Origin of the sequence: Nocardioides speluncae, assembly GCF_003121585.1 — a bacterium.
Taxonomy (GTDB): domain Bacteria; phylum Actinomycetota; class Actinomycetes; order Propionibacteriales; family Nocardioidaceae; genus Nocardioides; species Nocardioides speluncae.
The window spans coordinates 1-56,060 of record NZ_QEOO01000009.1 but is presented as its reverse complement, the minus strand read 5'-3'; the positions used below and the strand labels follow the sequence as shown (position 1 = coordinate 56,060).

Here is a 56,060-nt window from a genome sequence, read left to right as displayed (position 1 = left end):
CACCTCCATCGCGCAGGCCGCCACCTCCTGCTCGCGCATCACCGCGAACAGCCCCTGCAGGTCCGGCGCCTCCGGTGTGGTCAGCACCGTCTTTACCTCGCGCCCGCGCACGCGCGTGCCGACGGTGCCGATCACCGCGGCCGGTACGCCGGCACCGTCGAGGCCGCCTTCGAGGAGCCGGGTGGTGGTGGTCTTGCCCTGGGTGCCGGTGACCGCGATCATCCGCAGCGCGGTCGCGGGCTCGCCGTACACCCGCGCGGCCAGCCCGCCGAGGATCGCCCGCGGCGCCTCGACCACGACGACCGGGACCGCCGTGTCGGCGCTCAGTGTCTGCGCTCCCGCTGCGTCGGTCAGCACCGCGACCGCACCGGATGCGATCGCCGACGCGGCGAAGGCGGCGCCGTGGGTGCGGGCGCCGGGCAGTGCGGCGTACAGGTCGCCGGGCTGGATCCGCTGCGAGCTGAGGGAGAGTCCGGTGACCTCGACGCCCGCTGCCTCACCGTGCACGACCGGCTCGGCGCCGGCGTCCCCCGGCAGCCCAGCCAGCCACGACACCAGCTCGCCGAGCCCGACGGGGACGGGATGTTCAGGCCTGGTAGCGGCCAGGAGCGCGTCGATCACCACGCGAGGCTACAACCCGTCAGCGCGAACGCCGCATGGCCATGCGCGGACTGTCTGCGCGCCGCCGCTTGTGTCAGGCATAGGGTCGTGAACGTGATTCGTGCGGTTGTCTTTGATGTGGGCGAGTGTCTGGTGAACGAGACTCGTGAGTACGGGACGTGGGCGGACTGGCTAGGCGTTCCGCGGCATACCTTCTCGGCGGTGTTCGGGGCGGTGATTGCTCGCGGCCTCGACTACAGGGAGACCTTCCAGGTATTCCGGCCGGGTTTCGATCTCGACGAGGAACGCCGCCTCCGGGCGGATGCCGGGCAGCCGGAATGGTTCGGCGAGGACGACCTGTACCCGGACGTGAGGCCAGCTCTGCAGGAACTGAAGGATCAGGGGTACTGGGTGGGCCTTGCCGGGAACCAGACGGTGAGGGCTGGCGAGCTACTACGCGGGCTGGCCCTTCCCGTCGACATGGTCACTACCTCTGATGACTGGGGGGCGAGCAAGCCCGATCCACGATTCTTCAAGCGCCTCATCGAGGCGGTCCCCTTCGAGGAGAGTGAGATCCTGTATGTCGGCGACCGTCTAGAGAACGACGTCCGGCCAGCGTCCGAGGCCGGTATGAATACGGCGCTGATTCGCCGTGGTCCGTGGGGGGTGATCCAGGAGCACGACCCTGACGCAGACCGGGTGGCCACGGTTCGGATCCGATCGCTGAGCGACCTTCCCGGGCTCCTCCCGGCCCTGAATGATCGTCTGGCGTCAGAGGTCAGTGCCGAAGTGCGCTGAGGGTGTTCTGCCAGCCGTAGAGCCGGTCGTCGAGTCGTAGCACGTCATCTGTGCCGGCCCACGGCTGAAGCGCCGAGCGGGCCTCCAGAACCCTGCTCATCCCCGTCGCGTACCAGGTACGCCCGAGCTGATCGAGCGCACGCTCGGCATATTGACAGGCCGCTTTGGGGTCCTCGGCCGCAGCCTCCACTGCGGCCAGGTCCCCCAGGATGACAGTGAGTTGCTTGCCGTCGGCCGAAGATGCGGCAGCCACTGCTTCTGAGAGTGCGACACGCGCTTGCTGGAGGTGTCCTGCCTTGAGGTGGACGTTGCCTTTGAATGCAGCCAGGCGCATGGGCGAGAACCATGTGAACCAGTCAGGCAATGCCTGCCCGTTCTCTTCTGCGAGTAGGTCCTCGGCGTCCTTGATCAGACGGAGCGCCTCGCGGCTTTCGCCACGGATTGCGCTGCACTCGGCCTCCACGGCGTTCAGCCAGGCGAGGAACGCGGCCGGTGCTGGCTGCCTACGCGCGTATACGCGAGCGGCTCGCAGCCGGTCGGCGACCGTTGACGCGTCCTTTGTCCACCCGGGGATGAACGCGGCGTGCGCCAGGATCGCGGATCCGAGGAGGTGGTCGTCGGCTTCACCTGCTGCTTGCAACGCCTGGACGTAGGTGCGGTCGGCATCGTCGGGGCGCTCGAGATCGAAGAACGCGATGCGTCCTGCAAGGAGAAGGGACTCCGCCAACGCCGCGGCAAGGATCTGACGGTTGACTCCAGAAACCTCTTCAAGCAGTTGAGTGCCCATCCGGGTGTGCTCGACGACTACGGCGTGGAGATGGTCCGGCTGGACGCTGTCGTATAGCCGACGGTGGATGGCGGTGATCGCCGAGTAGTCGCTGCTGAGCGTGGATGGCTGGACCATGTCGCTCGATGTGGGCGTAGAGATTGTCCTGTTCGGATCAGCCGTTCGACGAAGGGAGTGATCTGACCTCCGGTCTGCCTCGGGCAGGGACCCTCCCCACGGTGGAGTGAATCCAAGCTGCTCGATCGGTCGGGACAGCACATGAACGAGAAGCTTCTGGTGATCCGATCGCGGCCAAGGCGGCGTTGCCGACTCCCACCGCCGCACCTGCCGGGCGCTGACGACAAGGTGGCCGAGGCCAAGTAACGGTCCTGCGCGAGTGAGCGCGTCGGCGAGCGCTTGCTGCGATGAGAATCCCGCATGCTGCCTCGCGGCCTTCAGGCGGACGTTGCCTGCAGGACGGGCCATCATTCCTCGATCGTTCCGCGCGGATTTAGAAGGCCTATCGTAACCCATTCAATGATCGACGACCTATAAATGTCCTCTAAACGGCCTTCTGAGGGCCTTTCAGTCGCCTTCCCTCTATCTCAGTCTGATGGCACATGCCGCCACACGCGCAGAGGAGATGTGCAGCCGATGAGCTCGGCACTGACCCAGAACGACCAGACCCGTCCGCTGCTGCTCGGCTACATCCGCGCCGATGCATCGATGAATGAGTCGGACCTCACCCAGACCGCATCCGACCTTGCGGCGTTCGCCGACGACGAGGGATACACCTTGGCGTCAATCCTGGTCGAGCGAGTTGATCAGTCCTCGATCGCCTTCGAACACATGGTCCAGCAAATGTCGGATACGGGAGCGAGGGCCCTTGTGATGCCCGGCCCGATCCTGCTCGCCTGCGCGCCATGCCGGCGCCCCACGAACCGACGGAGCGGGCGTGCCGAACCACGAGAGTCCGCGTCCGCTCCGTCGCTCCACCAACTCGGACTCACCTGTTGGGAGACAAGGAGGTGACAGACCTCGTGCTCGTCGCCGGCGGACTGGCAGTGGTTGCCGTCTGGATGGTCGCCGAGTTCTTCACACACACCCATGTCGACGGCCGCCGACGCTCATCAGTTCGACGCACTCCAACCCGAACCGCACCCGTCACTGAACCAGCCACACACAAACTGTCGGCGAAGTCCCCTAACCTCCGGTAAGACCGGATTTCGCCTGATTGTCACAGGAGGCTACAGAAATGCCTGCAATGCTTGAGCGCGTCCCGACCCTGTCGCACAGGATCCACCAAGAACCCGCCGGTCCAAAGATCACCCGGCCGTTTGGCCTCGATGCGCTCACCAACCCGGTGACCATCGACAACCGCCGCCCGCTCATCACCGTGGACCCAGCTACCCAGCTGTCTGTCGTCGATGGACAGCTGGTGGTCGAGAACCCGACTATGGCTAACACCTCATGCACCACCGAGTCCGACGGCGCGGATGCAATCGCACTCGACACTGACACCAACGACGATTGATGCCCACTACCCCAGCGATGAGCGCGCGTGGCGAGACTGCGCCGCGCGTGCTCGTCGTCACCTACGCGCTGGACCCAACCGCGGACTACGTCTTGCGCGAGCTCAACGCGCGCGGAGTGCCCTTCTGGCGAACCGATCTCGCCGACTTCCCGACCCGCAGCATCCTGCGCGCCGAGCTGCGGTCCGATGGTCAGCGGTCCGATGGTCAGCGGTCCCGCTGGGCTGGGGGATGGCATGACAGGTCGCGGGGCGTCGACTTCTCAGCGCTTCGGGCGGTGTGGTGGCGCAAACCCACACCGCACGAGTTTGCCGAAACCATGAGCGGCCCGGAGCTCCAGTTCGCCGCTACCCAGGCCAAGCAGGCGATGACGGTGCTGGGGTCGCTGCCCGGCGTCTTGTGGGTGAACCGGCCACAGGCCAACGCGGACTGCACCAAGCCTGTCCAGCTGGCCGCCGCCGTTGAAGCCGGCCTGCCGGTGCCGGAGACGCTGATCACTAACGACCCCGCCGAGGTCGCCGCGTTCGCGGAGCGCTGCGGTGGACGGATCGTCACCAAGGTGCTCGGCGGCATCGTGCACACCGAGAACGGCAAACGTGGCCAGCTCTACACGCGACGCGTGCCGGCCGAGCAATGGGACGATTCACGAATCGCGTTGACCGCGCACCTGTTCCAGCGCGAGATCACTGACAAGGCGTACGAGATCCGGGTGACCGTGGTGGACGAGCAGCAGTTTCCAGTGGCGATCCGCCCCACCCACACGCTCGCCGACGGTGAGCCCCAGCTGGACTGGCGCCAGAACTCCAAGTCGTTTACCCATAGCGCTACCACGCTGCCCGGCAACCTCCAGTACGGCATCCGCCAGATGATGGACCGCCTCGGGCTGGTCTTCGCCGCCCTCGACTTCATCGTCGACCAGAAGGGCGCGCACCACCTGGTCGACGTGAACCCCGGCGGTCAGTGGGCATGGATCGAGACGACCCGCGACGCCATCAGTTACGCCATCGCCGACCTCCTCGAAAAGGGCCAAGCAGGATGACGCCGCAGCACATGGACGACGGCCTCAGCGCCGAGGCCGCCTCAGCGCGCGTGCGGCTTGTGCAGGGGCTCGCAGACGCCGGCGCCCTGACCGATCCGGCCTGGCGGTCCGCGTTCGTGCACGTTCCCCGGGACGCCTTTGTGCCGTACTTCTATGACCACGCCGGCAGCCTGATCAGCCGCGATGACCCGGAAACGGCCGCGGAGTGGTTCACCGCCGTGCACGAGAACCGCGCCCTGGTCACCCATCGGACCAACGGCGCCGCCACCTCGTCCACGTCGCAGCCGTCGGTCATGGCGGTCATGCTCGAGGCCCTAGCCGCGGAGGACGGCATGACCGTGCTAGAGATCGGTACCGGCACCGGCTACAACGCCGCGCTCCTCGCGCACCGCCTCGGCGACGTCCACGTCGTCACCATCGACCTGACCACCGACATCACCGCCGCCGCCCGCGACCGGCTCGCCGCCACCGGACGCAGCCCGCTGGTCGTCACAGGCGACGGCGCGGCCGGATACCCCGAACGAGCCCCCTACGACCGGATCATCGCCACCTGCCGACTCCGCACCATCCCGCCCGCCCTGACCGAGCAGCTCACCGACAGCGGCCTCATTGTGACCCCCCTCGGCAACGCCCTGGCCCGCATCCACCGCACCGGTCTGGCGACCGCCGAAGGCCGCTTCCTTCCCGACGGCGCGTTCTTCATGCCGCTGCGCCACCCGGGCGAGGCAAGCCTCCCTTCCCGGCCACAGCTCCCGACCAAACCAGGCCGACCATCCACGCTCCCCGCAACTGCCCTCGCCGACAACTCGTTCCGGTTCCTGGCCAGCATCGTGGAGCCAGATCTGACCTGGCAGTACGACCTCGGCGACGATCAGCAGATCAGCGGGGCTCGCGTGTGGAGCACGGACGGATCGATTGCCCATCTCCATACCGACACCAGCGTCAGCGAGACCGGCCCACGGCCGCTGTGGCGCAACCTCGAGGACGCCCACACCTTCTACCAGGAGGCCGGCGAACCCAGCCCCGATCGGTACGGCGTCACCATCGAGGGCCAGATGCAGCGGGTATGGTTCAACGATCCCGACGGGCCGAGCTGGACCCTGCACCCGTAACCCCTCCAGGGGATCGAAGACGGCCAAGAGTGTCGGCGGTGCGGGCTAGGTTGGGGCGCGTGAACCGAACCGACCGGCTGTACGCCATCGTCGAGGAGCTGCGTGCCGCCAGTCCGCGCCCGGTCAGCGTTCCGACGCTGAGCCGGCGGTTCGAGGTGTCCACCAGGACCATCGAGCGCGACATCCAGGCGCTGCTGCAGTCCGGCCTGCCGGTGTACGCCGAGAGCGGCCGGCGCGGCGGCTACGTCCTGGACAAGCGGCACTCGCTGCCGCCGGTCAACTTCACCGCCCAGGAGGCGGCCGCCGTGGCGGCGGCGCTGGCCGGCTCGTCCGGACCGTTCGCCGCGGCCACCCGCGGTGCGCTGCTGAAGATCCAGAACGCGATGTCGCCTCCGCAACGGGCCCGGCTGGACGAGCTGACCGACCGGATCCGCTTCTTCCCGCAGTCGGCGACCGACGTACCGCAGGTGATCCAGGACGCGCTGGTCGACGGCGAGGTGCTGGCGCTGGAGTACGTCGACCGCTTCGACCAGCCGAGCACCCGGCTGGTCGAGCCGGTCGCCTTCGTCCGGTTCGCCGGCCACTGGCACCTCGGTGGCTGGTGCCGGCTGCGGGAGGGGCCGCGGGTGTTCCGGCTGGACCGGATCCGCGAGGCGCGGCCGACCGGCGAGGTCGCGCCACCACGCCGCTACGCCGAGGTTTTCGCCGACGCTCCCGAGACGTTCACGCCCAACATCGCGTGAGCGTCGAAAGCCGCCCGGAAACACCGACATAGGGCTGTCGCCGCGCGGTTCGAGAGTGGTCTCACCCGATCAATCCAGAGAAGGAGACCACCATGACCACGATCGGCTGGTTCGAGGTCGGCACCGCCGACGCAGCAGAGTCCCGCAGGTTCTACGGCGAGCTGTTCGGGTGGCGGATCGCCCCCGACGAGCAGTCGCCGGTGCCGTACGACCTGTTCTACGCCGACGGCGAGAACGCGGTCGGCGGCCTCGCCGACACCGGCGGGGAGCTGCCGAGCTACGCGATCTTCTACGTCGAGGTGCCCGACGCGGAGGCTGCCGCCGAGCGCGCCGAGTCGCTCGGCGGCAAGATCCTGGTGCCGCCGCAGTCCACGCCGCAGGGCCACCGGTTCGCGCACATCCTCGACCCGCACGGCAACCACCTGGGCGTGATCACCAGCCCGAAGGGCTGAGCCCGGATCTGCCGGTGGCCTGCCGGTGGCCTGGTCAGCGACGGGTCCAGGTCACCGGCAGGTCGGGTGCCTTGGTGCCGGTCGGCGGCACGGAGTAGCGGCGCAGCGCATGCTGCATGATCGTGGAGAACGCCGGCCCGGCCAGCGAGCCGCCACCGCCGGCCACGCCGGGCTTGCGGAGCACGACGTACACCGTGAACCTCGGGTCGTCGGCCGGCGCGAAGCCCGCGAAGGAGACGTCGAAGGCGTCCTGCTCGTAGCAGCCGCATTCCGGGTTCACCCGCTGGGCGGTGCCGGTCTTGCCCGCCACCCGGTAGTCGGGGACCGCCGCCTTGGGCGCGGTGCCGTCCTCCGGGTCGACCACCTTCTCCATCATCTGCGCGGTCTGCCGGGCGGCCTTCTCGCTGAGCACCCGCTCCGGGCTCGCGACGTCGGTGCCTACCTGCTCACCCTGGTCGGTGACGGCCGAGCCGCGGACCAGGCTCGGCGACACCCGCACCCCGCCGTTCGCGACGGTGTTGATCGCGGCGGCCATCTGCAGTGCGTTGACCGAGACGCCCTGGCCAAACGCGATCGTGTCCTGGTTGATCTGCGACCAGGTGTCGGGGTCGGAGAGCATACCGGCGGTCTCGCCGCGGACGCCGACCTTGGTGCGCTGGCCGAAGCCGAACTTGTCGAGGTAGCCGTGCAGCTCGGCCGGCTCGAACTGGTCGGCGGCCAGCACGGTGCCGATATTCGACGACTTGGCGAGGACGCCGGTCAGCGTCAGCTTCTCGTTGCCGTGGTCCCAGTGGTCGTGGATGACGCGGTCCTGGCGCGGCAGCTCCGGCGGCACCAGGATCTTGGTCCACGGCGTCACCTTGCCGGCGTCCAGCAATGCCGCCAGGGTCAGCACCTTCTCGACCGAGCCGGGCTCGTAGACGTCGCTCATCGCCCGCGACCCGAGGTTGCTTTTGTCCTCGCGGCGGAGCGGGCCGTTGGCGTCGAAGGTCGGGTCGTCGGCCAGCGCCAGCACCTCGCCGGTGCGCGTGTCCATCACCACCGCCATCCCGGACTCGGCCCGGGCGTTCAGCACGGTCTGCCGCAGCACCCGCTGCACGAACCACTGCAGGTCGAGGTCGATGGTCAGCTTGAGGTCCTTGCCGTCGACCGGCTTGACGGTCTGGTTGTCGCCGAGCGGGATCCGGTTGCCGCCGCCGACCTCGTAGCGCGCCGAGCCGTCCTTGCCGGCCAGGATCTTGTCGAAGGTCAGCTCCATGCCACCCAGCGGCTCGCCGTCGGTGCCCATGTAGCCGAGCAGGTTGGCGGCCACGTCGCGGGTGTAGTCGCGCAGCGGGTCGCGCTCGGTCGCCAGGCCCTTGTAGCCGGCCTCGGTCAGCCGCTCCACCGCGTTCAGCGCCTGGGTCGCCGGCACCCGGCGGGCGATGTACTGGAACCGGGTGTCGGGCTTGCTCAGCGCCTTCAGCGTCGTGAAGTAGTCGAGGCCGAGCTCGTTTGCCAGCTCCTTGGCGAGGTACGGCGCGTGCTCGGTGGTCAGCTTCGGGTCGGCGACAATCATCAGCCCGTCCACCGACTCCGCGAGCGGCTCGCCGTCACGGTCGAGGATCGCGCCACGGTCCGCGGGCAGGGTGATGCTGACGACGCCCTCGGCGGCCGCCATCGCGGCGTACGACTTCGGGTCGAGGCCCTGCAGCTGCACCAGCCGTGCCCCGTAGATCGACAGCACGATCGCGATCGCCACGAACCCGAACCGCAGCCGAAACAGCGCGGAGCCCCCGCGTGGTGGACTCACCGACCGCTCCGCTGCTGTCGGTTGCCCTGCTGGTTGCCCTGCTGATTGCCCTGCTGCCCGTCGCCCTGCTGGTTCTGCTGCTGGTTGTTCTGCTGGTGCTGCCGATTCTTCGCGGGCGGCGCCTTGACCGGCGGTGGGTCAAGCGCCGCCGGCTTGTCCGGTGCGGGCGGCTGGATCCGGGTGCCACTGTCGGGAGGCGCGGGCACGGCCTTGCCGACCACCTTGTCCTCACCGAGCATCAGGAACGCGGTGCCGGCCGACTCCACCATCCCGAGCGAGCGTGCCTTCTCCGCCACCGCCTGCGGGTCGCGGAGCCGGTCCAGCTCCAGCTGCAGCGTCTGCTCCCGCGCGGACAGGTTGGTCGCCTGGCCCTCGAGCGCGGTCGCCGCGAAGGAGGCCTGCTGCATCGAGGTGTTGAACAGCAGCAGCCCGACCACGCCGCCGACCAGCAGCAGCGTCACCAGCGTCACGAACGGAACCCGCGCCGCCCGGGTCTGCTGCCGCGGTACGACGCTGAGCCGGGCGCGCTGGACCGCTGCCTCGGCGAGGCGCGGGACTCGATTGCGGAACTGGACGGCTCTTGCTTCGCTCATCTGCTCGCTCCTCTCCTCGCTGCTGGCCGGGGCCGGATCCGCTCGATCGCGCGCAGGCGGACCGACGCCGCGCGCGGATTGTCGGCGATCTCGTGCTGGTCCGCCTTCTCGGCGCCGCGCGTCACCAGGCGCAGCGCCGGCTCGTGGCCCTCCGGGACGAACGGCAGGTCGTCGGGTACGTCGGTCTTCGTCGCAGCCGTGAACGCCTGCTTGACGATCCGGTCCTCCAGAGAGTGGTAGGACTCCACGACCACCCGGCCACCGACGCCGATCGCGTCGATCGCGGCCGGCACCGCCCGACGCAGCACGCTGAGCTCGTCGTTGACCTCGATCCGGAGCGCCTGGAAGGTCCGCTTGGCAGGGTGGCCGCCGGTACGGCGCGCCGGGGCCGGGATCTCGGCGTACAGCAGCTCGACCAGGCGAGCCGACGTGGTGAACGGCGCCTTCTCCCGCTCCCGCACGATCGCCCGCGCGATCTTCATGGCGAACTTCTCCTCGCCGTACTCGCGCAGGATCCGAGCCAGGTCGCCGACCGGGTAGCCGTTGAGGACGTCGGCTGCGGTGGGGCCCTCGGTGTCGTTCATCCGCATGTCGAGCGGCGCGTCCTCGGCGTACGCGAAGCCGCGCTCGCGCACGTCCAGCTGCATCGAAGAGACGCCGAGGTCGAACAGCACCGCGCCGACCTGGTCGAGGCCGAGCCCCGCAAGCACGTCGGGGATCTCGTCGTACACGGCGTGGACGCCGGTGAACCGGTCGCCATAGGTGGCGAGCCGGTCACCGGCTAGCTGTAGGGCGTTGCGGTCGCGGTCGATGCCAACCACCCGCGCCTCCGGGCAGGCGGTCAGGATTCCCTCGCTGTGGCCGCCGAGGCCGAGCGTGGCGTCGACCAGGACCGCGCCGGGCTCGGCGAGAGCGGGCGCGACGAGGGTGACGACCCGGTCGAGAAGCACCGGGACGTGCCGTGGGGCGGTCATCGCTCGCCCCTACCGGCCCGCACGCATCAGCAGGATCAGGACCACGGTGAGGCCGACCGAGGCGGTCGCCGAGAACACCATCACCGCCATGGCGTCGCGCGCCTGGTGCCGGGTACGGCGTGGCGGCTGCGGCGCCCCCGTTCTGCTCATCATCTGGTCTCGACCCCCATCGTTTCGTTCGATGCCGGATCCGCCTGACCAGGTCCCTGCCCGCTCCCTCGTCGGGGAAGTTGCCGTCTGGAGCCGGGGAAGGTGCCCCAGATGGCGATGGAGCGAGCGGGCACGAGACCTCGTCCTGCGCATCCGTTCTTCTGTTGTCGGTGCCGCCCTCGTCAGATTCCGGGGAACACCTCGTCACTGAGCTCCGAGAACACCTGCTCCTGCTCCTCGGAGTACTGCCTCCAGGACTCGGGGTCCCAGATCTCGATCCGGTTCATCGCGCCGATCACCATCACGTCCTTGGTGAGCGATGCGTACTCGCGCAGCATCGGCGGGATGTTGATCCGGCCCTGCTTGTCCGGCACCTCCTGAGAGGCGGCGGCGAACAGCATCCGGACGTAGTCCCTGGCGCCCTTGTTGGTCACCGGCGCCTCGCGGAGCCGGTCGGTGAGCTTGCCGAAGTCACCCATGGACCAGACCGTCAGACAGCGCTCCTGCCCTCGAGTCACCACAAGTCCTTCCGCCAGCTCTTCTCTGAACTTCGCCGGGAGGAAGAGCCGCCCCTTGTCGTCGATCTTGGGCGTGTAGGTGCCGAAGAACATCGGGCACCTCCACTCTGCGACTTTCCTCCACTGCGCTCCACCATACGCCACTTTCCCCCACGATCAACCAGATTCGGCGTGTCACGCTCCACGTGGAGCCGACCCGGCCCTTGTCTGCATTCGTCGCTGCGCTCCTCGCAGACAAATGCCGGGTCGGCTCCACGTGGGATGATGGGAGGACAGGCGCGCCGCGGGATCTCACACCGGGTCACAGGCTGATGACGACTCGGTACCTGACCTCGCCTCGGCTTGCGCGCCTGTCTACGGTTGACTACACGAAATTGCGGGGGCCGAGCCCGGCCAGGTTCGACATAGGTGAAAGAGGCACGACGTGACGGCACCGAGCTCAGGTGGAGCGGATCTCGACACGCTGGCGCGGGTTGTCGGCCGGGTGCGAGGGGGCATCGAGAAGGTCATCGAGGGCAAGAGCGATGTCGTGTCCTCGGCCCTGGTCGTTCTCCTCGCCGAAGGTCACCTGCTGATCGAGGACGTTCCCGGCGTCGGCAAGACGATGCTCAGCAAGTCGCTGGCCCGGTCCATCGACTGCACCGTGCGCCGCATCCAGTTCACCCCCGACCTGCTGCCGTCCGACGTCACCGGCGTCTCGGTGTTCAACCAGGACACCCGCCAGTTCGAGTTCCGGCCGGGTGGCGTGTTCGCCAACATCGTGGTCGGCGACGAGATCAACCGAGCCTCGCCCAAGACCCAGTCCGCGCTGCTGGAGTGCATGGAGGAGCGGCAGGTCACCGTCGACAACACGACGTACCACCTCGAGGCGCCGTTCATGGTGATCGCGACCCAGAACCCGATCGAGATGGAGGGCACCTACGCCCTCCCCGAGGCGCAGCGCGACCGCTTCATGGCGCGGGTGTCGATGGGCTACCCCGTCGAGTCGTCCGAGATCGCGATGCTCAGCTCCCACACCGGCAGCAACCCGCTCGACGACCTGGAGCCGGTGACCGACGCCAGCGAGATCCGCAAGCTGATCCAGATCGTCGGCCAGGTCTACGTCTCCGAGCCCGTGCAGCGGTACGCCGTTGCGCTGACCACCGCCACCCGGCGTACCCAGGAGCTCGCTCTCGGGGCCTCGCCGCGCGCGACACTGCACCTGGTGCGGGCCGCGAAGGCACACGCCGCGATCGCCGGCCGCGACTACGTCGTGCCCGACGACATCCACCTGCTCTCCCGCCACGTGCTCGCCCACCGGCTCCTCCCGAGCGTCGAGGCCGCGATGAGCGGGCGCAGCACCACCGCGATCCTCGACCAGATCGTCGGGAACGTCGCGGTCCCCGGCGTCAGAGCCTGAGGACGGGGATAGGGAGGGGGTCGCGTCGTGCGTGAAGGACTAGCCGGACTCACGGTCCGGGGGCGGGCCTTCCTCGCGGCCGGCGTCACCGCGGTCGCGTGCGCGATCGTGCTCGGCCAGCCGTCGCTGAGCCGGGTCGGCGTACTCATCGCGGCGCTGCCGCTGGTGACCGCGTTCGTGGTCGGCCGCAGCCGCTACCGGCTGGCGCTGATCCGGCACGTCACGCCGACGCTCGTGTCCGCCGGCCAACAGGCGTCGGTGCGGCTCGACCTCAGCAACGAGGGCAAGACCCCGACCGGTCTGATGCTTCTGGAGGACCACGTCCCCTATGTGCTCGGCACCCGCCCGCGCTTCGTGCTCGAAGGGGTCAGGCACGGATGGCACCGGCACATCACCTATCAGCTCCGCTCCGACGTCCGCGGCCGGTTCGACATCGGCCCGATGACGGTGCGGGTCGGCGACCCGTTCGGCCTGGTCGAGCTCGGACGCGCCTTCCACACCACCACCCAGCTGACCGTCACCCCGCGCACCGTGCCGCTCCCGGTGATCCCGCTGTCCGGCGCCTGGACCGGCTCGGGCGACAACCGGCCGCGCGCGTTCGCGATCGGCAGCGCCGAGGACGTCACCGTCCGCGAGTACCGCCAGGGCGACGACCTGCGCCGCGTGCACTGGCGCAGCAGCGCCCGGGTCGGCGAGCTGATGGTGCGACGCGAGGAGCAGCCCTGGCAGTCGCGAGCGACGCTGTTCCTCGACAACCGCGCCCAGTCACACCGGGGCCAGGGCGTCGCCTCGTCACTCGAGGCGGCCGTGTCGGTCGCGGCCTCGGTCGCGGTCCACCTCAGCCAGCGGGGCTTCACCGTCCGCTTCGTCACCGCCAACGGCGAGGACCCCAACACCGTGTGGCACGACCGCTCCTCAAGCCTCAACACCGGTCCGCTGCTCGAGGCGCTGGCGGTCGTCGACTCGGTGCGGCGACCCACGATCGACAGCGGCTGGCTCGGCGAGGGCAACCAGAGCGGCCTGTTCGTCGCCGTACTGGGTGCGGTCGACCAGACCGACCACCCGGTGCTGCGCAGCATGCTCCACCACGCGAGCTCGGCGCTGGCCGTGACCCTCGACGTCGACGCCTGGGCGGCGCGTTCGCCCGGAGAGGGCAGCGGCGCCGCGGCCTGGCTGTCGGCACAAGGCTGGAGCGCGGTCTCTCTCGGCCCACAGGACCGGCTTGCCGCCGCCTGGCAGGAGCTCGGCCGGTCCAGCAACCCACGCGGGCACGCGGCGACCGCCATGCCCCTGATCACCGGAGCCGTGCGATGAGCCGGGCCCGAGCCGGGTTCGGCTACACCGTCAGCCTCGGCGTCGCCGCGGCGCTGACCACCTGGGTCACGCTTTTCTCGTGGCGGGGGTTCCTCGAGCAGCCCGGCCGCTTCCTGGCGCCCGCCCTGTTCGGCGGGCTGTTGATCGCCGCGACCGGCGCGGTCGGACGCTGGCTGCGGCTGCCGCGAATGGTCGTGCCGCTGCCGCAGCTCCTGGTCGGCCTGCTTTACCTCAACTACCACGTCGCCGGCGAGGCGAGCTGGTGGATGATCCCCAACTTCAGCTCGCTCGAGCTCTGCGCCGAGCGGATCGGCCGGTCGTTCGACACGGCGACGACGTACGCCGCGCCGGTGCCGACCACGGTGCCCTCGATCGTGCCGCTGCTGTTGCTCGGCGCCCTGCTGTTCACCGTGCTGGTCGACACCATTGCCTGCACCCTCGGGCGGGTGCCGCTCGCCGGGCTGCCACTGCTCGCGATCTACAGCCTGCCGATCAGCGTGCTGCAGGAGAGCGTGCCGGGCGGGGTGTTCGTGCTGTCCGCGGCCGGGTTCCTGACCCTGGTGTTCATGCACGAGAGCGACCGGGTCAGCCACTGGGGCCGGCCGCTCGGCCAGCGTGAGCACGCCAGCGCGGCCTCCGGGATGCTGGGCTACCAGCGTCGCTCCGGCGCCACTCAGCGGACCGCGGTCGTGGTGGGTGCGAGCGCGACGGCACTGGCCATCGTTGTACCGCTGCTGATCCCGACGTTCAACCTCAGCGTGTTCAAGGGCCGCGGCCCCGGCAGCGGCGGCGGCGACAACGTCAAGATCGTCAACCCGATGACCGACATGGTCCGCGACCTCAAGCGGGGCCCCGACCGACTGGTCCTCACCGTCAGCACCGACGACCCCAACTTCGACCGGCTGCGCATGGGATCGCTCACCAGCTTCGACGGGACCACGTGGCGGGTCGGCACCCATGACCTCGACGACGACCAGCGCGCCGACGGCGACATCCCGGACCTGCTCGGCGTCGCTCCAGAAGTGCCGCGCAACGAGTACGACTACGAGCTGCGGGCGACCGAGGACCTCGACTCGACCTGGCTGCCGCTTCCGCTGCACGTCACCGAGGTCGACGCCCCCGGGGACTGGTACTACGACCCGGACACGTTGGACTTCATGTCCGACGACCGGGACGAGACCACCGCGGGCATGGAGTGGCGGGCGACCGGCGTCTCGCTCAAGCACGACAAGGACAGCCTGCTGAACGCGCCACCACCGGACGCGCGGCTCGCTGACGAGTACACGAAGCTTCCCAATAACATCCCGGAATCGGTCGAGGACCTCGCCCGTACGGTCGCGGAGGGCGCGGATACCCCGTTCGAGGAAGCCCGGGCGCTCCAGAACTTCCTGCGGTCGGACGAGTTCACCTACGACCTGACCGCGGCGCCGGAGGGCAACGACGCCGACACCCTGGAGAGCTTCCTGCTGGAGGACCAGGTCGGATACTGCGAGCAGTTCGCCTCGGCGATGGCCGTGATGGCACGCATCCTGAGGATCCCGTCCCGGGTCGCGGTCGGCTTCCAGCAGCCGACGCCGGCGGGCGACGGCACCTGGGAGTTCACCTCGCACAAGATGCACGCCTGGACCGAGGTCTTCATCAGCGGCCACGGCTGGGTGGTCTTCGAACCCACCCCGGCGGACCGCACCGGCAGCGCACCCGGCTACACCACCCAGGGCCTACCCGGCCAGGAGCCGACCGACGATCCGACAAGCTCCGACTCGGCGACGCCCTCGAACCCGGGGGCCAACCCGACCCAGCGACCGGACATTCCCGAGGCTGAGACCGGTGCGACAACACCCGAGGAGAAGGGGTTCCCCTGGCTGGCCGTGATCGCCGGGGTCGTCGGTGGCCTGATCCTGCTGCTGGCTCTCGCCCTGCTTCCTCGCGTCCTGCGCCGCATGGCCCGAGACCGGCGCTGGCGGAACCTACCTCCGGCTGAGGCGGCCTGGGAGGAGCTCCGTGCCACCGCGATCGACCTCGGCCTGCCATGGCCGGACGGGCGTTCTCCGCGCTCCACCGGCGCGAGCATGGCCGGCAGCTTCGCCGCAGGCGGGAAGAACCGGCCGATACGACCCGAGAAGGGTGCCGCCACCAACCCCGCCGCGGTCGCAGCCATGTCCCGACTGGTGACCGCGGTGGAGCTCGGCCGCTATGCCCGGACCGCGCCCGGCGTGGCCCTGGCCGAGGCCCAGCACGACGTCGCCGTCTGCACCGAGGCGTTCCGTGCCGGCGTCGACAACCGCGCCCGCCTGCTGGCCGACTGGCTGCCCCGGTCGCTCTGGGCCGGCAAGCCCGCCATCGCCGAGCCCGCCCTACGGCGTCAGGTCAAGGACTACGACGACGTCATCGACCACGTCGGGTAGGTGTTGGCTCGCTAGTTGGGCGGGTCAGGAAGTGGTGCTGGCCGGTGTGCGTGCGGCCCGGCTCCGGCCACCTGCGGGCGCTGCGGCGGCGCGTCGCGCGCCCACCCTTCGCTGTTGGTTGCGCGCCGTACGCGCGCGCCGCGGCCAAGCCGCTTGACGCCGCCCGCAGGCGCCCGAAACCGAACCGCACGCACAGGGCTCGCGGTTCGGTCGGTGTCGTCGAAGGTTGTGCTAGTAGCCGTTTTCGCGGCGGCGGCGCCAGCGCTCTTCCATCCGCTCCATGAAGGAGCCGTGGGAGCGGGAGCGGCGGGTGAAGCGGCGGGAGCGGCCGCCGTCGATGACGCGAAGTCCTAGCTCGGGGTCATGCTCGTCGGTCTGCACCGACTCGGCGCGGGCGTGGCCGCGTATCGCGGTCAGGCCGACGGTTGCTGAGCCGAGCATGATGACGAAGCCGAGAATGCCCACGGACGTCTGCCGAAGAACGGCGCCCGCCATCAAGACGGCGATGCCGATGACGAAGACGACCCCAGCCACGATGGCGCGGCGGCGAGCCGAGCGGCGGAACGAGGTTCCCTTCAACGTGGAGGCGAACTTGGGATCCTCCTCGGCGAGGGCGCGTTCCATCTGCTCGAGCAGTCGCAACTCCTCTTCCGAGAGCGGCACGGTTTCCTCCCCGGATCACTTCCGGAATCTTCTGACTACGGCTCCTGGACGAGGAGCTTCCTTCAAGTCTAGGCAGCACCTGCGCAAGGTGGTACCCACAGGGTGGAATTTCACCCCAAACTGGTGGCCAGATCTTGCCGTATGGGTCATCCGAGCGCTCCTCACATGCCTCACCCGAGCAGCGTCGCCGGGCGTACGGCGGACGACCCGAACCGCTGCGCGGCCAGGTCGACAGCACGGTCGGCCTCACGCCAGCCGGGCGAGCGCTCGCCGAGCAGGAACTGGTGGTGGACGGTCTGTCGCGGCACCAAGCCTTCGACACGTACGCCGACCAGCCGCAGGCTCGCCCGGTCCAGGCCGAGCGCGTCGTACAGGCGGGCGGCGGTCCCGTAGATCTCCTGGGTGACGTCGGTCGCCTCGACCATCGTTCGGGATCGGATGATCGTGGTGAAGTCGCTGAAGCGCACCTTCAGGGCGACGGTGCGGCCGGCGTACCCCGCCTTCCGCAGCCGGCGCGACACCTTCGCGGCCAGCCTGAGGATCTCGCGGAGGATCAGCTCGCGGTCGGCCAGGTCCCGGGCGAACGTCTCCTCCGCGCCCATGCTCTTGTCGGGCTCCTCCATGCTGTAGCGCGGCTCGATCAGCCGCCGGTCGGCACCCCAGGCCAGCTGGTGCAGCTTGTAGCCGACCGCCGCGCCGACGGTGTGCTGGAGGGCGGCCAACGGGGTGTGAGCCACGTCGGCGACCGTCAGCAGCCCGATCCGGCGCAGCTTGGTCCGCGTCTTCTCCCCCACTCCCCACAGCTCGCCGAGATCGAGAGGGTGCAGGAACGACACCACCCGATCGGGCGGCACCACCACCACGCCGTCCGGCTTGGCATGCCGGCTCGCGATCTTGGCGACCGAGATCGACGGCGCCACCCCTGCCGAGCAGGTGATGCCCTGCTCGTCGTAGATCCGCGCCCGGAGCTGCTCGGCGATCATCGCGGGCGAGCCGAGCCGGCGGGTGGAGCCGCTGACGTCCAGGAACGCCTCGTCCAACGAGACCACCCGGACCAGCGGCGTGACCTCGCGGAAATTCTCCATCACCGCCTTCGAGACCCGGCCGAGGTCGGTGAAGTCGGCCTGCACCACCACCGCCTGCGGGCAGAGCCGTCGCGCTCGTGTGCCGGGCATGCCGGAGCGGATGCCATAGGCGCGGGCGTGATAGTTGGCGGAGAGTACGACGCCACGCTGCCACCCGCCGATGATCACTGGCTTGTCCTGCAGGTCCGGCCGCTCCCGGATCGCCACCGACGCATAGAACGCGTCCATGTCGACGTGCAGGATGTGGCAGTCAGCAGACGAGACACCCACCGCTACCACCCACCAAGGAGCCGAGTCGGCGGAAGTGGGCGAGCGAGCTCTAGCGAGCGATGCTGACTTGCGCCGACTCGGCGACCCCGTCCACGCACGTCGCACCCGGGCACGGGCGCAACCACAGCGGGTTTGCTTGAACCGCAACCACCGCTGCTTGTCGCCTCAGCGCTTGGCGAGGAGGTGGAGCTGGGTGGCGAGGGGGAGGTACTCGGGGCGTTCGGCGACGGCCTCTTCGAGGTCGACCAGCGCCTGGGTGGCGCCGGGCTCGAGATCGAGCAGCGAGCCGGGGACGAGGTCCGCGAAGACTCGTACGCCGTGCACCGCGACCACGTCGAGGCCGGCGGCAGGCAGCAGCTCGGCGAGCTCGTCGCGGGTGAACCGGTGGCTGCCCCGCCCGGCCGCACCGCGAACGGCAGGTCCGGTCCCGGACTCGAGCAGCGCGTGGGCGGCCTGGAAGTGTCCGGCCATCGCTCGGGCCACCACGGCGGCGTGCCGCTGAGCGACCAGAAGGCTGAGCGTCCCGCCCGGGCGCAGCACCGCGGCAAGCGCCTTGAGCGCGTCGGCCGGCTCGGGGACGACCTCGAGCACGCCGTGACACAGCACCAGGTCGGCGCTGGCCGGCTCGACCACGTCGAACAGCGTGGACAGGTCGCCCTGCTGCCCGGCGATCCGGTCTGCGACGCCGCTCTCCCGCGCTCGGCGGCCCAGGGCCGCCAGGGCGTCGGGGCTGGGATCGACGACGGCGACACGGTGGCCGAGCTCGGCCACCCGGACGGCGAACCCGCCCGTGCCACCGCCGATGTCGAGTACGTCGAGCGGCCCGGCGTCGAGAACCGGCCGGAGCGCGCCCCACACCACGGCGGTACGTGCCGCGCCGCGCCGTTCACTGGCTGACATGTCGCCAACCCTATGCCTGGCTCAGGCACTGCGTCCCGCCCGCCACGGGATCTGCTCCTCGAACGGCACGTGCGGCGCCAGTCCGAGCACCGACTCGATCACGGCAAGGAAGCGGTCGGCGTCGCGGACCAGGTCGTCGGCCTCGCGCTCGGTCACCGCCCGCTGTGACCCCGCCTCCGCTGCCGCCCGCTTGCCGGCGCCTGCGGCGAAGAAGGCCGCCCACTCCCCCAGCTCGGGCGCCACCTCGGCGAGCAGCACCCAGGCGTTCTTCTGCGCCCGCCGCCGCGTGGGTGCCGGGTGCGCCCGCGCCGCGAGCAGCGCCGCCGCGGCTCGCAGCGCCGCGACGTGAGCGCACGCGTAGCGGGTCGGAACCTCGTTGGCCGTGATCGCCTCCCGCAGCGACTCGGCCGCTCGGCCGAGGTACGAGTGAGTACTGGCCGGAAGCGCATACGGATGGGGGTAGGGGTTGGTCTCGGACTGCACGTCGGTCCCTTCATCGCTTCGGTCGACCCCTGTGGCCTCGACCCCCTCGGTACGGAAAATGTCGGCGGCATCGGCAACGATGACCGGCGAGCACTCGGTCGGTCCCGGTGGAGGCGGGGGTCGAGGTCGCCTCCACCGAAACCTGCTGACTTCGAACATTTGTTCGAACGAGTTCACCGTACACCCGGCCGCCGACAGTCCGTCAATGACTTGCCGGGAAAGAGATTTCGGGAACAGATTCGGTGGGACTACTCGGAGTCGGCGCCGTCGGGCAGCGGCCTGCTCGTGGCCGGACCTGGGGTCTTCCCTGCCGGCGGGTACTCGCAGTCGAGGCTCTCGGCCTCGCGGCCGGTGGGGCCGCCCTCGTCCGACTGGTCGTTGACGACCACGGCGGTGCAGGCCCGGCCGTGCTCGTCGGTGAAGGTGACGATCTCGCTGCTGTCGGCAGCCGCACAGCCCGTGGCCAGCAGGAACTCACGTTGGCGCCGTGCGGAGACGGCCCCGGTAAAGCGCTGGACAACGGTCGGTAACGTCACCCGCATGGACGAGCACCCATCGATCACCGCGTTCCGCACCGAGCTCACCCGCCTCGGCGGGCAGGGTGAGATCGTCGTACTCCCGGACTCGGTCCACACCGCCGCGCTGGCCGCGGAGGCGCTCGGCTGCGAGGTCGGCGCGATCGCCAACAGCCTCGTCTTCGACGCGGACGGTGCGCCGGTGCTGATCCTCACCTCGGGAGCCCACCGCGTCGACACCGCCAAGGTCGCCGCCGACCTCGGGCTGCCGCCGCTCAAGCGAGCCAAGCCGGACTTCGTGCGCACCCACACCGGCCAGGTGATCGGCGGCGTCTCCCCCATCGCCCACCCGGCGCCGGTCCCGACGTACATCGACTCCTGGCTGCAGAAGTACGACGTGGTCTGGGCGGCCGCCGGCCACCCTGCTGCGGTGTTCTCCACGTCGTACGACGAGCTCCTCGAGCTCACCGGCGCCCAGACGATCGAGGTGGAGTGAGTGATCGAGATCTGGCTGAACCCGGCCTGCTCCAAGTGCCGGACGGCGGTCGGCGAGCTGGACGCGGCCGGCGCCGAGTACACCGTGCGCCGCTACCTCGACGACCCGCCGACGGTCGCCGAGCTGGAGGACGTCCTGGCCCGGCTCGGGCTGGAGCCGTGGCACATCGCTCGCACCAGCGAGCCGATCGCCAAGCAGGTTGGCCTGCCACCCAAGGACGCCGCCCACCGGGCCGACTGGCTGCGGCTGATGAGCGAGCACCCCAAGCTCATCCAGCGCCCGATCATCACCGCCTCCGACGGCACCACGGTGGTCGCCCGCGACGCCGACTCGCTGGCCTCCGTGATCAAGGCCGGCTAACTCGTGGCCGCTCGATGCGAACCTACGGGCGCCGGCACGGCGTAGTCGGGGTGTCCTAGTCCCCCACGGAAGGCACCCGATGCGCCGACCACAGCGCGAACGTGAGTTCGCCGAGTACTTCCTCGCCCGAGGGCCGTCGCTGCGCCGTACGGCGTACCTGATCGTCCATGACTGGCATCTCGCCGAGGACGTCATCCAGCTCGCGTTCGTGAAGCTGTACGCCGCCTGGCCGCGCATCCGCACCGAGACCCTCGATGCCTATGCCCGCAAGGTTGTGGTCAACGAGTGCCTCAGCCAGCTGCGCAGACGCCGACCGGAGACGCCGACCGAGACCCTGCCGGAACGCGCCGCGGCCGAGGAGCATCGGCCGCTCGACCTCGGGCAGGCACTCGACCTGCTGCCGGACCGACAGCGCGCGATCATCGCGCTCCGCTTCCTGGACGACTTGTCGGTCGCCGAGACGTCCGCGGCCCTCGACATAGCCGAGGGCACCGTCAAGAGCCACACCTCCCGCGCGCTGGCCACCCTGCGCGCCCACCTTCCGGAACTCGTCCTCACCGAGGAGCCGTCATGACCGAACGCGACCTGTCCACCCTCGTCCGCGACCACGTCACCAGCGACGAGCCACCTTTCGCCCTCTCCCCCGACACAGCGATCGGCCAGGGCCGCCGGGTCGTACGACGGCGCCGGGCGATCGCGGGGATCGCCTGCGCGGCTGTTCTCACGGCAGGCGCAGCCGTTGCGGCGCCCAGGCTCGCCGATGACGGCGGGAGCTCTGGGAAGGGAATCGACCCCGCCATCCAGCAGGCCCTGGACGAGTACGACGCCGAGGAGATGCCGCGGATCATGGACGAGCACGCGAAGGCCGTCCTCGCCGACGCCGGCCTCGACTTCGGTATGGGGGAGTTCGTCGCGGGCAGGGTCAACAGCGACGATCCGCTGCCGCTAGGTCGCATGGACGAGGCCGAAGCGATGACCATCTCCTACGGGCGCAACACCGGGCATAGGTTCAGTCTCGAGCTCCTGCACGCCGGGAGCGAGGCCGAAGGCAACGCCAGGGAGGACTGCGCCAACAGCCTGGCTGACGGTACCTATCTGCGCTGCGCGGTCACCTTGAGCGACCGTGGGGACGTCGTGGTCACCCGGTTCTGGGCGTTCACGCCCGGGCTCCGAGGCTTGAACCACGACGGCGGGAGCGTCGTGCCCCGCAGCCGGCTGGATGACATCGATCCGCGGGCGCTCTGGTTCGAGCTCAACGTCAAGGTCATCAAGTCGGACACGTTCTTGACCCGGGCATCCGAGACCGTCAAGGCCCCCGACCAGGCGGCCGCCGAGTCCCGACTGCAGGTCCGGGATGCCGCCCTTGCCGAGCTCGCAGCCGATCCCGACCTGGTGATGCCGCGCCCGGAGTAGCAAAGCGGTGGCGCCGGGTTCCCTATGCTTCGCTGTGTGGACTCACTGTCAATGGCGTTCTCGAGCGGCTGGGCGAGCGGGATCAACTCGTACCTGGTCGTGCTGGTCCTCGGCATCGCCGACCGGGTAAGCGGCTTCGAGCAGATCCCGGACGTGCTCGGGCGCTGGGAGGTGCTCGGCGCGGCCGCGTTCCTCTACTCGATGGAGTTCATCGCCGACAAGATCCCGTACATCGACTCGACCTGGGACGCGATCTCGACCGCGATCCGGCCGACGGTGGGCGCGGTGATCGGCGTGCTCCTGGCCGGTGACGCCAACTCGCTGGACCAGGCCGTCAACGGCGTCGTCGGCGGCGGTACGGCCCTCGCCTCGCATACGGTGAAGGCCGGCACCAGGCTCGCGATCAACACCTCACCGGAGCCGGTCACCAACATCGGCGTCAGCGTGCTCGAGGACTTCGCCGTCCTCGGTGTGGTGTGGTTCGCGATCGAGCACCCCGAGATCGCGGCGGCGATCGCCGGCACTCTCCTGGCGCTCGGGATGATCCTGCTCTATTTCGCCGCCAAGGTGATCCGCAAGGGCTGGCGGAAGTGGAAGGGCCGCGAGCGGCGGCCGCGGACGCCCAGCGTGGGAGCAACGCCGTACCACTAGGGTTCACGCCATGGCGCGCGTCGTGGTGGTCGGTGGCGGGTACGGCGGCCTGGCGACGGCGGCGCGACTGGCCAAGCTCGGCCACGAGGTCACGCTGGTCGAGCGCAATCCCCAGCTCGGCGGCGCGCTGTCGTTCGTCGAGCAGGACGGCTTCCGCTGGGACGCCGGGCCGACCACGACGATGCTGCCCGCGGCGGTCCGCGACCTGTTCCGCAAGACCGGCCGGCCCCTCGACAAGGAGATCGAGCTCGTCTGGCAGGAGGTGCTGCGCGAGCACCGGTTCGAGGACGGCTCCAGCGTCGCTCTTCCGGGCGGCACCCGGGCCGCCCAGCTCGAGGCCGTCGACGAGCTCGGCGCCGGCCTCGGCCAGGAGTGGATCGACTACGTCGCCGGGTACGCCGACGACTGGGAGCTGCTCCGCCGCGACTACCTGGAGCGCCCGTGGGACCGGGACGTGGCGCCCAAGGCGACGACCGCCCTGCTCACCGGCCGCGAGATGATGCACAAGCGGCTCAAGCGGACGCTGAAGGACGAGCGGCTCCGGCTGATGGCCGGGTTCCCGTTCCTGCTGGACGGCCATGAGCTCCGCAACGTGCCCGCCTGGCTCGGCGTCACGGCGTACGTCGAGCAGAACTTCGGCGCCTGGACGGTGCCCGGCGGGATGGCCCGGCTGACCGCCGTGCTGGGTGACCGGCTGGCGACCCGCAAGGTCGAGGTGCTGCTGTCCACGACCGCCGAGGACGTGGTGCTGCGCGACGGCCGCGCGGTCGCGGTCCGCACCCACGACGGCGACCTCGACGCCGACATCGTGGTCAGCGCGATCGACCCGCGCCGGCTGCCCGCGCTGGTGCGCCACGTCGACCGCACCATGCCCGCGATCCCGCCGGTGATCAGCTACCTCGGACTGAGCGGCGACGTACCCGAGCTGGGTCCGGAGGTCGTCTTCCACGGCGACCCGACGCTGGTGGTCCGCACCGGCGGCCAGGCGCCCGCAGGCGGGACAGCGTGGACCGTGCTCGGCCGCGGCAAGCTCGCCGAGGACATCGTGGTGGCGCTGGCCCGCAAGAAGATCGACATCCGCGAGCAGGTCGAGATCCGCATCGACCGGTCACCGCGAGACCTGGTCGAGGAGTGGGGCGGCTCGCCGCTCGGCGTGCTCTGGCAGGGGCGCGGCACCGTTCGGCACCGGCTCGGCCCGACCACCCCGATCCCCAACGTGTACGCCGCCGGCGCGCACGCGACCCCAGGGTCGGGCCTTCCGTTCGTCGGGCTCTCGGCAGCGCTCGTCGCGCAAGCGGTCGGCCCCGCCTGACCGTCGTTACTCGATCCGCCATGTCACGGTCACCGTCGCGCCGATCGCGGTCTCCCCCGGCTCGAAGGACATGTCCCGCTTGCCGCCCATCGCCGCCTCCATCGCGTAGATCGGGCCAGGCCCGGACGACCCGCCCTCAGCGATCGCCAGCACTTCCAGCAGGATCGCGTCACCCAGCCTCGCCAGATGCTCGGCCTTCACCCGAGCGTCGGCGTACGCCGCCTCCCGGGCCGCCGTCTTCGCCGCGGCCGGGTCGGACACGTCCAGCGAGAAGGAGTCGATCTGCAGCCGGTCGCCGACCTCGGCGGCCAGCGCGCCGACCAGCTTGCCGGCCACGGTCACGTCGTCGCAGCGGATCGACAGCTCGTGGCGCGCCTCGAAGCCGTTCTGCCGGCCCTCGTGGTCATGCGCCGGCCAGACCTGCAGCCCGCTGGAAGCGACTCGCTGCGGGGTGGTGAAGGTGCGGGCGGTGGCGACCGCCTGCCGGGCGGCCGAGTCGGCGCCGGTGACCGCGTCCGCGACCCCGGCGGCTCGGTGATGCAGAGAGATCCGGATGCTGGCGGCGTCCGGGACGGCCCGGGACTCGCCCTGACCGGTGACAGTGACGGTGCGCTCCATGGCACCGACCCTAGTGGCGTCAGACCGTGATCCGCAGGGCCTCGAAGATCTCCAGCGTCGCCTTGGACCGGTTGAGCGTGTAGAAGTGCAGGCCCGGCGCGCCGCCGTCGAGCAGCTCCTCGCACAGCTCGGCAGCCATCGCGATGCCCTCGGCCCGGACCTTGGCCGGGTCGTCCTCGTACTGGGCGACGCGGCCGACTACGTCGGCCGGGATCTCGCGGCCGGACAGCTCGGCCATCCGCGAGACCTGGCGCAGGTTCAGGATCGGCATGATGCCCGGCAGGATCGGGATGTCGACGCCGATCGCGCCCGCGCGCTCGACCAGGCCGAAGTAGTCGACCGCCCGGAACACCATGTCGGTGATCGCGAAGTCCGCACCCGCGCGCTGCTTGCCGAGCAACACCTCGGCGTCGTGGTCGAGCGACTCCGCCGACGGGTGACCGTCGGGGAACGCCGCCACGCCGACCGAGAACCCGCCGTACTCGCGGGTGAGCTCGACCAGCTCCTGGGCATAGGTCAGGCCGCCCTCGGTGGGCGTCCACTCGGCGCGCGGGCCGTCGGTCGGATCGCCGCGCAGCGCGAGCACGTTACGGACGCCGGCCGCGGCGAAGGCGTCGAGGATGCCGGTCAGCTCCTCGCGGGTATGGCCGACACAGGTCAGGTGGCCCATCGGCAGCAGCGAGGTCTCGCGGGCGATCCGGCCGGTGATCGCGACCGTGGTGTCCCGCGTGGAACCACCGGCGCCGTACGTCACGGAGACGAAGGTCGGCCGGTAAGGCTCCAGGTCACGGATGGCGCGCCACAGCTGCTCCTCGCCCGCGGCATCCTTGGGCGGGAAGAACTCGAACGAGAACGACCGCTCACCCTCACGGATCAGCCGTCCGATGTCGCGTCCCTGCTCAGCACCCATGCCGCCGAGTCTAGGGGTGCCGCGGTACGCCGAATCGTGAGTCTCACCACGACCACATAGCCTGAGCCCGTGAGCAACCCCGAGTTCCGCGAGCGGATCCAGAAGGTGCTGGACGCCTTCCTCGACGAGCAGGCCGAGGCGCTGGCGCCGCTCGGCGCCGACGCGGCGCGGCTGGTCGACGAGGCGCGGCTCTCGGTGTCCGGCGGCAAGCGGCTACGGGCGGCCTTCTGCTGGTGGGGGTACCGCGCCGTACGGCCGGAGGTGGCTGACGAGGAGGCGCTGCTGCGCGCCTGCGCGGCCCTCGAGCTGCTGCACGCGAGCGCGCTGGTGCACGACGACCTGATGGATGCCTCCGACACCCGGCGCGGCCGGCCGGCGACGCACCGCGCGTTCGAGGCCCAGCACCTGCAGGCGCGCTGGTCCGGCAGCCCGACACAGTACGGCGCCGCGGCCGCGATCCTGCAGGGCGACCTGCTGCTGTCGTGGGCCGACCAGTTGCTGCGCGGCTGCGGGCTCCCTCTCGAACAGGTGGCGCCGGCCCTCACGGTCTTCGACGCCTGCCGCAACGAGGTGATCGCCGGCCAGTTCCTCGACGTGTCGGTCCAGGCTCGGGCGAAGGCCGACGTGGACACCGCGATGACGGTGCTGCGCTACAAGTCGGCGAAGTACTCCATCGAGCGGCCGCTGCACATCGGCGCCGCGCTGGCCGGTGGCGACGCAGAGATGCAGGAGGCGCTGACCAGGTTCGGCCTGCCGCTCGGCGAGGCGTTCCAGCTCCGCGACGATCTGCTCGGCGTGTTCGGCGACCCCTCGGCCACCGGCAAGCCGGCCGGCGACGATCTGGTCGAGGGCAAGCGCACCGTGCTGGTGGCGCTGACCCTGGACGCCGCCTCTCCCGAGGACGCAACGATCCTCGACGAGGCGCTCGGCACCTCGCTCAACGACGCCCGCGTCGAGCAGCTGCGCGCGATCATCTCCGGAGCCGGCGCCGACACCCAGGTCGAGTCGGTGATCACCGAGCTGTCCCGGCTGGCCGTGGACTCGCTCGCCGCCTCGCCGGTCAGCGAGCCGGCGAAGGTGGCGCTACGCGACCTCGCCGCCGCCGCTACCGAGCGCGTCCACTGACGGCTCCTTGTCGACCCCGGGCAGTCTCGGGTCCAGCCAGCGGGCCAGCGCGTACAGGCCGAGCATGAACGCCGTGACGCCGACGCAGTTCAGCAGCACCACGCCGTACCCGTGCTCGATGACGTCGATGAACGGGTACGGGTACCAGTCCACGATGGGACCGCGGATCAGCGTGTAGGCCAGCCAGCCCAGCGGAACGGCGAGGAACGCGGCGAGCGTGGGGATCCGGTCCCGCGGTCCGAAGAGCACCCAGCCGACGACTGCCAGCAGCGGCACCACCATGTGCAGCAGCCGGTCGGCGAGCAGCGGTGCGCCGTTCAGGTCGAGCAGCGGCCGGAGCAGGAAGAAGTGGACCACGCCCCCGCCGAAGCAGATCACCACGGCGTTAAGGCGCAACGCTCGCCAGATCCTGCCGTCGCGCAGCGGATCGAGCACCAGCGTGGCGACCGACCAGGCGACCAGCGCGTTCGACCAGATCGTCAGGTAGCTCGCGAACCGGATCACCCGCGTCGACAGCGGGGGCGACGACGTCTCGTCGAGAACATGATCGCCCCGCCAGATCAGCACGAACTGCAGGACCAGCGCGAAGCCGGCCACGAGGAACGTCAACAGGTGCCAGGCACGCGCGCGCGTCATGGCCGCAACCTACTCCCCACGGGCGCCGGGTCAGTCCAAGCTGGGCACCGTGTCGAGGTCCGGTCCGTCGCCGCGCAGGAGTACGGCGAACGCGCCGGCGCCAAGCGCCGCCGTACGCTCCCGCAGCACGTCCAGGGTGACCCGGAAGGCGTGCTCGTCGGCACGCGCGAACGGGCCCCAGCCGTCCCACAGGAGGACCAGCCCGGGATCCGCCTCAACGTCGCGCAGGCAGTCGACCAGCGCGTCGAGGTTCTGGCCGTAGTACGCCGGGAAGCGCAGTGCCTCGCCGATCCCGGCCAGGAACTCGGCCTTGGACTCGGTCCCCCAGCCGTCGAGGTGGCCGAACCTCCAGCCGGCGTGCTCGACGGTGTGCCGCACCTCGGCCGGCTCGAAGGCGCCGTGCCAGCGGTAGACGCCGGGGGCACGCCGTCCGGCCAGGACCGCCGCGAGCCCGCTCATCGCTGTCCCCTCATCGACGGATCCTCTCGAAGGTCCGGTAGTGGTCCTCGGTCCAGTAGAACTCGCCCCCGGAGCCGGTCACGATCCGCCGGGCGCCACGGTCGTCGGAGCCGGGCGTCGGAACGGTGTACTCCTTGTAGTAGCCGTCGCTCTGGTCGGGCAGCACGCCCTCCCGGTTGGAGAACGTGGTGCCGTCTTTCTCCGGGTACGGGAACGGCCCGCCCTGGTCGATCAGCGCGACCGTCTCGCCCGCCTCAGGCGGCAGCGTGTCGAGCTCGACCCAGGGCAGCCCGCTGTCCGGGTCCGTCTCGCCCCCCGCGTCGGGCGGCGACGGCAGGTTCGTTGGAGTAGCGGACGGCGTGGGGGTGCTCTGTGGCGCCTGTGCGCTCGGCGTCGAGTCGGGGCGGTCGTCCTGCGTCGTACCGCCGCCGTCGCCGTTCAGCCACCACACCAGGACGGCGGTCAGCAGCGCGACCAGGAGCCCGAGAAAGGTCCGCTTGTTCTTCACGATTCCAACCTAGTCCGGATGCTCCTAGTCGAGCGCCTGCGCGCGTCGCTTGACCTCGGAGCCGCGGTTCTCCCGCAGCGCGTCGATCGGCCGGCCGGGCAGGCCGGCGTCGGTGAACATCCAGGCGATGCACTCGCGGTCGTCGAAGCCCTTGTCGTGCAGCAGCGTGAGCAGCCCGGGCACGCCCTTGACCACCTCGCCGTCCATCACCAGCTCGGCCGGGATCTGCTGGCCCGCGCGCTCGGCCGGTACGGCGGCCGCGAGGTAGTGCTCGCGGATCAGGGTGCGGACCTTGCTGACGCTGATCCCGAGCTCGGTGGCGGCGGCGGACCAGTCCAGCCAGTCGCCGACCAGGGCACCGAGATCCTGCTGGGGCACCGTGCGGTCGTTCATGCCACCCACTCTTTCACCTCTCGCTGGTCGCCCGCCGATGCGGGAACCGTCATCTCGATCGCCTATTCTGCGCCACGCCGCAGCAGTGGAACCGGGTGGCCGGGGACCCACGTCCGTACGATTGTGTTCCCGGATCCCTTCCCCATCCGGCAGTGAGCGAAGGACGAAGCGATGGACAGCATGGTCGACGACCCGATGACCGGGCGTCTGCTGGACCGTCGCTACCTCATCGGCAGGCGGATCGCGCGGGGCGGCATGGCCGGCGTCTACGAGGCCACCGACACCCGCCTGGACCGCACCGTCGCGGTCAAGATCATGCATTCCGGGCTCGGCGACGACGAGGACTTCGCGGCCCGCTTCGTGCGCGAGGCCCGGGCCGCGGCCCGCCTGTCGCACCCCAACGTGGTCGGCGTCTACGACCAGGGCGAGGACACCGGAACCGTCTACCTCGCGATGGAGTACGTGCCGGGCCGCACCCTGCGCGACGTGATCCGCAGCGAGTCGCCGATGCCGCCCGCGAAGGCGCTGGCCTACCTCGAGCCCGTGCTGTCCGCGCTCTCGGCCGCCCACCAGGCCGGCCTGATCCACCGCGACGTCAAGCCCGAGAACGTGCTGATCGCCGACGAGACCGGCACCCAGGTGGGCGGCCAGGTCAAGGTCGCCGACTTCGGGCTGGCCAAGGCGGTCTCCACCGAGAGCCAGCACACCGCGACCGGCGGCGTGCTCATCGGCACCGTGTCCTACCTCGCGCCCGAGCTGGTGATCGACGGCCGGTCCGACGCCCGCGCCGACGTGTACGCCGTCGGCGTGGTGCTCTACGAGCTGCTCACCGGCAAAAAGCCCCACGAGGGCGAGACCCCGATCGCGGTCGCCTACAAGCACGTCCACGAGGACGTCCCCCGGCCGTCGGCCACGGCGCCCGGGATCCCGGCGTACGTCGACGCGCTGGTCGCCCGGGCCACCGCTCGCGACCGCGGCCTGCGGCCGGCCGACGCCCGGGTGCTCCTGCACCAGGTGCACCGGGTCCGGCAGGCGCTGGCCGAAGGCGTCACCGTCGACGACGACCTGACCTCGGATCTGGCTCCCTGGCCGGTCCCGGACCGCCCGGTCCTCGGCCCGCGGGACACGCCCGTGAAGTTCCGCCCGGAGCCGAGCCAGGCATATCCGGCCGAGCCGAGCCGGCACCGCGGTGAGCCGGCGGCGGAGGAGCGCCACGAGCAGACCTCGACCTTGTACATCTCCCCGGTCGTCGGGCCCGAGCCCAGCTACGCCGGCCCACCGAGCGGCGCCCGGCCGCCGAGCGGGCCGCCGTCCGGTATCAGGCCGGCCGGGCCGCGCCCGGCCCCGAGCCGGGCGACCGCCGACAACCGCCTGGTCCGGCACTCCCTCCGCGCGCCGATCGTGCTCGGGCTGGCGCTACTGCTGGCCGTCGTCGGCGGGCTGGCGGCCTGGTGGTTCGGCTTCGCGCGCTACGACTCGATGCCCACCGTCACCGGGCTGACCCAGGTCGCGGCCACCGAGAAGCTCGAGGGCGAGGGCTTCGAGGTGCGGGTCGGTGAGCCGGAGTACTCCGAGACCGTCGCCAAGGGCAAGGTGGTCGGCACCGATCCCGAGGCCGGCGCCCGGGTGCTCGACGGGGACACGATCACCCTGGTTCTGTCGCGCGGCAAGGAGCGGTACGACGTACCCGTGGTGCGCGGCAAGTCCGAGGACGAGGCGCAGGACCTGATCGCGGAGCGGAACCTCACCTTCGGCGAGACCATCGAGCGCTTCTCCGACAATGTCCCGGAGGGCGAGGCGATCGGCACCAGCCCGAAGGCCGGCACCACGCTGCGCCCCGACGCCGTCGTCGACCTGATCATGAGCAAGGGCCCGAAGCCGATCGAGGTCATCGACTTCACCGGCAAGAACGCCGGCCGCGCCGAGCGGGAGCTCTCCGGGCTCGGCCTCGAGGTTGACCGCACCGACGAGTACTCCGACACCGTCCCGATCGGCAACGTCATCTCGCAGACCCCCGCGTCGGGAACCCTCGCCAGGGGCGACACGGTCTCGCTGGTGGTCTCGATGGGCCCGAGTCTGGTGCAGATCCCAGGCGGGCTCTCAGGGACGGGCGTGGACGCGGCCAAGGAGACGCTGAAGGGGCTCGGGTTCAAGGTGAAGACTCGGCACGCCGACAACTACCTCGGCTTCAACATCGTGTACCAGGTCGACCCGGTCGAGGGCTCGATGGTCCCCGGTGGCAGCACCGTCACTCTCTACATCATCTGATGGGTGGACTGCGGAATCCGATCGGGAGTCACCTGCTGGTCGGCAAGGGGCTGCTGCGCGCGCTCGCCGACATGACCGAGGCCGGCTACGAGACCCTGCAGGTCTTCGTCGGCAACCCGCGTGGCTGGGCCCTCTCGCCCGGGAGCCGGGCGGCCGACGCGGCGTTCCGGGACGCGATCGGCGAGACCGGGACGCGCGTGTTCATCCACGCGCCGTACCTGGTCAACCTCGGCTCGCCCACAACCGATACCTACCAGCGCTCCGCCGCCCTGGTCGCCCACAACCTGCGCCGCGCCGCCGAGATCGGCGCCGAGGGCGTCGTCGTACACACCGGCTCGTACGTCGACCCCACCGGCGCCGACGCGGCCTACGACGGCGCGCTGCTCCGGGTCCGCGAGGCGCTGCTGCCGATCCTCGACTCGGTCGCCGACGACGCTGCCCCGTGGCTGCTGCTGGAGCCGACCGCCGGCCAGGGCCAGTCGCTGTGCGCGGGCGTCGACGACCTGGAGCCCTACCTGGCGGCGCTCGACTTCCACCCGAAGGCCGGGATCTGCCTGGACACCTGCCACGTCTTCGCCGCCGGCGCGCCGCTCGACGAGCCGGGCGGGGCGGCCGCCACCCTCGACCGGATCGTCGAGATCGGCGGCGTCGGCCGGCTCCGGCTCGTCCACGCCAACGACTCGATGGACGTGCGCGGCGCCTTCAAGGACCGGCACCAGAACATCGGCGCCGGCCACATCGGCGCCGACGCCTTCCGTGACCTGCTCGCCCACCCCGCCACCGACGGCGTGCCGTTCATCCTGGAGACGCCCGGCTCCCGCCGCCCCGGCAACCCCGACCTCGCGCTGCTGAAGCGGCTGCGCGCCGAGGCAGGTGCGCTGCGGTGACCGAGTCGCGCCGTACCACCCTGCTCGCGACCGCCGCGCTGCTCGCGATGACGGCCTGCTGGGGGTCGACGTTCTTCCTGATCAAGGACCTGCTGGAGCGGGTGCCGACGCTGGACTTCCTGGCGGTGCGGTTCGCGATCGCCAGCGTGGCGATGCTGCTGGTGGCGCCGAGGGCGATCGCGCGGCTGTCGCCGGAGTCGCGGCGGCACGCGGTGGTGCTCGGCGGCCTGTACGGCGTCGCCCAGATCCTGCAGACCGCCGGGCTCGCGCACACCGCGGCCAGCGTGTCCGGCTTCATCACCGGGATGTACGTCGTGTTCACGCCGCTGCTTGCCGCGCTGGTGCTGCGGACCCGGATCACCGCGATGACCTGGCTGGCGGTGGCGCTGGCGACGGCCGGTCTCGGCGTACTCACGCTCGACGGCTTCTCGGTCGGGTACGGCGAGGCGATCACGCTGCTTTCGGCCGTCCTCTACGCGCTGCACATCGTCGGCCTCGGCGCGTGGTCCAAGCCCGGCGAGGCACTCGGCATGGCGATCCTGCAGATCGTGGTGATCGCGGTGGTCTGCTTCGTCGCGACCGTGCCCGACGGGATCGAGCTGCCGCAGAGCGGCCGGGACTGGTCGTCGATCGTCTACATGGCGCTGTTCGCGGGAGCGGCCGCGATGCTCAGCCAGACCTGGGCGCAGTCCCACCTCTCCCCCACCCGCAGCGCGATCATCATGAGCATGGAGCCGGTCTTCGCCGCCTTCTTCGCGGTGCTGCTCGGCGGCGAGTCGCTGACCCTGAGGATGCTGGCCGGTGGCGGGATGGTGCTGACCGCAATGCTGGTCGTGGAACTGCTCCCCCGCCGAAAGATCGAGGCCGAGGTCACTCACATCGCGGTGTGACAGGACCGACCCTCGGGCTCTCCCAGTAGGCAAACGCGCCGCAAGGCATCTGGATCAGGCTGTTCAGGCCACGTTTGCCTTCCCAGAGGGCACCGCGGCGAGTTGGCGCAAGCAAGCGAGCACATAGTCGGGATCGAGCATCACCTGTCGCCAGGTGAAGCGCAGGACGGTCCAGCCGTCGAGCACCAGGGCGTTGTAGCGCCAGCAGTCCCGCTCGAAGGCATCCTTGCCGGTGTGGAACTCCCACGAGTCCGCCTCGATGACGAGCCGGCGGCCCCGATCGAGGAGGTCCGGCTGGACGATCCGGTCTGCCACCCGCACGACTACCTGTGGCTCGACGTCGAGTCCGGCCTCGATGGCCAGGGCTCGAACGACCGACTCGAAGGGGTTGGCCGCCAGCCGACTCGCGGACGCGGCCACTCGTCGGGCCGCCGCTGCGCCCTTGCCGCGCACCTCGTCGGCCTCCTTGACCAGCCTCTCGGGCGACACGTCGAGATGGCGCAGCGCAGAGTCGGCCACGGCGAGCGCCGGCCCGAACGGAAGGCGCCGCGCGCAGTCCAGGACGGTGCGCGACGCCGAGGTAACGTCACCGGTCTCACCGTCCAGGTCCGCCCAGAAAAGATGACAGTTGCGTCGATCCCGGACCGCCCTGTTGCGCGGCACCGTGATCCACGGAGTCGACGCCGGGAAGGCGACCTCCCAGCCGTGGAGCTGGGCGGCGCTCAGGTGGGAGGCGACACCGCCGAGCTGGCGGGCCTTGACCAGCGCCCGGTCGGCCGCGGCGAGCGCATAGTCGCCACGTCGCACTCGACGGATGTGACCGTCCTTGACCGCACGACGAAGCCGCCTGCGAGTGGTGATCCGGAGCAGCGCAGCACGCGACCCCACCCCACCGAGCCTCTCGAGCGCCGCCACCGGATCCACGCGAGAAGCCTGCCTCGACCGAAGGAATCCCGCATCTCGCTATCCACAGGGCCCTCCCAGTAGGCAAACTCGGCGCTGAGGCAGGCAGATCCGCAGGATCGACCCCTGTTTGCCTACTGGCGGGGACCGTCCACTAGGCCGGCCTTGGCTGGGCCGGCCCCGAGGCGATTCGGCACGGCTGGCGGTTGAGGCGACCGTCGGGTTGCGCCACGATGGACCAAGGGGCAACACAAGGGGAGGGCTCTCGGAAAGAGGAGTCCCGCACATGGCAGGCCACGTGATCCACCTGAACACCACCGTCGCATCCGACCCGGAGCAGATCTGGGGGGTGCTGACCGACGTCGAACACGCGTCGCAGGTGTTGCGCAGCGTCACCGCCAGCCGGCAGCTCACCGATGGTCCGTACGACGTGGGGACGGCATGGGAGGAGCAGCGCGTGATGTTCGGCCACCACGGTGTGGAGGAGCTCCACGTCGTCGAGTCCGACCCGCCGTTCCGCACCCTTCAGGAGGCGCGCCTCGGCCACGACACGGTGCGTACGGCGTACTCGCTGACGCCGACCCGGGACGGCCAGACCCGGCTCTCGATGACCGCGACCGCGGTGATGAAGGAGCGGTCGCGGGCCGGCAAGGCCGCCTGGAAGTTCTTCGGCGGCCTCAGCTACGAGTCGACGCGGCGCGCGCTCCAGCACGACCTGGAGGACATCGCCCGGGAGGCGGAACGGCGGTCGGCATCCTAGGGAGGCACCAGCGTGCAGGCCGCTCGTCCGGACAGACCCGGACACGAGTTCGGCCTTACTTTGGTTTTCACATACGCTCTGCTGGCCAGCTCTTCTCGGAGGTCAGCTCATGAAGTTCTGCACCCAGTGCGGACATGAACTCGGTATCGGCCGGTTCTGCACCAATTGTGGCTATCCTGTGCCCGGTGCCTCGGTCGAGTCTCCAGCCCCAGCGCCCGTTCAGCCACCCGTGCAGCAGCCCGTCGCGCCGCCTCCGGTCCAGCCGATCGAGGTCGAGTCCAGCGCGCGGTACCCGCTGTTCGCCGACGAGGTGCCGGCTGCCCATACCCAGATGCGCCCGGACGAGTCGGCGGACCAGCCGTCGCCGTACCAGGCGCCGCCCGCCGACATCGGCTGGGCGCCCACCCCGGGCCACACCGCCCCACCGTCGCCGTCCGACCAGCCCACCGTCCACCGACCGCCGCAGCGCCAGGAACGGCGTGGCGGGATCGGGTCCGGCTGGCTGATCTTCGCCGCCAGCCTGCTGTGCCTGCTGTTGATCGGCGGCTTCGCGATCTGGCTGCTGGGGGGTGGCGACGACGACAAGAAGCAGGACGTCTCCTCCGAGCCGACCGGCAAGCCCAACGACAAGGAGTCGCCGGGCAGCGACACTCCCCCGGACGACCCCGACAACCCCACCGACATCGCCCGCTTCGCGACCGCGGTCGTCCCGTCCACCGCACCGCCCGGCGAGGACGTCCGCGGCAACCCGGTCAGGTTCGACGCCCGCAACATGCTGGACGGCGATCCCGCGACGGCATGGCGGATGAAGCGCGAGGCGCCCTCGCCGCTCATCTTCGAGCTGGCCGAGGAGTCGGTGATCACCCAGGTCGGCCTGATCAACGGCTACGCGAAGACCGACCGCGACCCAGCCGGCAATAAGACCAACTGGTACATGCGCAACCGCCGGATCCTGCAGGTCGAGTGGATCTTCGACGACGGCCAGACGGTTCAGCAGACGCTGGGCACGAGCATGCAGGTGCAAACCGTCAAGGTCCCCGATGTCACCACCAAGCAGGTCCAGCTACGGATCGTGTCGATCGGCCCGCCGCCGGAGGCACACCGCGACTTCACCGTCATCAGCGAGGTGTCCCTGGTCGGCGCACCACCGGCCTGACACCCTGTCCGTCCTGGTTTCAGCGGCCGACGCTCGGGTAAGCGGTCCGCACATCCCCGACTTCACGGAGAGATTGCATGCGCTTCTGCGGTACCTGCGGAACCGAGAACACTCTCGGCCACCCCTTCTGCGGCAACTGCGGTCAGGACTTGCGCACCGGCGCCGCGTCCACAGGCGACATACCGCCCACCGAGCCGCCGCCCGTCGGACCGACCGGCACAATGCCGCCGACCGACCGCGACGACCTGCGCGACTCCTTGGGGACCTCCCCATTCGACCCGCTCGGCGCGACCGGCTCGACCGGTCCCACCGGGACGATGCCGCCGCAGCCGCCACCGGTCAGCGCGGCCGAGTCGACCAGCCAGCTGCCGGCGTACGACGAGCAGGCGCCGAGCCACACCCACTACGCCGACAACCCGCGGCACTCGCCGCCGCCGCAGTCGGACCCGACCGCGCCGTACCAGCAGCAGGGGCACCCGCAGCAGGAGAACCCGTACGAGCAGTTCGGCTGGCAGCAGCCCACCGGCCCGCAGCCCGGTCAGCAGTCGGGCCAGCAGTCGCAGCTGGCGGCGCTCGCGGCGAACCCGGTGGTGGCCAAGCTCCTGGTCGGCAACTGGCGCGGCGCGGGCATCGTGGCCGGCGCGGCGCTCGGCATCGCGGCCGCGCTCTCACTGCTGCTCGCCGCCATGCTCAAGCAGGACGAGACGAGCATCGACCAGATGCTCACGCTGTTCGGCGTGCTGCTCGCCGGGACGTTCGGTGCCGGTGTGTCCGCGTCGGGTGGCGACGACGAGATGTCGATGTCCGCCGGCGCCGGGGCGATGCCGCTGACGCTGAGCCTGATCGCGCTGGGTGCGGCGGTCTACCTGTTCCGCAAGCAGACAGCCGGCTACCCCAGAGTCCTCGACGCCCTCGGTGACGCCGCCAGGACCGCCTTCGTGGTGGCGGTGCCCCTGTTCTTCGTGAGCATCGTGTTCCGGTCCGACTTCGGCGGCGGCATCGGCGAGGACATGGGCACGGGTGACGGCTCCTTCGGCGCCAGCAGGTTCGGCTCGCTGTTCATGACCTTCATCGTGGTGTTCTCGGTGCTCGCGATCTCCTGCTTCATGCGCCGCGACTGGCTTCCGGAGAAGGCCCAGAAGGTGCACGACCTGCTCGCCGCGCCCATCTGGGGCTTCACCGCACTGCTGGTGGCACTGCCGGTCGCGGGCATCGTCGGCGGCATCCTCCTGCTGCTGGGCGGCGACGACGGCTTCGACCCGGGCGACCGGGCCGGCGACACCGACCTGATGGCGACGATGGCGATGATCTTCGCCGGCCTCGCCAACGCCGGGTACGCGCTGATCGGCCTCGGCTCGCTCGTGCCGGTCGGCTTCAAGCTGAACCTCGGCGGGTTCGGCCCGAACGGCGACGCCAAGGAGATGGAGCGGCTCGCGCACTGGGCCGAGAACGACCCGGGCCTGTGGCTGGCGCCCCTGGTCACCCTCGGCGTGCTCGCGTTCGCCACCTCCGTGGTGGTACGCCGCTCCCCCGCGCCCGGCGAGATCCTGCGCAACCTGGCGTGCTGGCTCGGGCTGCTGGTGATCGCGCTGCCGGTGCTCAGCCGGTTCGCGTCCCTGCACGCGAAGATGCGGGTCAAGGCCGACAGCGATGAGGGCGACTTCAGCGGCAAGGCATCGGCGTACCTCGGAGTCGACGGCTTCCTGATGCTGGTGATGGTGCTGCTGATCACCGCCCTGATCGCCTTCGGGCTGGCGCTCTTCCACGGCGTGCTCGACTGGAACCAGCTCACCCAGCAGGCCAAGACCTTCGCCAGCAGCGTGCAGGCGCACCCCGGTCAGCCTCAGCAGCAACAGCAACAGCCGCCGCACCCGCAGCAGTGGCAGGGCGGCTACCCACCCCAGCCACCGACGCAGCAGTACCAGCAGCCGCCTCAGCAACCGCCGTACCAGCAGGGGCCGCCGGTGTACGGCGAGCCGCAGCAGCCGTACGGACAGCCTCCCTACGGCCAGCCGCCGAACGAGCCACCGGCCCGCTAGCCGCGCTAGTCGCGCCTAGCCGGCGGGCTTGCGTCCGCGCACCGCCCAGGCCCGGGCGACCAGCTCGATGCTGCCGTCGGCCCGGGCCGGCAGCGCGGACCGCAGCCGTTCCCGGAGCTCCGCGCGGGCGTCCTCAGCCAGCGACATGCAGTACGCCGGTGCCGGGCCCTGGCCGCCCAGAAACGGCGTCCAGTAGTCGTCGAAGTCGGCGAAGTCGGTCGTCACCTCGATGGCCCGGACCTCGACCCCGTCGAGCCCGGCCCCCTCGAAGAGCTCGCGGAGCGGGTCGGGAGCAGCACTGGGGAAGCGGGTGCGCTCGTCCAGGTCGGCGGCGGCCGGGTCAAGGGCGACCGCGGCCTCCCAGAACCTGCCGATCAGCTCCATCTTGCCCGCGTAGTCCCAGACGTAGCCGGCCACCTCGCCGCCCGGCCGGAGCACCCGGCGCATCTCCGCGAGGGCGCGCGGCTGGTCCGGGATGAAGTTGAGCACCAGCCCGGACACCACGCGGTCGAAGGACTCCGGCTCGTACGGAAGGTCGACGGCGTCGGCCCGCCGGAGCTCGACCCAGGCATGGGCGAGCCGTCTGTGGGCGGTGTCGAGGAAGCCTGCCGACGGGTCGACCCCCGCCAGCCAGCGCGGGCTCTGGGTCTCCACGATCGCCGCGGTCAGCGCCCCAGCACCGCAGCCGACATCGAGCCAGTCCGGGCCGGCCGGTGGGCCGATCCAGTCCAGGAACTCGCGGGCCACCAACGAGCTCCATCGCCCGATGTAGCGCTCGTACGGATCGCCGCTGATCCATCCATCATCGGTCATTGCCGGTCTCCGTCCCCCGCCAGCCGGGCGAGCACCGTCGCGGCCCGCTCGGCGTCGGCCTTGTCGAGATCGAGGTGGGTCACCAGTCGCACCGTCGTCGGCCCGACTAGCGCGACCCGAACGCCCTCGGCCGCCGCCCGGTCGACGATGCGGGCCGCGGCAGGGTGCTCCCAGACCACGATGTTGGTGTCCACCGTCGCCGGGTCCACACCGCAGGCCTCGGCCAGCAACCGGGCGTGCGTGTGGTCGTCCGCGAGCCGCTCCAGATGGTGGTCGAGGGCGTGCAGGCCGGCGGCGGCGAGGATCCCTGCCTGCCGCATCCCACCGCCCATCCGTTTGCGCCAGATCCGCGACTCGTCGATGGCGTCCTGAGCGCCGGCCAGCAGCGAGCCCACCGGCGCGCCGAGCCCCTTGGACAGGCAGACCGCGAGCACGTCGGCGATCCGGCCGTAGTCGGCGAGCGGGACTCCGGTCGCGACGTGTGCGTTCCAGATCCGGGCGCCGTCGAGATGGACCTTGGCGCCCTGCGCGTCGGCGTACTCGCGGAGCTCCTGGAGGTCGGACAGCGGCAGCACCGCGCCGCCCGCGAAGTTGTGGGTGTTCTCCACCGAGATCGCCGCGGTCGGCACGAAGAACGGGCCCATGTCCGGCGCGAACAGGCCCTGGATCGCCGGCAGGTCGATCTGGCCGCGCGGGTCGGTCCAGGTCCGCATCGTGATCCCGGTGTACGCCGCGTGCGCGCCGAGCTCGGCCCGGGCGATGTGCGCCGAGGACTCGCAGAGCACCTCTCGGCCAGGCCCGGCGAGGGTGCGGACGGCGAGCACGTTCGCCATCGATCCCGTCGGCGTGAACAGCGCCGCCTGGTGGCCGAACAGGTCCGCGACCCGCTCCTCAAGGGCACGGACGGTCGGGTCCTCGCCGAACACGTCGTCGCCGACCTCGGCGCGCGCCATCGCCTCTCTCATGGCCTCGGTCGGCTTGGTCACGGTGTCGCTGCGGAGGTCCACAATATTCATGCGACGAACGCTAGCCTGCGCTGCCAGGATTGGCCGCGATGAGCATCCTGCAACGCTTCGCCCCGCCCTCCCCGCTGGCTGGCCGGCTGTCGGTCCAGTCGCTGCTGTTCGCGCTCGGCGAGGGCACCTTCATGACCGGCTCGGCGGTGTTCTTCACCCAGGTCGTCGGCCTGTCCGCCGCCCAGGTGGGGCTGGGCCTGACCATCGCCGGCATCGCGGCCTTCATCGCGGCGTACCCGATGGGCAAGCTCGTGGACCGGATCGGCCCGAAGCAGGCCTGGGCGATCAGCGCCGCCGGGCAGGCGAGCATGTTCGCTGTCTGGCCGTTCATCGAGAGCTTCGAGGGCTACCTCGCGATGGCGATCGTGACTGAGGTGATCGGCGGCGCACTCGGCGGCGCCGCCCACGGCGCCTACACGATCGACGTACTCCCGTCCGAAGAGCGGGTGAAGTCCCGCGCCTACATGTACTCCGCGCTCAACGTCGGCTTCACCCTCGGCTCGCTGCTCGGCGGCATCGCGCTGGCCTTCGACTCCAACGACGTGATCACGATGGTGCCGTGGTTCACCGCCGCGGTCTTCCTGATCAATGCCGCCGCGATCACCCGGCTGCCGAAGGCGTCGCACGACCTCAAGACCCGCGAGGAGCGGGCGATGAAGGTTCCCGGGCCCGGCCCGATGCGCAACCCGGGCTGGATGCTGACCACGTTCTTCACCGGCGTGCTGTGGACCAACCAGGTGCTGCTCAACATCGTAATCCCGCTGTGGCTGATCGAGGAGACCGATGCCCCGCGGGTGCTGCTGGCGTTCCTGTTCGGCACCAACACCGTGATGTGCATCTTCCTGCCGATGCTCGCTGCGCGCGGGGTGAAGGACGTCAGTACGGCGCTGAAGGCGATCCGGATCTCGACCTGCTTCTTCGTGATCTCCTGCCTGATCACGCTCAGCACCCACGACACGATCGGCTGGGCGACGATCGCGCTGGTCTGGCTCGGCCACGTCACGGTGACCGGCGCTGAGCTCTACCTGTCGGCCGCCAGCTGGTCGTTCGAGGCCGAGCTGATGGACCCGCGCCGGCGCGGCGAGTACCAGGGCGCCGCCGAGCTCAGCGGCACCCTCGGCCGGGTCTGGGCACCGGCCGCCTTCACCTTCCTGGCGATGAACTGGGGCGCCGCCGGCTGGCTGGTCATCGCCGGCATCGTGACCGCGGCCGCCGCCGGCCTGCACCCCGCCGCGCGGATGGCGCAGCGGTTCCTGGCCAAGCAGGGCATCGACCCACAAGGCACGCCGGACGCCGAGGAGCCCGTCCCGCCAGTACCCGTCGCCGACTGACGAGCCTCAGCGGATCGTTGCCGTCAGCACCGCCGACCAGCCGGAGTGCGAGCCGTTGGAGGTGTTGCCGGTGCGGGCCCGGAACCGGTACGTCCCCGAGCGTGGTGGGTTGAAGAACGCCGTCGCCCTCGTGGTGTTGGTGCGGAACGTCGCCCAGGTGCTGGTGCCGGGCCGGCGTACCTGTACGTCGAAGTTGCGGTCGGAGCCGCCGGCCTTGGTGGACCAGCGCAGCGTCCATCCGGCCGTCGCCGTACCGGACCGGCGCATCGGCACTGCCACCGACCCGGTCATGTGCGGGTGCAGCTTGCAGAAGTAGGCGAACCGGCCGGCCGAGGTGAAGGCACGGACGTAGGTCTGGCCGGCGGACTTGTTGCCGCTGTTCCAGAAGCCCTGGTTGGACGTGGTGGTGTGCGGTACGCCGTCGCGGAACCGCCAGATCACCGAGCTGCCGAGCCCGATCGAGACCGAGCGGGGCTGGAACTCCATGTCGACGACGTTGACGGTGAGCGCGCGGCGGGCGGCCGGGCTCGTGGTGTGGGCGGGAGCGGCGGCGGCGAGCGCGCCTGCGAGTACGACGGCCAGCGCCGCCGCAAGTACGGTCCGAGTCACGCCGCTCACGCTAGTGCGGCGAGACCGGCCCCGTCATGCCTTGCGGAGCATCTCCGCGACGAGGAACGCCAGCTCGAGGGACTGCACCCGGTTCAGGCGTGGGTCGCAGACCGACTCGTAGCGGTGGCCGAGGCCGTCCTCGGCGAGCTCCTCGCCGCCGCCGACGCACTCGGTGACGTCGTCGCCGGTCAGCTCGACGTGGATGCCGCCCGGCCAGGTGCCGAGGCTGCGGTGCACGTCGAAGAAGCCCTGCACCTCCTCGATCACGTCGTCGAAGCGACGGGTCTTGTAGCCCGACGAGGCTTCGAAGGTGTTGCCGTGCATCGGGTCGCACACCCAGGCCACCTCGACCCCGGCAGCGGTGACCTTCTCGACCACCGGCGGCAGCCCGTCGCGGATCTTGCCCGCGCCGAAGCGGGTGTAGAAGGTGAGCCGGCCGGGCTCGTTGTCGGGGTTCAGCTTGGTGGCCAGCGCCAGCGCCTCGTCGGCGGTCGACGTCGGGCCGAGCTTGACACCGATCGGGTTCTTGATGTGACTGAGCAGCTCGACATGGGCGCCGTCGAGCTGGCGGGTCCGCTCGCCGATCCAGACCAGGTGCGCGGACACGTCGTACGGCTGGTCGCTGCGGGAGTCGATCCGGGTCATCGCGTGTTCGTACTCCAGCACCAGCGCCTCGTGGCTGGAGTGGAAGTCGACCCGGTGGAACTCGTCGGGGTCCGCGCCGATCGCCTTCATGAAGGTCAGCGCGCGCTCGATCTCGCCAGCCATCCGCTCGTAGCGTTGGCCGACCGGCGAGGAGCGGACGAAGTCGGTGTTCCAGTCGTGCACCTGGCGCAGGTCGGCGTAGCCGCCGGTGACGAAGGCGCGGACCAGGTTGAGGGTCGCCGCGGAGGAGTTGTAGACGTCGACCAGCCGCTGCGGGTCGGGCACCCGCGCCTCGGGCGTGAACTCGAAGCCGTTGACCGCGTCGCCACGGTACGCCGGCAGCGTGACGCCGTCGCGGGTCTCGGTGTCGGAGGAGCGCGGCTTGGCGTACTGCCCCGCGATCCGACCCACCTTCACCACCGGCACGCTCGCGGCGTACGTCAGCACCACCGCCATCTGCAGCAGCACCCGCAGCTTGGCTCGCACGTTGTCGGCGGTCACCCCGTCGAACGTCTCCCCGCAGTCGCCGCCCTGGAGCAGGAACGCCTCCCCCTTCGCGACCTGCGCGATCTTCCCCTTCAGGTCGTCGCACTCGCCGGCAAAGACCAGCGGCGGCGCGGTGCGCAGCCGGGCCACGGCAGCGTCGACCGCGGACGCGTCGGGGTAGGTCGGCTGCTGGCGAGCGCCGAGGGCGTGCAGGGTGGCGAGATCGGGGACACCGGCGGGGAGGCTGGTCACCGCACCAGCCTACGGGCTGTGGCGCCCCAAGATGCATCGACGGTCAGTCGATGGAACCCTTCGGCACAACCCACTCCTGGCGCAGCCGTCCGTCCAACTCGCTCAGCAGCTCGAAGTCAGCGTCGTAGTGGACGACCACCGCATCGTGCACGATCGCCGTGGCGGCGTGCAGGAGGTCAACGACACCGACCGCACGCCACTTGCCTTCGATGGCGAGTGCATCTTGCAGCTCGCCGGTGATCTCACCCACCGCCTCGGTCATTCCGAGCAGCAGCGTCTCATCGCGCAGCCCGGTCACGATGCGGCCATAGTCTTTCGGAGATCTCGCGGAGAACGCTGCTTCAAGCCGAGAAACGTCCGATGACGCCAGCAAATCACCTCGTCCGAGAAGCCGATCGACGGCCGCCACCACCTCCGGGTGGCGGCCCAGTCGCTGGTACACGGAGTTGTCGAGGAGATAGAGCGTCACCGGCGGGCCGCCGCGCGCACCTCCGGGTCGCCGAGATCACCGAGTGCGTCCGTCTCAGCGACCCAGTGGATGAACTCTCGCTGCTTGTCCTGTCTAGCGACTCGCGCCAGCGCCGTACGAACGGCCTCAGCCTTGGTAGAGACACCGAGCGCCTCCATGGCCTCGGCCATCAGGTCGTCGGGAATGTCGATCAGAGTCTTGGTCATAGCGATCACCTCACCGGAAGTATATACATCCGACCCCAGTCCAGATATATCTAGCCTCAGCTATCGAGGTGCTCGATGTCGCGGAAGCCTGTCTTCTTGGCGCGGATACCTCGGTTGGTCAGCCAAGTCAGGAGCCAGAGCGCGATGCCGATCAGCATCAGGATTCCGGCGATCTCGTACTGCTCCTCCTGCATCTCATTGCGCGCCCAAGGACCGGCCAGGAACAGGCACAGCGCCGCCGCGACCAGCGGGGTGAGTCCGGGAGAACGGAAGGCCGAGGTGGCCTCTGGAGCAACCCGGCGTACTACAAGGCAGGCGATGTTGACGACGGCGAAGACGCAGAGCAGCAACAGACCAGTCGTCCCGGACAGGTGCGTGACGATCCGGCTGTCGGGATCACGGGTGAGGTAGTAGATCAGACCGAGGGCGAGCAGGGTCGAGAACAGGATGCCCACCCACGGCGTACGCCGGCCGGGGAGGACATGGCCCAGGGCCCGCGGAAGCACGTCCTGCCTGGCCATGCCGTACAGGAGCCGGCTCGCCATCATCATGTTGATCAGTGCGGTGTTCGCCACGGCGAAGACGGCAAGGAACGGGAAGACCTTGGCGATCGGGAAGTCGGGCGACCCCTTCTCGACGACCTCCAGAAGCGCGCGGCCTTCGGCATCGGCGATCGTCTTGAGCTCCGTGGCGGAGAGCACGCTCACCACTGACACAGCGACCAGCATGTAGAGAACCGCCGCGATCCCGAGTCCGACGAGCATGGTGCGCGGGAAGATCCGCTCCGGTTCGTGGGTCTCCTCGACCATGTTGACCGAGTCCTCGAAGCCGACCATCGCGAAGAACGCGATGGCCGTCGCGGCAGTCACCGCGAGAAACAGGCCCTGGTCGTTGTAGTCGTGGAACGAGGTCAGCTCACCCAGGTCGGCGTCGCCCCGGGCCATCACCCAGAACCCCACCCCGATCACGATGGTCAGCGCAGCCAGCTCGACCAGGGTCAGGATGACGTTGAACTTCACGCTCTCACCGACGCCGCGCAGGTTGATGAGCGCCAGGAGGACCATGAAGCCCAGCGCAACGGCCGTGATCAGGTCCGCGTTGACGGTCTCACTCCCCGACTCCGGGTCCATCCAGCCGTTGACGACCAGGCCGCCGAAGAAGTTCTGCGCGAGCACGTTCGCCGAGGTCGAGGCGCTGGTGATGCCCGAGCAGACGACGGCGAAGGCGACCAGGAACGTCACGAAGTGGATGCCGAACGCCTTGTGGGTATAGAGCGCGGCTCCGGCTGCCTGTGGGAACTTCGTGACCAGTTCGAGGTAGGACAGTGCGGTGAGGGAGGCCACGACGAAGGCGACGAGGAACGGCACCCAGACGATGCCACCGACGGCGCCACCCATCTGCCCGGTGACGGCGTACACACCGGCGCCGAGAATGTCGCCGACGATGAAGAGCAGCAGGAGCTTCGGGCCCATCACCCGCTTTAGCTCGGTGCGGTCCTCTTCAGGCTCGGCTTGCTTGGTCAGGTCTGCCATGTCCCTCCCCTTTCCGAGGCGCCTCTCCGGCGCACGCCCTACGCGATGCCGCGGGTCGATCTCCTCACTTTGGCCCCACCGGCCACGCTTGGCAACAGAAAGTTCCACTAGCGTGTCCCCGAACGGCGCCTACGACAGGCATAGGCCACGGCTTCCTGGGGGATACAGAGGACCATGAGCAACCAGTTCGGCAACCCGTACGGCTACAACCCGATGAACCGTCGGCAGCGCCGGCGCGAGGAGCGCCGCCAGCGCCGGATGGCGCGTCGCCAGCGCCGATCGAACCGGGACTGCTCCCCCGACTGCGACTGCGGTGGCTGCGACCTGATGCTGACCTTCTCCATGGTGTTGAAGGCGGTCCTCGGCATGTTCCGGCCACTGGCGTTCACCGCGGGTACGGCGCTGCCGAGCAGCCCGGGAGCGCGGTTCGCAACCCGGCTGGTCCGCTCGTACCAGGTCAACGTCGCGGCACAGCGGACCCGCTACGTCTGCCACATGACCCCGAGCTGCTCGGCGTACGCGATGGAGGCCGTGAGCCGCCACGGCGTGATCCGTGGCGGCTTCCTCACCATCGGCCGGCTGCGTCGCTGCGGCCGCCCGCGCGGCGCGGACCCGGTCCCGGACTGAACGCAGACTGAGCCGCAGGTCAGCCGAAGAAGACCTGCGCCTCGGCGTACTCCTCGGGGCTGACCAGCTTCAGCTCGCGGGTGCCCTCGGCGAGCGGCACCCGCACGATGTCGGTGCCGCGCAGCGCGGTCATCACGCCGAACTCGCCGTCGGCCACCGCGTCGACCGCGTGCAGCCCGAACCGGGTGGCGAGCCAGCGGTCGAACGCGGTGGGCGTGCCGCCGCGCTGCACGTGGCCGAGTACGACGGCGCGCGCCTCCGCGCCGGTCCGGTTCTCGATCTCGTGCGCCAGCCGGTCGCCGATGCCGCCGAGCCGGACGTGGCCGAAGGCGTCCTTCTCCCCCGACTGCAGGGTCATGTCGCCGCCGTCGACCGGGACCGCGCCCTCGGAGACCACCACGATCGGTGAGTACTGGCTCTTGAACCGGGTCTCGACGTGGGCGCAGACCTCGTCGATGTCGAACGGCTGCTCGGGGATCAGCACGATGTTGGCGCCGCCCGCGATACCGGCATGCAGGGCGATCCAGCCGGCGTGCCGGCCCATCACCTCCACGACCAGCACCCGATGGTGCGACTCGGCGGTGGTGTGCAGCCGGTCGATCGCCTCCATCGCGATGTTGACCGCGGTGTCGAAGCCGAACGTGAAGTCGGTGCCGGACAGGTCGTTGTCGATGGTCTTGGGGACACCGACCACCTTGACGCCCAGATCGGCCAGCTTGGTCGCGACGCCGAGGGTGTCCTCGCCGCCGATCGCGATCAGCGCGTCGACGCCGTCGCCGGCCAGGTTCGCCTTGATCCGCTCCACGCCGTCCTCGAGCTTGAACGGGTTGGTCCGCGACGAGCCGAGGACGGTGCCGCCGCGGGGCAGGATGCCGCGGACCTCGGGGATCCCGAGCGGCTTGCTGATGCCCTCCAGCGGTCCCTTCCAGCCGTCGCGGTAGCCGACGAACTCGAAGCCGTGGATCTGGACACCCTTACGGACCACGGCCCTGATCACGGCGTTCAGCCCTGGGCAGTCACCGCCGCCGGTCAGCACACCCACCCGCATGAGGTTCTCCTTTGGATCGTTCATATTTGTCGGAGATCACCATGCCACGCCGCGACCGCCCGCGACGACCGGTCCCGCCCCGCGGGTTTGTCAGGAGACCGGCACCGGCTCCTCGGCCTTGTTGGTGATGCGGGTGGCGGCGTGCGGCATCCGGCGAGCACCACAGCGATGAGGGCACCGAGCAGGCTCACCGCGGTCAGCGCGAGCCACAGTTCGGTGGCGCCACGGGCCAGCAGCCAGGCGAACGTCACCGGGGCGATCGAGCTCGCGACGCCCCAGGTCAGCTGGATCAGCGAGAGGTACCGGCCGCGCAGGTGGTCGGGCGCCGCCTCGGCACCGAGCGCGACGTACACCGGCCCGCCGATCAGCTCGGCCATCGTGTAGACGACCGTGGCCGCCAGCACCACGACGACGGCAACGGCGTACGCCGTCAGGTCGGCGCCGAGCATGACCAGGAAGGACGCGGCGAAGACCAGGTTCGCGGTCACCAGCGCGCGCGCCCGGACCACCCCGGTCAGCCGCTTGACGACCAGACCCTGCCCGAACCCGATCATCACGGTGTTGATCACGAAGATCGCGCCGATCACCCAGCCCGCGAGGTCGAGGGTCTCGCTCGCGTAGATCGGCATCGCGAAGTTCAGCGCCATCATCGCGAAGGAGTAGCCGAACTGGGTCACCACCAGCAGCCCGTACTGCCGGTCGCGCAGCACCGTCGCCCAGCTCCCAGGCTCCCGCGTGTGCGTGGCGGCCGAGCCGGTGTCCGGCACGGCGAGCAGCAGCGCGAAGGCCAGGAAGTACGACGCCGCGTTGAGCACCACCACCCCGGCGTACGCCGCGTCGGTGCCGATCGTGATCGCCAGGCCGGACAGCAGGCCACCGACCGCGAACCCGACGTTGCGGAGCGCGCCGAGGAACCCGAACCACATCTCCCGCTCCCCCGGGCTGGAGATCGCGGTCACGATGTTGCCGTACGAGCCCCAGAAGGCGGTCCGGCCAACGCTGACCACCAACGTCCACACCAGCACGCTCGTGAACGACTCGGAGATCAGGTACGCCGCGAAGCCGAGGCCCTGCAGCAGGTTGCCGGCGAGCAGGACCCTCTTCGCGCCGAGCTGGTCGATCACCCCGCCGAGCAGCGGGCCGGCCGGCAGCGCGAGCGCCGAGGCGATCGAGATCGCGAGTCCGACCTGGACCAGGGAGAGGTCGGTGGTGGCGAGGAAGTAGAGCATCGACACCGGCATGAACACGCCGCTGCCGACGGCGTCCACACCGATCGCGGTGACGAACTTCCGATGCCGGCCTACCGAGGGGAAACCAAGTCTTTCGAGCACCTGTTCATTGTCGGACTTCGAGTGCGGTTGAGCACAAACCAATTACCGACCGGGCGTCTGGGCCAGCCGGCTCAGCCGGTCAAGGCGTCGTAGATCGCCCTGGCGGTCCGCGGGTCGCCGAGGTATCCCTCGATCCCGTGATGGCTGGAGTGCTGGTTGTCGATGTCGCCGTGGTTGACCACGGCCGGCTTGGCCGGCTTCAGCGGGAACCATTCCGGCGTCAGCGGGCGCAGCGCGACCACGTCCTTGGGGTCGTAGGCGTTGAACCAGGAGCCCACGCACTCCGGCGTACGCAGCACGCCCTCGCCGGCGAGCACCCGGCGGATCGCGGTGACCCCGTGCGGCGAGCCGAGGGTGACCAGCGCCGGCACCTGCCAGCCCTCGCGCTTGCCCTGGGCGGTCAGCAGCCGGTAGGCGACGACGGTCCCGAGCGAGTGCGCGACCACGACCACCTCGTCGCCGGCCGGGAACGCGGTCGCGACGCCGCCGTCGATGGTGCGCCGTACGACCGAGCCGGTGAGGTACTGGTGGACGTCCTTGGTGAACAGCGCGATGCTCGGCGCCGATGCGCTCGGCACGTGCTTGTCGAGGGCGCGCAGCGTGGCCAGCACCCACTCCCAGTTGCGCGGCCCGCGCTCGATCGTCTCGGCGTCGAGCTGCTCGCGGATCGCGTCGTCGGTCACGCCGTACGCCGTCCGCATCTCCTCCACGACCGCGGATAGGAACGCCTCCTCGGCCGGGTCGGCGTCGCCGCGGACGATCACCTCGGCGGCCCGGTCGGCCGGGATCCCGCGGGTGAGCTGGTCGAGGGTGTCGCCGTAGAACGGGAAGTGGGTGTCCTCGCGCGAGATCGGCAGGGTCAGCCCGGAGGCGGCCAGGCCCTCGTCGAGAGCGTCGAGCCACTCCCCCTTCAGCCGGGTGGCGTTCTTGCCCTGCTGGGCCCGGCCGTGCACGAAGACGAGATGACGGGTCATGTCAGGCTCCTGGTGATCGGACGAGGTCGACCAAGCGGTCGGCGGCACGGGGCGAGTACAGCGACCACACCGAGTCCAGAACCTCGTCCTGAAGGCTGACGGCGCGGTCGTCGAGCGGCGTACGCAGGGCCCGGAGCAGGGACCAGCCCTGGCTGAGCAGCGGCAGCCCGACCAGGATCCGTGGATCTCCCGGCACCGGTGCTCGGCGGGCCAGCAGCTCGAGGTCGAACAGCGTGGTCCCACGGGCGGCCAGTACGGCGGCGGACAGGCCGGCGATCTCGGCCTCGCGCTGCAGGTCGTAGTAGGCGTAGGCGGCGTAGAGCGCCAGTGCCGGGTCGGCGTTGCCGGCGGTCGAGATGGCGTTCTGCACGTCGACCGGGTGGAGGCTCTCGAGGTCGAACCGGCCGCGCCGCATCGACGCCGCCGCCACCGCTCGCAGCGCCCGGACCCGAGGGTCGGCAGGCGTCCGGGTCGGTTCGAAGGAGACGTCGAGCAGCTCGCCGTCGTCCCAGGTCAGTCCGGTGACCATGCCCGGCAGCACCGGAACCACGCAGCAGGTTCCGTTGCCGAGGACCACTGCCACCGGTTCCGCGCCTGCCACGCCCAGCCGGATCCGGGCCGCCTGCCCTCCTGCATGCCGGTCCGCGGGCGCCCGGCGCGGGACGACGTGCCGCAGGGTGGCGCCGCGCAGCCGCAGCCCGGCGGCACCGCCGAAGTCGTACGCCGGCCACTCGGAGGTCAGCAGCGCGATGTCGGCCGAGGCCAGCTGCGCGCGGGGGCTGGTGCCGAGCGCCCACAGCATCGCGTTGTACCGGCTCACGTCGCCGGTGACCGCCGCGGTGGTGAGCTCGTTCATGACGACGGGAGTGGCCCGCTCGATGACGATGCCGGCGTTGGTGGTTGTGCTGGGGCCGGTCGTCGGCGGCGTAGGCCTCGGCCTCGGGTCGACCACGGGAGGCGTCGGCCGCGGGGCCAGATCCCCGCCACCACCCGGCAACAGGTCACGAAGCCTCCGGAAGAACCCACCGCGGCCGCTCCCCGGGGGTTGGACCTGCACCGCCTGCGGCTCCTCGAACGCCGGCTGCGCCGGTAGCTCCTCGGTCACCGGGGGCATTGAGGGCATTGAGGGCACCGACGGCGCCGAGGGCGCCGCGGGCACCGAGTCGAGCCGGGCGAGCCACTCGTTCTCCGAGGTGATGATCGCGTCCGGCTCCTGGTCGGCGGCGCCGAGCAGGCCGAGGCCCAGGATCCGGGTGGGTACGGCGTCGCGCAGGTGGTTGCGCAGCGCGCGCGGCAGCAGGTAGAGAGCGTCGTCACCCGCAGCCGGGTGCGGCGCGAACACCTTCGGCACCCGGCCCTCCACCGCATCCAGGACCGCTGTCGTATAGAGCGCTCGGTAGCCCAGCGCCGGGTCACGGGCCTCGATCGCGACCTTCCCGAGCTGGCAGGCCAGGAACTGGTCGACCGGGTTCGCGCTGGCACTGACCGCGTCGTTCGGGAGGATCTCGACGCCGTTGACGTTCTGCGCCTGCAGGCCCTGCGGCGGCACCCGGCAGGCGTCGGACACGAAGACGACGTGCCGGACCCCGCAGTAGCGGGCGATCTCGACGTTGGCGGCCAGGTCGATCGCCGCGTTGCCACGCATCGGCGCGTCCGACAGCAGCCACTGCTCGCGCCGGAACCGGTTGTAGCCGTGGCCGGCGAAGTACACGATCAGCTGGTCCAGCCCCGAGGTCCCGACCGCGTGCTGGACGGCGTCGTACACCCGGTCGACGGTGACCTTGTCGTGCCGGTCGGTGACCAGCTCGGAGGCGATCCCGGCCCGGCTCGCCCAGGCATGCATCCGCTCGGCCCCGGCGACGGCGTCCTTCAGCTCCGGAAGGTCACCACCCACCCGGTCCACCCCGATGAACACACCCGCCCGGATCACACCACCCATGCTGCCAGGCCCGGATAGTCCAGAACGCTCAACATCATTTTCCGTCCAGAAGTGATGCGTACCGTTCTGGACTATCGGTACGGCGGCACTAAGGTCGCGGGCATGACTTTCTCGATCGTGGCCAGATCAGCGGACGGCGAGTCGTGGGGGGTAGCCGTCGCCTCCAAGTTCCTGGCGGTGGGCAACGCCGTCCCCGCTGCGGTGGCGGGGGTGGGAGCGATCGCCACGCAGGCGGCGGCCAACGTCGCCTATAAGGGCCTGGCGCTCTCCCATCTCGATGACGGCGCGACGGCGTCGGTCGCCCTCCAGCGGCTGCTGGAGGAGGACGACGGGCGCGACCACCGGCAGGTCGGCATCGTCGACTCCGACGGCGGCGCGGCCAGCCACACCGGTACGGCGTGTCTCGAGTGGGCGGGCAGCGTGATCGGCGACGGCTACGCGATCCAGGGCAACATCCTCGCCGGCTCGGAGGTCGTGGAGGCGATGGAGCAGGCGTGGCACGACGTCAGCGACCCCGGCGTGACGCTGGCCCGGCGGCTGCTGGCCGCGCTGACGGCCGGTGACGAGGCGGGCGGCGACAAGCGCGGCAAGCAGTCCGCGGCGCTGCTGGTGGTCAAGGAGGGCGCCGGTTTCATGGGCATGGACGACATCGCGGTCGACCTCCGAGTCGACGACCACGCCGAGCCGTGCGCCGAGCTGGCCCGGCTGCTCGACCTCAACGAGTTCTACCTGACCGCGTCGACCGACGACGAGAAGGTCCAGCTCACCGACGAGCTCGAGGCCGAGACCACGCTGCTGGTGAAGGCGCTCGGCTTCCCCGACCTGGTGACCTGGGCTGGCACCCGCAACTACGAGATGCGGGTCGCCGAGGACGGCGGGTGGGTCGACCGCAAGGTGCTCGAGCTGCTCCGCGAGGAGGCCGCTGAGGTGGCTGAGTCGTGAGCGTCCTCGCCATCGACGCGGGTACGACGGGCGTAACCGCCCTGGTCGTCAGCGCCGAGGGCACGATCGTGGCGCGCGGCTACCAGGAGTTCACCCAGCACTTCCCGCAGCCCGGCTGGGTGGAGCACGCGCCTGAGGAGATCTGGCAGGCGACGCTGGAGGCGGTCGGCGCGGCGCTGAAGGCATACGGGAAGGACGACCTGCAGGCCGTCGGCATCACCAACCAGCGCGAGACGGTGGTCCTCTGGGACCGCGAGACGCTCGGCGCTCCCCGCCGCGCGATCGTGTGGCAGGACCGGCGTACCGCCGACATCTGCACCGAGCTGCGCGACGCCGGCCACGAGCCTCGGGTCAGCGAGCTGACCGGGCTCCGGCTGGACCCGTACTTCTCCGGCACCAAGCTCACCTGGCTGGCCCGCAACGAGCCGAACACCTGGGCGCTGGTCGAGTCCGGCCGGTACGCCGTCGGCACCGTCGACTCCTACCTCATCGCCCGGATGACCCGCGGCACCTGGCACGTCACCGACGTCTCCAACGCCTCCCGCACGCTGCTGCTCGACCTCAGCACCGGTGACTGGTCCGACGAGCTGTGCACGCTCTTCGGCGTACCCCGCGACGCGCTCCCGTCGCTGGTCCCGAACTGGGGCGAGATCGCGACCACCGACCCGAAGGCGTTCGCCGGGCTGGAGCTGCCGATCGCGGGCATCGCGGGCGACCAGCAGTCCGCGCTGTTCGGGCAGACCTGCTTCGAGCCGGGCGAGTCCAAGTGCACCTACGGCACCGGCTCGTTCATCCTCACCAACACCGGCTCCGAGCTGGTCCGCAGCGACGCCGGGCTGCTCACGACCGCCGCCTGGCGCGGTCCCGACGGCGCGCTGACCTACGCGCTCGAGGGCTCGATCTTCGTCACCGGCGCCGCCGTCCAGTGGCTGCGCGACGGGCTGCAGATCGTCGGCTCCGCGGCGGAGTCCGAGGCGATCGCGGCCACGGTGAAGGACACCGGCGGCGTGGTCTTCGTGCCGGCGCTGACCGGTCTCGGCGCGCCGCACTGGGACCCGCACGCCCGCGGCCTGATCGTCGGCCTGACCAGGGGTACGACCCGCGCCCACATCGTGCGGGCGACGCTGGAGGCGATCGCGTTCGAGGTGCGTGACGTGCTGGAGACCATGCCTCAGCTCGCCGCGCTGAAGGTCGACGGCGGCGCGGCTGCCAACGACCTGCTCTGCCAGCTCCAGGCCGACCAGGTCGGCGTACCCGTCGAGCGGCCGAGGATCGTGGAGACCACCGGCCTCGGTGCCGCCTTCCTCGCCGGCCTCGGGGTCGGCATGTGGCAGTCCACCGACGACCTGCGCGCCACCTGGCAGCTCGACCACCGCTTCGAGCCGGCCGGCGACCGGGCCGCCGCCGACGCCGCCCACCGCCAGTGGACGGCAGCCGTCGAGCGTTCCAAGGGATGGGCCACCTGAGCCGCCTGCCTCGGCTACCGTGGCCGGGTGGGGACGCCGCCCGCCTCTGACCGAGAGGCGCTGTTGCTGAACGCCCGCGCCGCGCACCACGAGCACCGGTACGACGCGGCGTACGACGGCCTGCGCTCCGCACAGCAGCAGAGCCCCCTGGAGCCCGACGACCTGCGCCGCCTCGCCGACGCCGCCTGGTGGCTGGGCCTGATGACGGAGTGTCTGCGGCTGACCGAGGCCGCCCACCGCGGCTTCCTCGACTCGGGTCTGGTGGACCGGGCGGCGACGCATGCGCTCGACCTCGGCGGCATGCTCGCGATGCGCGGCGAGCCCGCGCTGGCCGCCGGCTGGCTGGGCCGAGCCCGGCGGCTGCTGGACGGCCGGCCGGTCGGGTCGGCACACGGGCTGCTCTGGTACGTCGATCTGTCCTGGGCGCTGGGCGAGGGCCGCTGGGACGACGCGGACCGGATCGGTGCCGACCTGCGCCAGCTCGGCGAGGAGCAGGCGGTCGAGCATCTCACCGCGCTCGGGTACCTCGGGTCCGGGCTCGCGACGCTGCGCCAGGGCCGGGCGCCGGAGGGGTTCGCACTGCTCGACGAGGCGGCGCTGCGGGCGGTCGGTGGTGGCGTCGACGCCGAGTGGACCGGCCACATCTATTGCATGGTCGTGTCCGCCTGTCTGGAGGTGGCCGACCTCAACCGGGCCCGGCAGGCGCAAGCCGCGGCGTACCGCTGGCTCGACGACTTCCAGCACGCCGCCATGTTCACCGGCGTCTGCCGGGCACACGCGGTGAGCCTGCTGGTCAGCGAGGGCGCCTGGGCCGAGGCCGAACAGGAGGCGGCGACGGTCACGCTGGAGCTGGCCGAGCTGAACGTCGAGGCCGTGGCCGAGTCGGAGTACCAGGTCGGCGAGTGCCGCCGGCTCCGTGGCGACCTGGCCGCGGCCGCGGCCAGCTACGACCGGGCCCAGCAGCTGGGACGCGACCCTCAGCCCGGCCAGGCGCTGCTCGCGCTGGCCACCGGTGACGGCGCCGCGGCGTGGGCGGCGATCAGCGACGCGGTGGCCCGCTGCAGCGGCGACCCGGCGCGCTGCGCCCGGCTGCTGCACGCCCAGGTCCAGATCGGCGTGGCAGCCGGGCGTCGCGACGCCGCTGCCCGAGCGGCCGCGCAGCTCCGCGGTCTCGCGGACGACTTCGGCACCCCCGGGTTCCGCGCCTGGGCCAGCCACGCAACCGGCCTGGTCGCACTCTCGGCCGGCCGCCCAGCCGACGCGCTGCCGAGCCTGCGCGAGGCCGCGGCGGCGTACCGTCAGCTGAGGTCCTGGTACGACGCCGCGGTCACCGACGGCCTGCTAGCAGAGGCGCACCGCCTACTCGGTGCCACCGACCTGGCCCAGGAGTGCCAGGACTCCGCGGCGGCGCTGTTCCGGCGGCTCGGGATCGAGTCACCCGCGCCCGCGCCGAGCGGCGGGCTGACCGCGCGCGAGGCGGAGGTGCTCGCCAAGGTCGCGGCCGGACTCAGCAACCGCGAGGTGGCGGCCGCGCTGTCGATCAGCGAGGCGACCGTACGCCGCCACCTCGCCAACATCTTCGCCAAGCTAGGCGTCGGCTCCCGAACCGCAGCCGCCGCCTGGGCGCACGGGCACGGCCTGGTCACGCCGGCCCGCCGCTAGTGGGTATCTCCGGAAGTTCTTCGTGGGTATGAGTGGTCAGGGTGCGTGCAGCGCAAGGCGTCGGAGGGAGGCGGGCCGGTGGCCCGTCGACCGACGACAACGCAGCGATGTGCGTGCCCTGGCCGCTCAGGCCCCGACGAACTTCCGGAGATACCCACTAGCGGCGGGCCGGGTGGTCGAGCAGCGAGCGCCAGCGAGCGTCGTCGAGACCATCCCGGCAGGCAACCTGGCCGACGTCTCCCGAGATGCGACAGCCGCCTAGGCACAAGCACGCCCGGCCACACCGACCCCGCAGCCAGCGAACTGCCGCCACCGATCAGCCCGGGTGGTCGAACAGCGAACGCCAGCGAGCGTCGTCGAGACCACCCCGCAGGCCCGCTGACGCGTTCGAAACTTTCTTTGGAAAGTTATCCACAACCGGGGTTCTGAGCGTGAAAATGTCGGCGGCTGCTGGTTCAGTGGAGCCATGACAGCAACCGCGTTCACCCCGACCGGCAGCACGGCCACACCGGCCGCGGTGCTGGCCGGGCTGCGCGCGGACAGGGCTGCTGCCGACGCCGCCGAGGCCAGGATCCTGGCCGCCGCTGTCGAGTGGGCCGACCTCCACCCGGCGCCATCGGCCGACTATGCGGCCGCGCACTGGGAGCACGGCGCCGGGATCCCGATCGCCGGCGACGGCACCCCCTTGGTCGCAGAGTGGTGCGTCGCCGAGCTCGCCGCCGCGCTCGGCCTGACCACCGACGCTGGGAAGCACCTGCTCGGCCACGCGGTAGAGCTGCGGCACCGGCTACCGCGGCTGTGGGCTCGGGTCCAGGGCGGCGACCT

The 56,060-nt window shown here is 70.6% G+C and carries 58 protein-coding genes and 1 pseudogene (1 of these 59 running past the window's edge); 29 read left to right on the top strand and 30 right to left on the bottom strand.

Translation table 11 applies throughout. The features are described from left to right. Positions 1–621, bottom strand: partial view of a UDP-N-acetylmuramoyl-L-alanyl-D-glutamate--2,6-diaminopimelate ligase gene (locus DDV73_RS04495; protein WP_476703540.1) — the 5' portion only. Its footprint begins 936 nt before the window's first position; only the first 621 of its 1,557 coding nucleotides appear in the window; it begins with the start codon at positions 619–621; its stop codon lies off the left edge, out of view. Between the two features lie 87 nt (positions 622–708). Between DDV73_RS04495 and DDV73_RS04490 the strand changes: the two genes are divergently transcribed. After that, positions 709–1,398, top strand: coding sequence for an HAD family hydrolase (locus DDV73_RS04490; protein ID WP_240617115.1), 690 nt, complete (start codon positions 709–711; stop codon positions 1,396–1,398). Here the strand turns inward: DDV73_RS04490 and DDV73_RS04485 are convergent. Then, positions 1,379–2,302, bottom strand: coding sequence for an NsdA family TPR-like regulatory protein (locus tag DDV73_RS04485; RefSeq protein WP_206050713.1), 924 nt, complete (start codon positions 2,300–2,302; stop codon positions 1,379–1,381). The genes DDV73_RS04490 and DDV73_RS04485 overlap by 20 nt on opposite strands. Positions 2,303–2,818: 516 nt before the next feature. On the opposite strand from DDV73_RS04485, the gene DDV73_RS04480 reads away from it, so the two are divergent. The 6 genes from DDV73_RS04480 (at position 2,819) to DDV73_RS04455 (ending at position 7,042) form a co-directional block, all read left to right on the top strand. Beyond that, entirely contained in the window at positions 2,819–3,196 is a 378-nt protein-coding gene (locus tag DDV73_RS04480; protein WP_109506048.1) for a hypothetical protein, read from the top strand. A gap of 223 nt (positions 3,197–3,419) precedes the next feature. Continuing rightward, entirely contained in the window at positions 3,420–3,698 is a 279-nt protein-coding gene (locus tag DDV73_RS04475; protein WP_154402609.1) for a hypothetical protein, read from the top strand. Next, entirely contained in the window at positions 3,698–4,735 is a 1,038-nt protein-coding gene (locus DDV73_RS04470; protein WP_154402608.1) for an MvdC/MvdD family ATP grasp protein, read from the top strand. Before DDV73_RS04475 ends, DDV73_RS04470 begins: the two co-directional genes overlap by 1 nt. Beyond that, positions 4,732–5,847, top strand: coding sequence for a methyltransferase domain-containing protein (locus DDV73_RS04465; protein ID WP_206050712.1), 1,116 nt, complete (start codon positions 4,732–4,734; stop codon positions 5,845–5,847). Before DDV73_RS04470 ends, DDV73_RS04465 begins: the two co-directional genes overlap by 4 nt. A 59-nt stretch (positions 5,848–5,906) precedes the next feature. Next, the gene (locus tag DDV73_RS04460) at positions 5,907–6,590 is read left to right on the top strand and encodes a helix-turn-helix transcriptional regulator (RefSeq protein ID WP_109506044.1); all 684 of its coding nucleotides are present in this window, start codon (positions 5,907–5,909) and stop codon (positions 6,588–6,590) included. Between the two features lie 92 nt (positions 6,591–6,682). Beyond that, positions 6,683–7,042, top strand: a complete 360-nt coding sequence (locus DDV73_RS04455) for a VOC family protein (RefSeq protein ID WP_109506043.1) — start codon at positions 6,683–6,685, stop codon at positions 7,040–7,042. A gap of 34 nt (positions 7,043–7,076) precedes the next feature. On the opposite strand, the gene DDV73_RS04450 is transcribed toward DDV73_RS04455, so the two are convergent. From DDV73_RS04450 to mraZ, 5 genes are all read right to left on the bottom strand, one after another. Then, complete coding sequence (locus DDV73_RS04450) at positions 7,077–8,834, bottom strand: peptidoglycan D,D-transpeptidase FtsI family protein (protein ID WP_240617114.1); 1,758 nt, start codon at positions 8,832–8,834, stop codon at positions 7,077–7,079. Then, positions 8,831–9,427 (bottom strand): cell division protein FtsL, encoded by a 597-nt coding sequence (gene ftsL / locus DDV73_RS04445; protein WP_109506042.1) that lies wholly within the window; start codon positions 9,425–9,427, stop codon positions 8,831–8,833. Before ftsL ends, DDV73_RS04450 begins: the two co-directional genes overlap by 4 nt. Beyond that, on the bottom strand, positions 9,424–10,401 hold the full coding sequence (gene rsmH / locus DDV73_RS04440) for a 16S rRNA (cytosine(1402)-N(4))-methyltransferase RsmH (RefSeq protein WP_109506041.1): 978 nt from the start codon (positions 10,399–10,401) through the stop codon (positions 9,424–9,426). Before rsmH ends, ftsL begins: the two co-directional genes overlap by 4 nt. Positions 10,402–10,410: 9 nt before the next feature. Next, positions 10,411–10,554, bottom strand: coding sequence for a hypothetical protein (locus DDV73_RS27700; protein WP_154402607.1), 144 nt, complete (start codon positions 10,552–10,554; stop codon positions 10,411–10,413). A gap of 179 nt (positions 10,555–10,733) precedes the next feature. Continuing rightward, positions 10,734–11,162 (bottom strand): division/cell wall cluster transcriptional repressor MraZ, encoded by a 429-nt coding sequence (gene mraZ, locus DDV73_RS04435; protein WP_109506040.1) that lies wholly within the window; start codon positions 11,160–11,162, stop codon positions 10,734–10,736. Between the two features lie 331 nt (positions 11,163–11,493). Between mraZ and DDV73_RS04430 the strand changes: the two genes are divergently transcribed. From DDV73_RS04430 to DDV73_RS04420, 3 genes are read left to right on the top strand one after another with little or no spacing between them, the layout of a single operon-like run. Beyond that, the gene (locus tag DDV73_RS04430; RefSeq protein WP_109506039.1) at positions 11,494–12,468 is read left to right on the top strand and encodes an AAA family ATPase; all 975 of its coding nucleotides are present in this window, start codon (positions 11,494–11,496) and stop codon (positions 12,466–12,468) included. 27 nt (positions 12,469–12,495) lie between these two features. Then, positions 12,496–13,782 (top strand): DUF58 domain-containing protein, encoded by a 1,287-nt coding sequence (locus tag DDV73_RS04425; protein WP_109506038.1) that lies wholly within the window; start codon positions 12,496–12,498, stop codon positions 13,780–13,782. Next, positions 13,779–16,187 (top strand): transglutaminase TgpA family protein, encoded by a 2,409-nt coding sequence (locus DDV73_RS04420; RefSeq protein ID WP_109506037.1) that lies wholly within the window; start codon positions 13,779–13,781, stop codon positions 16,185–16,187. The genes DDV73_RS04425 and DDV73_RS04420 overlap by 4 nt, the downstream gene beginning before the upstream one ends. A gap of 231 nt (positions 16,188–16,418) precedes the next feature. Here the strand turns inward: DDV73_RS04420 and DDV73_RS04415 are convergent, their stop codons facing one another. From DDV73_RS04415 to DDV73_RS04395, 5 genes are all read right to left on the bottom strand, one after another. Further along, positions 16,419–16,850, bottom strand: coding sequence for a DUF3040 domain-containing protein (locus tag DDV73_RS04415; protein ID WP_109506036.1), 432 nt, complete (start codon positions 16,848–16,850; stop codon positions 16,419–16,421). 170 nt (positions 16,851–17,020) lie between these two features. Further along, positions 17,021–18,205, bottom strand: a complete 1,185-nt coding sequence (gene dinB, locus DDV73_RS04410) for a DNA polymerase IV (RefSeq protein WP_240617113.1) — start codon at positions 18,203–18,205, stop codon at positions 17,021–17,023. Positions 18,206–18,370: 165 nt separating this feature from the next. Further along, entirely contained in the window at positions 18,371–19,105 is a 735-nt protein-coding gene (locus DDV73_RS04405) for a methyltransferase domain-containing protein (protein WP_109506034.1), read from the bottom strand. A 21-nt stretch (positions 19,106–19,126) separates the two neighbouring features. Continuing rightward, positions 19,127–19,588 (bottom strand): SAV_6107 family HEPN domain-containing protein, encoded by a 462-nt coding sequence (locus tag DDV73_RS04400; protein ID WP_109506033.1) that lies wholly within the window; start codon positions 19,586–19,588, stop codon positions 19,127–19,129. A gap of 248 nt (positions 19,589–19,836) precedes the next feature. After that, positions 19,837–20,130: a hypothetical protein gene (locus DDV73_RS04395; protein WP_206050711.1), complete on the bottom strand. Its 294-nt coding sequence runs from the start codon at positions 20,128–20,130 to the stop codon at positions 19,837–19,839. Between DDV73_RS04395 and DDV73_RS04390 the strand changes: the two genes are divergently transcribed. From DDV73_RS04390 to DDV73_RS04365, 6 genes are all read left to right on the top strand, one after another. Next, positions 20,129–20,599 carry a YbaK/EbsC family protein gene (locus DDV73_RS04390; RefSeq protein WP_109506032.1) on the top strand — a complete coding sequence of 157 codons (471 nt, stop codon included), beginning with the start codon at positions 20,129–20,131 and terminating at the stop codon, positions 20,597–20,599. The genes DDV73_RS04395 and DDV73_RS04390 overlap by 2 nt on opposite strands. Next, complete coding sequence (locus DDV73_RS04385; protein ID WP_240617112.1) at positions 20,600–20,959, top strand: ArsC/Spx/MgsR family protein; 360 nt, start codon at positions 20,600–20,602, stop codon at positions 20,957–20,959. Between the two features lie 79 nt (positions 20,960–21,038). After that, positions 21,039–21,533 (top strand): SigE family RNA polymerase sigma factor, encoded by a 495-nt coding sequence (locus DDV73_RS04380; protein WP_109506031.1) that lies wholly within the window; start codon positions 21,039–21,041, stop codon positions 21,531–21,533. Beyond that, on the top strand, positions 21,530–22,372 hold the full coding sequence (locus tag DDV73_RS04375) for a hypothetical protein (protein ID WP_109506030.1): 843 nt from the start codon (positions 21,530–21,532) through the stop codon (positions 22,370–22,372). The genes DDV73_RS04380 and DDV73_RS04375 overlap by 4 nt, the downstream gene beginning before the upstream one ends. A 36-nt stretch (positions 22,373–22,408) precedes the next feature. After that, the gene (locus DDV73_RS04370) at positions 22,409–23,023 is read left to right on the top strand and encodes a DUF4126 domain-containing protein (protein ID WP_109506064.1); all 615 of its coding nucleotides are present in this window, start codon (positions 22,409–22,411) and stop codon (positions 23,021–23,023) included. Between the two features lie 10 nt (positions 23,024–23,033). Beyond that, on the top strand, positions 23,034–24,335 hold the full coding sequence (locus tag DDV73_RS04365) for a phytoene desaturase family protein (RefSeq protein ID WP_109506029.1): 1,302 nt from the start codon (positions 23,034–23,036) through the stop codon (positions 24,333–24,335). A gap of 6 nt (positions 24,336–24,341) precedes the next feature. On the opposite strand, the gene DDV73_RS04360 is transcribed toward DDV73_RS04365, so the two are convergent. Both DDV73_RS04360 and metF read right to left on the bottom strand, forming a co-directional pair. Beyond that, complete coding sequence (locus DDV73_RS04360) at positions 24,342–24,953, bottom strand: SIMPL domain-containing protein (RefSeq protein WP_109506028.1); 612 nt, start codon at positions 24,951–24,953, stop codon at positions 24,342–24,344. A 19-nt stretch (positions 24,954–24,972) separates the two neighbouring features. Next, positions 24,973–25,863 (bottom strand): methylenetetrahydrofolate reductase [NAD(P)H], encoded by an 891-nt coding sequence (gene metF, locus DDV73_RS04355; RefSeq protein ID WP_109506027.1) that lies wholly within the window; start codon positions 25,861–25,863, stop codon positions 24,973–24,975. A gap of 69 nt (positions 25,864–25,932) precedes the next feature. On the opposite strand from metF, the gene DDV73_RS04350 reads away from it, so the two are divergent. Then, positions 25,933–26,988, top strand: coding sequence for a polyprenyl synthetase family protein (locus tag DDV73_RS04350; RefSeq protein WP_109506026.1), 1,056 nt, complete (start codon positions 25,933–25,935; stop codon positions 26,986–26,988). Here the strand turns inward: DDV73_RS04350 and DDV73_RS04345 are convergent. From DDV73_RS04345 to DDV73_RS04330, 4 genes are read right to left on the bottom strand one after another with little or no spacing between them, the layout of a single operon-like run. Further along, positions 26,947–27,624: a Pr6Pr family membrane protein gene (locus DDV73_RS04345; RefSeq protein WP_109506025.1), complete on the bottom strand. Its 678-nt coding sequence runs from the start codon at positions 27,622–27,624 to the stop codon at positions 26,947–26,949. The genes DDV73_RS04350 and DDV73_RS04345 overlap by 42 nt on opposite strands. A gap of 30 nt (positions 27,625–27,654) precedes the next feature. Beyond that, positions 27,655–28,083, bottom strand: a complete 429-nt coding sequence (locus DDV73_RS04340; RefSeq protein WP_109506024.1) for a barstar family protein — start codon at positions 28,081–28,083, stop codon at positions 27,655–27,657. A gap of 10 nt (positions 28,084–28,093) precedes the next feature. Continuing rightward, a complete protein-coding gene (locus DDV73_RS04335; protein WP_240617111.1) occupies positions 28,094–28,591 on the bottom strand; it encodes a guanyl-specific ribonuclease in 498 nt (165 codons plus the stop codon). A 24-nt stretch (positions 28,592–28,615) separates the two neighbouring features. Continuing rightward, positions 28,616–28,984, bottom strand: coding sequence for an Rv2175c family DNA-binding protein (locus DDV73_RS04330; protein WP_161962284.1), 369 nt, complete (start codon positions 28,982–28,984; stop codon positions 28,616–28,618). A 171-nt stretch (positions 28,985–29,155) separates the two neighbouring features. On the opposite strand from DDV73_RS04330, the gene pknB reads away from it, so the two are divergent. The 3 genes from pknB to DDV73_RS04315 are packed head-to-tail and all read left to right on the top strand — an operon-like array spanning position 29,156 to position 33,029. Next, positions 29,156–31,252: a Stk1 family PASTA domain-containing Ser/Thr kinase gene (gene pknB, locus DDV73_RS04325; RefSeq protein WP_109506023.1), complete on the top strand. Its 2,097-nt coding sequence runs from the start codon at positions 29,156–29,158 to the stop codon at positions 31,250–31,252. Then, positions 31,252–32,139 carry a deoxyribonuclease IV gene (locus DDV73_RS04320; protein WP_109506022.1) on the top strand — a complete coding sequence of 296 codons (888 nt, stop codon included), beginning with the start codon at positions 31,252–31,254 and terminating at the stop codon, positions 32,137–32,139. Before pknB ends, DDV73_RS04320 begins: the two co-directional genes overlap by 1 nt. Beyond that, positions 32,136–33,029 carry a DMT family transporter gene (locus DDV73_RS04315; protein ID WP_240617110.1) on the top strand — a complete coding sequence of 298 codons (894 nt, stop codon included), beginning with the start codon at positions 32,136–32,138 and terminating at the stop codon, positions 33,027–33,029. The genes DDV73_RS04320 and DDV73_RS04315 overlap by 4 nt, the downstream gene beginning before the upstream one ends. Before the next feature lie 63 nt (positions 33,030–33,092). Here the strand turns inward: DDV73_RS04315 and DDV73_RS04310 are convergent, their stop codons facing one another. Then, complete coding sequence (locus tag DDV73_RS04310) at positions 33,093–33,953, bottom strand: DUF559 domain-containing protein (RefSeq protein WP_109506021.1); 861 nt, start codon at positions 33,951–33,953, stop codon at positions 33,093–33,095. Positions 33,954–34,218: 265 nt separating this feature from the next. Between DDV73_RS04310 and DDV73_RS04305 the strand changes: the two genes are divergently transcribed. The 3 genes from DDV73_RS04305 (at position 34,219) to DDV73_RS28360 (ending at position 37,887) form a co-directional block, all read left to right on the top strand. Continuing rightward, positions 34,219–34,692 (top strand): SRPBCC family protein, encoded by a 474-nt coding sequence (locus DDV73_RS04305; protein ID WP_109506020.1) that lies wholly within the window; start codon positions 34,219–34,221, stop codon positions 34,690–34,692. Between the two features lie 229 nt (positions 34,693–34,921). Further along, positions 34,922–35,848, top strand: a complete 927-nt coding sequence (locus DDV73_RS04295; protein ID WP_154402606.1) for an NADase-type glycan-binding domain-containing protein — start codon at positions 34,922–34,924, stop codon at positions 35,846–35,848. 77 nt (positions 35,849–35,925) lie between these two features. After that, entirely contained in the window at positions 35,926–37,887 is a 1,962-nt protein-coding gene (locus DDV73_RS28360) for a hypothetical protein (RefSeq protein ID WP_154402605.1), read from the top strand. A 15-nt stretch (positions 37,888–37,902) separates the two neighbouring features. Here the strand turns inward: DDV73_RS28360 and DDV73_RS04280 are convergent, their stop codons facing one another. Both DDV73_RS04280 and DDV73_RS04275 read right to left on the bottom strand, forming a co-directional pair. Beyond that, positions 37,903–38,700, bottom strand: coding sequence for a class I SAM-dependent methyltransferase (locus DDV73_RS04280; protein ID WP_109506017.1), 798 nt, complete (start codon positions 38,698–38,700; stop codon positions 37,903–37,905). Next, a complete protein-coding gene (locus DDV73_RS04275; protein ID WP_338066376.1) occupies positions 38,697–39,716 on the bottom strand; it encodes a threonine aldolase family protein in 1,020 nt (339 codons plus the stop codon). Before DDV73_RS04275 ends, DDV73_RS04280 begins: the two co-directional genes overlap by 4 nt. A 38-nt stretch (positions 39,717–39,754) precedes the next feature. Here DDV73_RS04275 and DDV73_RS04270 point away from each other — a divergent pair, with 38 nt between their 5' ends. Beyond that, positions 39,755–41,047 carry an MFS transporter gene (locus tag DDV73_RS04270; RefSeq protein WP_109506016.1) on the top strand — a complete coding sequence of 431 codons (1,293 nt, stop codon included), beginning with the start codon at positions 39,755–39,757 and terminating at the stop codon, positions 41,045–41,047. 6 nt (positions 41,048–41,053) lie between these two features. Here the strand turns inward: DDV73_RS04270 and DDV73_RS04265 are convergent, their stop codons facing one another. Genes DDV73_RS04265 through DDV73_RS04245 form a run of 5 tightly spaced genes read right to left on the bottom strand, consistent with a single transcriptional unit; the run spans position 41,054 to position 45,246 of the window. After that, positions 41,054–41,656 carry a plastocyanin/azurin family copper-binding protein gene (locus DDV73_RS04265; RefSeq protein WP_109506015.1) on the bottom strand — a complete coding sequence of 201 codons (603 nt, stop codon included), beginning with the start codon at positions 41,654–41,656 and terminating at the stop codon, positions 41,054–41,056. Positions 41,657–41,689: 33 nt separating this feature from the next. After that, positions 41,690–43,039 carry a class II 3-deoxy-7-phosphoheptulonate synthase gene (locus DDV73_RS04260; protein WP_109506014.1) on the bottom strand — a complete coding sequence of 450 codons (1,350 nt, stop codon included), beginning with the start codon at positions 43,037–43,039 and terminating at the stop codon, positions 41,690–41,692. Between the two features lie 43 nt (positions 43,040–43,082). Continuing rightward, positions 43,083–43,508: a PIN domain-containing protein gene (locus DDV73_RS04255; protein WP_109506013.1), complete on the bottom strand. Its 426-nt coding sequence runs from the start codon at positions 43,506–43,508 to the stop codon at positions 43,083–43,085. Continuing rightward, complete coding sequence (locus DDV73_RS04250; RefSeq protein WP_154402604.1) at positions 43,505–43,714, bottom strand: type II toxin-antitoxin system VapB family antitoxin; 210 nt, start codon at positions 43,712–43,714, stop codon at positions 43,505–43,507. The genes DDV73_RS04255 and DDV73_RS04250 overlap by 4 nt, the downstream gene beginning before the upstream one ends. A 56-nt stretch (positions 43,715–43,770) precedes the next feature. Continuing rightward, positions 43,771–45,246, bottom strand: coding sequence for an APC family permease (locus tag DDV73_RS04245; RefSeq protein ID WP_109506011.1), 1,476 nt, complete (start codon positions 45,244–45,246; stop codon positions 43,771–43,773). A 174-nt stretch (positions 45,247–45,420) separates the two neighbouring features. On the opposite strand from DDV73_RS04245, the gene yidD reads away from it, so the two are divergent. Next, positions 45,421–45,873 carry a membrane protein insertion efficiency factor YidD gene (yidD, locus tag DDV73_RS29040; protein ID WP_240617109.1) on the top strand — a complete coding sequence of 151 codons (453 nt, stop codon included), beginning with the start codon at positions 45,421–45,423 and terminating at the stop codon, positions 45,871–45,873. A gap of 19 nt (positions 45,874–45,892) precedes the next feature. Here the strand turns inward: yidD and DDV73_RS04235 are convergent, their stop codons facing one another. From DDV73_RS04235 to DDV73_RS04220, 4 genes are all read right to left on the bottom strand, one after another. Beyond that, positions 45,893–46,921 (bottom strand): 6-phosphofructokinase, encoded by a 1,029-nt coding sequence (locus tag DDV73_RS04235; protein WP_109506010.1) that lies wholly within the window; start codon positions 46,919–46,921, stop codon positions 45,893–45,895. A gap of 20 nt (positions 46,922–46,941) precedes the next feature. Next, positions 46,942–48,252, bottom strand: a complete 1,311-nt coding sequence (locus tag DDV73_RS04230) for an MFS transporter (RefSeq protein ID WP_206050710.1) — start codon at positions 48,250–48,252, stop codon at positions 46,942–46,944. A 71-nt stretch (positions 48,253–48,323) separates the two neighbouring features. Next, on the bottom strand, positions 48,324–49,226 hold the full coding sequence (locus DDV73_RS04225) for a lipase family protein (RefSeq protein ID WP_109506009.1): 903 nt from the start codon (positions 49,224–49,226) through the stop codon (positions 48,324–48,326). Between the two features lies 1 nt (position 49,227). After that, positions 49,228–51,165, bottom strand: coding sequence for a caspase family protein (locus DDV73_RS04220; protein ID WP_109506008.1), 1,938 nt, complete (start codon positions 51,163–51,165; stop codon positions 49,228–49,230). 102 nt (positions 51,166–51,267) lie between these two features. Between DDV73_RS04220 and DDV73_RS04215 the strand changes: the two genes are divergently transcribed. From DDV73_RS04215 to DDV73_RS04200, 4 genes and pseudogenes are all read left to right on the top strand, one after another. Beyond that, on the top strand, positions 51,268–52,107 hold the full coding sequence (locus DDV73_RS04215) for a DUF1028 domain-containing protein (protein ID WP_109506007.1): 840 nt from the start codon (positions 51,268–51,270) through the stop codon (positions 52,105–52,107). Then, positions 52,104–53,573 carry a glycerol kinase GlpK gene (glpK, locus tag DDV73_RS04210; protein ID WP_109506006.1) on the top strand — a complete coding sequence of 490 codons (1,470 nt, stop codon included), beginning with the start codon at positions 52,104–52,106 and terminating at the stop codon, positions 53,571–53,573. Before DDV73_RS04215 ends, glpK begins: the two co-directional genes overlap by 4 nt. Before the next feature lie 27 nt (positions 53,574–53,600). Continuing rightward, positions 53,601–55,235 (top strand): helix-turn-helix domain-containing protein, encoded by a 1,635-nt coding sequence (locus DDV73_RS29445; protein WP_154402603.1) that lies wholly within the window; start codon positions 53,601–53,603, stop codon positions 55,233–55,235. Positions 55,236–55,701: 466 nt separating this feature from the next. After that, positions 55,702–56,060 (top strand): annotated as a pseudogene (locus DDV73_RS04200) (hypothetical protein); the annotation flags it as partial.

Coding starts and splice junctions, on each gene's coding strand:
- DDV73_RS04485 (WP_206050713.1), bottom strand. CDS start 2,302: ATGGTCCAGCCATCCACGCTCAGCAGCGACTACTCGGCGATCACCGCC.
- DDV73_RS04480 (WP_109506048.1), top strand. CDS start 2,819: ATGAGCTCGGCACTGACCCAGAACGACCAGACCCGTCCGCTGCTGCTC.
- DDV73_RS04475 (WP_154402609.1), top strand. CDS start 3,420: ATGCCTGCAATGCTTGAGCGCGTCCCGACCCTGTCGCACAGGATCCAC.
- DDV73_RS04470 (WP_154402608.1), top strand. CDS start 3,698: ATGCCCACTACCCCAGCGATGAGCGCGCGTGGCGAGACTGCGCCGCGC.
- DDV73_RS04465 (WP_206050712.1), top strand. CDS start 4,732: ATGACGCCGCAGCACATGGACGACGGCCTCAGCGCCGAGGCCGCCTCA.
- DDV73_RS04455 (WP_109506043.1), top strand. CDS start 6,683: ATGACCACGATCGGCTGGTTCGAGGTCGGCACCGCCGACGCAGCAGAG.
- ftsL (WP_109506042.1), bottom strand. CDS start 9,427: ATGAGCGAAGCAAGAGCCGTCCAGTTCCGCAATCGAGTCCCGCGCCTC.
- rsmH (WP_109506041.1), bottom strand. CDS start 10,401: ATGACCGCCCCACGGCACGTCCCGGTGCTTCTCGACCGGGTCGTCACC.
- DDV73_RS27700 (WP_154402607.1), bottom strand. CDS start 10,554: ATGATGAGCAGAACGGGGGCGCCGCAGCCGCCACGCCGTACCCGGCAC.
- mraZ (WP_109506040.1), bottom strand. CDS start 11,162: ATGTTCTTCGGCACCTACACGCCCAAGATCGACGACAAGGGGCGGCTC.
- DDV73_RS04420 (WP_109506037.1), top strand. CDS start 13,779: ATGAGCCGGGCCCGAGCCGGGTTCGGCTACACCGTCAGCCTCGGCGTC.
- DDV73_RS04405 (WP_109506034.1), bottom strand. CDS start 19,105: ATGTCAGCCAGTGAACGGCGCGGCGCGGCACGTACCGCCGTGGTGTGG.
- DDV73_RS04390 (WP_109506032.1), top strand. CDS start 20,129: ATGGACGAGCACCCATCGATCACCGCGTTCCGCACCGAGCTCACCCGC.
- DDV73_RS04395 (WP_206050711.1), bottom strand. CDS start 20,130: ATGCGGGTGACGTTACCGACCGTTGTCCAGCGCTTTACCGGGGCCGTC.
- DDV73_RS04380 (WP_109506031.1), top strand. CDS start 21,039: ATGCGCCGACCACAGCGCGAACGTGAGTTCGCCGAGTACTTCCTCGCC.
- DDV73_RS04375 (WP_109506030.1), top strand. CDS start 21,530: ATGACCGAACGCGACCTGTCCACCCTCGTCCGCGACCACGTCACCAGC.
- DDV73_RS04365 (WP_109506029.1), top strand. CDS start 23,034: ATGGCGCGCGTCGTGGTGGTCGGTGGCGGGTACGGCGGCCTGGCGACG.
- DDV73_RS04360 (WP_109506028.1), bottom strand. CDS start 24,953: ATGGAGCGCACCGTCACTGTCACCGGTCAGGGCGAGTCCCGGGCCGTC.
- metF (WP_109506027.1), bottom strand. CDS start 25,863: ATGGGTGCTGAGCAGGGACGCGACATCGGACGGCTGATCCGTGAGGGT.
- DDV73_RS04345 (WP_109506025.1), bottom strand. CDS start 27,624: ATGACGCGCGCGCGTGCCTGGCACCTGTTGACGTTCCTCGTGGCCGGC.
- DDV73_RS04340 (WP_109506024.1), bottom strand. CDS start 28,083: ATGAGCGGGCTCGCGGCGGTCCTGGCCGGACGGCGTGCCCCCGGCGTC.
- DDV73_RS04330 (WP_161962284.1), bottom strand. CDS start 28,984: ATGAACGACCGCACGGTGCCCCAGCAGGATCTCGGTGCCCTGGTCGGC.
- pknB (WP_109506023.1), top strand. CDS start 29,156: ATGGACAGCATGGTCGACGACCCGATGACCGGGCGTCTGCTGGACCGT.
- DDV73_RS04320 (WP_109506022.1), top strand. CDS start 31,252: ATGGGTGGACTGCGGAATCCGATCGGGAGTCACCTGCTGGTCGGCAAG.
- DDV73_RS04305 (WP_109506020.1), top strand. CDS start 34,219: ATGGCAGGCCACGTGATCCACCTGAACACCACCGTCGCATCCGACCCG.
- DDV73_RS28360 (WP_154402605.1), top strand. CDS start 35,926: ATGCGCTTCTGCGGTACCTGCGGAACCGAGAACACTCTCGGCCACCCC.
- DDV73_RS04280 (WP_109506017.1), bottom strand. CDS start 38,700: ATGACCGATGATGGATGGATCAGCGGCGATCCGTACGAGCGCTACATC.
- DDV73_RS04275 (WP_338066376.1), bottom strand. CDS start 39,716: ATGAATATTGTGGACCTCCGCAGCGACACCGTGACCAAGCCGACCGAG.
- DDV73_RS04270 (WP_109506016.1), top strand. CDS start 39,755: ATGAGCATCCTGCAACGCTTCGCCCCGCCCTCCCCGCTGGCTGGCCGG.
- DDV73_RS04250 (WP_154402604.1), bottom strand. CDS start 43,714: ATGACCAAGACTCTGATCGACATTCCCGACGACCTGATGGCCGAGGCC.
- DDV73_RS04245 (WP_109506011.1), bottom strand. CDS start 45,246: ATGGCAGACCTGACCAAGCAAGCCGAGCCTGAAGAGGACCGCACCGAG.
- yidD (WP_240617109.1), top strand. CDS start 45,421: ATGAGCAACCAGTTCGGCAACCCGTACGGCTACAACCCGATGAACCGT.
- DDV73_RS04235 (WP_109506010.1), bottom strand. CDS start 46,921: ATGCGGGTGGGTGTGCTGACCGGCGGCGGTGACTGCCCAGGGCTGAAC.
- DDV73_RS04225 (WP_109506009.1), bottom strand. CDS start 49,226: ATGACCCGTCATCTCGTCTTCGTGCACGGCCGGGCCCAGCAGGGCAAG.
- DDV73_RS04220 (WP_109506008.1), bottom strand. CDS start 51,165: ATGGGTGGTGTGATCCGGGCGGGTGTGTTCATCGGGGTGGACCGGGTG.
- DDV73_RS04215 (WP_109506007.1), top strand. CDS start 51,268: ATGACTTTCTCGATCGTGGCCAGATCAGCGGACGGCGAGTCGTGGGGG.